Origin of the sequence: Arthrobacter jiangjiafuii, from assembly GCF_018622995.1 — a bacterium.
In the GTDB taxonomy this organism is placed as follows: Bacteria; Actinomycetota; Actinomycetes; order Actinomycetales; family Micrococcaceae; genus Arthrobacter_B; species Arthrobacter_B jiangjiafuii.
In genome coordinates this window covers 391,028-447,583 of record NZ_CP076022.1, presented here as the reverse complement: position 1 = coordinate 447,583, position 56,556 = coordinate 391,028, and the positions used below count along the sequence as shown (strand labels likewise).

General features: G+C 66.8%; 54 protein-coding genes and 2 tRNA genes (2 of these 56 only partly in view). 16 read left to right on the top strand and 40 right to left on the bottom strand.

All coding sequences use genetic code 11. The features are described 5' to 3' along the window. The 28 genes from KKR91_RS02295 to KKR91_RS02160 all read right to left on the bottom strand — a co-directional run. Window positions 1-676, bottom strand: the 5' portion of a protein-coding gene (locus KKR91_RS02295) for an EscU/YscU/HrcU family type III secretion system export apparatus switch protein (RefSeq protein ID WP_210231820.1). It extends 455 nt beyond the left edge of the window; only the first 676 of its 1,131 coding nucleotides appear in the window; the start codon lies at window positions 674-676; its stop codon lies beyond the left edge, outside the window. After that, complete coding sequence (locus tag KKR91_RS02290; RefSeq protein ID WP_210231821.1) at window positions 677-1,435, bottom strand: flagellar biosynthetic protein FliR; 759 nt, start codon at window positions 1,433-1,435, stop codon at window positions 677-679. It abuts the gene before it with no gap. A gap of 1 nt (window position 1,436) precedes the next feature. Then, a complete protein-coding gene (gene fliQ, locus KKR91_RS02285; RefSeq protein WP_210231822.1) occupies window positions 1,437-1,712 on the bottom strand; it encodes a flagellar biosynthesis protein FliQ in 276 nt (91 codons plus the stop codon). Then, complete coding sequence (gene fliP / locus KKR91_RS02280) at window positions 1,712-2,584, bottom strand: flagellar type III secretion system pore protein FliP (RefSeq protein WP_420481414.1); 873 nt, start codon at window positions 2,582-2,584, stop codon at window positions 1,712-1,714. Before fliP ends, fliQ begins: the two co-directional genes overlap by 1 nt. Beyond that, window positions 2,581-3,087, bottom strand: coding sequence for a flagellar biosynthetic protein FliO (gene fliO, locus KKR91_RS02275; RefSeq protein WP_210231823.1), 507 nt, complete (start codon window positions 3,085-3,087; stop codon window positions 2,581-2,583). Before fliO ends, fliP begins: the two co-directional genes overlap by 4 nt. Beyond that, window positions 3,088-3,783, bottom strand: a complete 696-nt coding sequence (gene fliN, locus KKR91_RS02270; protein ID WP_210231824.1) for a flagellar motor switch protein FliN — start codon at window positions 3,781-3,783, stop codon at window positions 3,088-3,090. Beyond that, a complete protein-coding gene (locus tag KKR91_RS02265) occupies window positions 3,780-4,685 on the bottom strand; it encodes a flagellar motor switch protein FliM (RefSeq protein WP_237687453.1) in 906 nt (301 codons plus the stop codon). Before KKR91_RS02265 ends, fliN begins: the two co-directional genes overlap by 4 nt. 62 nt (window positions 4,686-4,747) lie before the next feature. After that, entirely contained in the window at window positions 4,748-5,626 is an 879-nt protein-coding gene (locus tag KKR91_RS02260) for an OmpA/MotB family protein (RefSeq protein WP_210231825.1), read from the bottom strand. Continuing rightward, a complete protein-coding gene (locus KKR91_RS02255) occupies window positions 5,623-6,441 on the bottom strand; it encodes a motility protein A (protein ID WP_210231826.1) in 819 nt (272 codons plus the stop codon). The genes KKR91_RS02260 and KKR91_RS02255 overlap by 4 nt, the downstream gene beginning before the upstream one ends. After that, window positions 6,441-6,758, bottom strand: coding sequence for a flagellar FlbD family protein (locus tag KKR91_RS02250; RefSeq protein ID WP_210231827.1), 318 nt, complete (start codon window positions 6,756-6,758; stop codon window positions 6,441-6,443). Before KKR91_RS02250 ends, KKR91_RS02255 begins: the two co-directional genes overlap by 1 nt. Window positions 6,759-6,911: 153 nt before the next feature. After that, entirely contained in the window at window positions 6,912-8,081 is a 1,170-nt protein-coding gene (locus KKR91_RS02245) for a flagellar hook protein FlgE (RefSeq protein ID WP_210231828.1), read from the bottom strand. Between the two features lie 12 nt (window positions 8,082-8,093). Then, window positions 8,094-8,624, bottom strand: coding sequence for a flagellar hook assembly protein FlgD (locus tag KKR91_RS02240; protein ID WP_210231829.1), 531 nt, complete (start codon window positions 8,622-8,624; stop codon window positions 8,094-8,096). A 21-nt stretch (window positions 8,625-8,645) separates the two neighbouring features. Next, entirely contained in the window at window positions 8,646-10,115 is a 1,470-nt protein-coding gene (locus tag KKR91_RS02235) for a flagellar hook-length control protein FliK (RefSeq protein ID WP_210231830.1), read from the bottom strand. Continuing rightward, window positions 10,112-10,783, bottom strand: coding sequence for a C40 family peptidase (locus KKR91_RS02230; RefSeq protein ID WP_210231831.1), 672 nt, complete (start codon window positions 10,781-10,783; stop codon window positions 10,112-10,114). Before KKR91_RS02230 ends, KKR91_RS02235 begins: the two co-directional genes overlap by 4 nt. Further along, window positions 10,783-11,214 (bottom strand): hypothetical protein, encoded by a 432-nt coding sequence (locus KKR91_RS02225; RefSeq protein WP_210231832.1) that lies wholly within the window; start codon window positions 11,212-11,214, stop codon window positions 10,783-10,785. The genes KKR91_RS02230 and KKR91_RS02225 overlap by 1 nt, the downstream gene beginning before the upstream one ends. Beyond that, window positions 11,211-12,575 (bottom strand): FliI/YscN family ATPase, encoded by a 1,365-nt coding sequence (locus tag KKR91_RS02220; RefSeq protein ID WP_210231833.1) that lies wholly within the window; start codon window positions 12,573-12,575, stop codon window positions 11,211-11,213. Before KKR91_RS02220 ends, KKR91_RS02225 begins: the two co-directional genes overlap by 4 nt. Then, window positions 12,572-13,186 carry a FliH/SctL family protein gene (locus KKR91_RS02215; RefSeq protein WP_210231834.1) on the bottom strand — a complete coding sequence of 205 codons (615 nt, stop codon included), beginning with the start codon at window positions 13,184-13,186 and terminating at the stop codon, window positions 12,572-12,574. The genes KKR91_RS02220 and KKR91_RS02215 overlap by 4 nt, the downstream gene beginning before the upstream one ends. Continuing rightward, window positions 13,176-14,174 (bottom strand): flagellar motor switch protein FliG, encoded by a 999-nt coding sequence (gene fliG / locus KKR91_RS02210; RefSeq protein ID WP_237687563.1) that lies wholly within the window; start codon window positions 14,172-14,174, stop codon window positions 13,176-13,178. Before fliG ends, KKR91_RS02215 begins: the two co-directional genes overlap by 11 nt. 107 nt (window positions 14,175-14,281) lie before the next feature. Then, window positions 14,282-15,880 (bottom strand): flagellar basal-body MS-ring/collar protein FliF, encoded by a 1,599-nt coding sequence (fliF, locus tag KKR91_RS02205; RefSeq protein WP_337925346.1) that lies wholly within the window; start codon window positions 15,878-15,880, stop codon window positions 14,282-14,284. 11 nt (window positions 15,881-15,891) lie between these two features. After that, window positions 15,892-16,197: a flagellar hook-basal body complex protein FliE gene (fliE, locus tag KKR91_RS02200; protein ID WP_210231836.1), complete on the bottom strand. Its 306-nt coding sequence runs from the start codon at window positions 16,195-16,197 to the stop codon at window positions 15,892-15,894. Further along, entirely contained in the window at window positions 16,197-16,589 is a 393-nt protein-coding gene (gene flgC, locus KKR91_RS02195) for a flagellar basal body rod protein FlgC (protein WP_210231837.1), read from the bottom strand. Before flgC ends, fliE begins: the two co-directional genes overlap by 1 nt. Next, complete coding sequence (locus KKR91_RS02190; RefSeq protein ID WP_210231838.1) at window positions 16,586-16,930, bottom strand: flagellar basal body rod protein FlgB; 345 nt, start codon at window positions 16,928-16,930, stop codon at window positions 16,586-16,588. Before KKR91_RS02190 ends, flgC begins: the two co-directional genes overlap by 4 nt. Before the next feature lie 198 nt (window positions 16,931-17,128). Then, entirely contained in the window at window positions 17,129-17,458 is a 330-nt protein-coding gene (locus KKR91_RS02185; RefSeq protein ID WP_210231839.1) for a hypothetical protein, read from the bottom strand. A 4-nt stretch (window positions 17,459-17,462) separates the two neighbouring features. Further along, on the bottom strand, window positions 17,463-17,894 hold the full coding sequence (gene fliS, locus KKR91_RS02180; RefSeq protein WP_237687452.1) for a flagellar export chaperone FliS: 432 nt from the start codon (window positions 17,892-17,894) through the stop codon (window positions 17,463-17,465). 2 nt (window positions 17,895-17,896) lie between these two features. Further along, the gene (gene fliD / locus KKR91_RS02175; RefSeq protein WP_210231840.1) at window positions 17,897-19,234 is read right to left on the bottom strand and encodes a flagellar filament capping protein FliD; all 1,338 of its coding nucleotides are present in this window, start codon (window positions 19,232-19,234) and stop codon (window positions 17,897-17,899) included. Window positions 19,235-19,413: 179 nt separating this feature from the next. After that, window positions 19,414-20,274, bottom strand: a complete 861-nt coding sequence (locus tag KKR91_RS02170; RefSeq protein ID WP_210231330.1) for a flagellin N-terminal helical domain-containing protein — start codon at window positions 20,272-20,274, stop codon at window positions 19,414-19,416. A 276-nt stretch (window positions 20,275-20,550) separates the two neighbouring features. After that, a complete protein-coding gene (locus KKR91_RS02165; RefSeq protein WP_215057260.1) occupies window positions 20,551-21,405 on the bottom strand; it encodes a flagellin N-terminal helical domain-containing protein in 855 nt (284 codons plus the stop codon). Window positions 21,406-21,537: 132 nt separating this feature from the next. Continuing rightward, complete coding sequence (locus tag KKR91_RS02160) at window positions 21,538-22,365, bottom strand: sigma-70 family RNA polymerase sigma factor (RefSeq protein ID WP_210231331.1); 828 nt, start codon at window positions 22,363-22,365, stop codon at window positions 21,538-21,540. Window positions 22,366-22,578: 213 nt separating this feature from the next. On the opposite strand from KKR91_RS02160, the gene flgN reads away from it, so the two are divergent. Genes flgN through KKR91_RS02140 form a run of 4 tightly spaced genes read left to right on the top strand, consistent with a single transcriptional unit; the run spans window position 22,579 to window position 25,781 of the window. Next, window positions 22,579-23,064 (top strand): flagellar export chaperone FlgN, encoded by a 486-nt coding sequence (gene flgN, locus KKR91_RS02155; protein ID WP_210231332.1) that lies wholly within the window; start codon window positions 22,579-22,581, stop codon window positions 23,062-23,064. Window positions 23,065-23,086: 22 nt separating this feature from the next. Next, window positions 23,087-24,481: a flagellar hook-associated protein FlgK gene (flgK, locus tag KKR91_RS02150; protein ID WP_210231333.1), complete on the top strand. Its 1,395-nt coding sequence runs from the start codon at window positions 23,087-23,089 to the stop codon at window positions 24,479-24,481. A gap of 5 nt (window positions 24,482-24,486) precedes the next feature. Continuing rightward, a complete protein-coding gene (gene flgL, locus KKR91_RS02145; protein WP_210231334.1) occupies window positions 24,487-25,383 on the top strand; it encodes a flagellar hook-associated protein FlgL in 897 nt (298 codons plus the stop codon). Further along, window positions 25,380-25,781: a flagellar assembly protein FliW gene (locus tag KKR91_RS02140; RefSeq protein WP_210231335.1), complete on the top strand. Its 402-nt coding sequence runs from the start codon at window positions 25,380-25,382 to the stop codon at window positions 25,779-25,781. The genes flgL and KKR91_RS02140 overlap by 4 nt, the downstream gene beginning before the upstream one ends. A gap of 102 nt (window positions 25,782-25,883) precedes the next feature. On the opposite strand, the gene KKR91_RS02135 is transcribed toward KKR91_RS02140, so the two are convergent. From KKR91_RS02135 to KKR91_RS02110, 6 genes are all read right to left on the bottom strand, one after another. After that, the gene (locus KKR91_RS02135) at window positions 25,884-26,720 is read right to left on the bottom strand and encodes an aldo/keto reductase (RefSeq protein ID WP_210231336.1); all 837 of its coding nucleotides are present in this window, start codon (window positions 26,718-26,720) and stop codon (window positions 25,884-25,886) included. Between the two features lie 102 nt (window positions 26,721-26,822). After that, a complete protein-coding gene (locus KKR91_RS02130) occupies window positions 26,823-27,287 on the bottom strand; it encodes a hypothetical protein (RefSeq protein WP_210231337.1) in 465 nt (154 codons plus the stop codon). Window positions 27,288-27,292: 5 nt separating this feature from the next. Continuing rightward, complete coding sequence (locus KKR91_RS02125) at window positions 27,293-28,075, bottom strand: bacterial proteasome activator family protein (RefSeq protein WP_237687451.1); 783 nt, start codon at window positions 28,073-28,075, stop codon at window positions 27,293-27,295. Between the two features lie 143 nt (window positions 28,076-28,218). Continuing rightward, the gene (locus KKR91_RS02120; protein ID WP_210231338.1) at window positions 28,219-28,413 is read right to left on the bottom strand and encodes a YbdD/YjiX family protein; all 195 of its coding nucleotides are present in this window, start codon (window positions 28,411-28,413) and stop codon (window positions 28,219-28,221) included. After that, entirely contained in the window at window positions 28,410-30,701 is a 2,292-nt protein-coding gene (locus KKR91_RS02115; RefSeq protein ID WP_210231339.1) for a carbon starvation CstA family protein, read from the bottom strand. The genes KKR91_RS02120 and KKR91_RS02115 overlap by 4 nt, the downstream gene beginning before the upstream one ends. 125 nt (window positions 30,702-30,826) lie before the next feature. Then, complete coding sequence (locus KKR91_RS02110; protein WP_210231340.1) at window positions 30,827-31,804, bottom strand: NAD(P)H-quinone oxidoreductase; 978 nt, start codon at window positions 31,802-31,804, stop codon at window positions 30,827-30,829. Window positions 31,805-31,867: 63 nt separating this feature from the next. On the opposite strand from KKR91_RS02110, the gene KKR91_RS02105 reads away from it, so the two are divergent. Both KKR91_RS02105 and KKR91_RS02100 read left to right on the top strand, forming a co-directional pair. After that, window positions 31,868-31,955, top strand: a tRNA-Ser gene (locus KKR91_RS02105). A gap of 241 nt (window positions 31,956-32,196) precedes the next feature. Continuing rightward, window positions 32,197-36,690: an ExeM/NucH family extracellular endonuclease gene (locus KKR91_RS02100; RefSeq protein ID WP_210231341.1), complete on the top strand. Its 4,494-nt coding sequence runs from the start codon at window positions 32,197-32,199 to the stop codon at window positions 36,688-36,690. Between the two features lie 145 nt (window positions 36,691-36,835). Here the strand turns inward: KKR91_RS02100 and ctaD are convergent, their stop codons facing one another. Further along, window positions 36,836-38,590, bottom strand: coding sequence for an aa3-type cytochrome oxidase subunit I (ctaD, locus tag KKR91_RS02095; protein WP_237686725.1), 1,755 nt, complete (start codon window positions 38,588-38,590; stop codon window positions 36,836-36,838). Between the two features lie 200 nt (window positions 38,591-38,790). On the opposite strand from ctaD, the gene KKR91_RS02090 reads away from it, so the two are divergent. Further along, window positions 38,791-40,287, top strand: a complete 1,497-nt coding sequence (locus KKR91_RS02090; protein WP_210231342.1) for an aldehyde dehydrogenase family protein — start codon at window positions 38,791-38,793, stop codon at window positions 40,285-40,287. Between the two features lie 338 nt (window positions 40,288-40,625). Then, on the top strand, window positions 40,626-41,510 hold the full coding sequence (locus KKR91_RS02085; RefSeq protein WP_210231343.1) for an alpha/beta fold hydrolase: 885 nt from the start codon (window positions 40,626-40,628) through the stop codon (window positions 41,508-41,510). On the opposite strand, the gene KKR91_RS02080 is transcribed toward KKR91_RS02085, so the two are convergent. Further along, window positions 41,497-43,494 carry an FAD/NAD(P)-binding protein gene (locus tag KKR91_RS02080; RefSeq protein WP_210231344.1) on the bottom strand — a complete coding sequence of 666 codons (1,998 nt, stop codon included), beginning with the start codon at window positions 43,492-43,494 and terminating at the stop codon, window positions 41,497-41,499. The two genes, KKR91_RS02085 and KKR91_RS02080, sit on opposite strands and share 14 nt — an antisense overlap. A 162-nt stretch (window positions 43,495-43,656) precedes the next feature. Here KKR91_RS02080 and KKR91_RS02075 point away from each other — a divergent pair, with 162 nt between their 5' ends. The 4 genes from KKR91_RS02075 to KKR91_RS02060 all read left to right on the top strand — a co-directional run bounded on the left by KKR91_RS02075 (window position 43,657) and on the right by KKR91_RS02060 (window position 47,552). Then, window positions 43,657-43,998: a hypothetical protein gene (locus KKR91_RS02075; protein WP_210231345.1), complete on the top strand. Its 342-nt coding sequence runs from the start codon at window positions 43,657-43,659 to the stop codon at window positions 43,996-43,998. A gap of 82 nt (window positions 43,999-44,080) precedes the next feature. Then, entirely contained in the window at window positions 44,081-46,204 is a 2,124-nt protein-coding gene (locus KKR91_RS02070; RefSeq protein ID WP_210231346.1) for a prolyl oligopeptidase family serine peptidase, read from the top strand. A gap of 107 nt (window positions 46,205-46,311) precedes the next feature. Next, window positions 46,312-46,399, top strand: a tRNA-Ser gene (locus KKR91_RS02065). A gap of 121 nt (window positions 46,400-46,520) precedes the next feature. After that, window positions 46,521-47,552: an aldo/keto reductase gene (locus KKR91_RS02060; protein ID WP_210231347.1), complete on the top strand. Its 1,032-nt coding sequence runs from the start codon at window positions 46,521-46,523 to the stop codon at window positions 47,550-47,552. Here the strand turns inward: KKR91_RS02060 and KKR91_RS02055 are convergent. Further along, on the bottom strand, window positions 47,549-48,157 hold the full coding sequence (locus KKR91_RS02055; RefSeq protein ID WP_210231348.1) for a hypothetical protein: 609 nt from the start codon (window positions 48,155-48,157) through the stop codon (window positions 47,549-47,551). The two genes, KKR91_RS02060 and KKR91_RS02055, sit on opposite strands and share 4 nt — an antisense overlap. Window positions 48,158-48,244: 87 nt before the next feature. Between KKR91_RS02055 and KKR91_RS02050 the strand changes: the two genes are divergently transcribed. Both KKR91_RS02050 and KKR91_RS02045 read left to right on the top strand, forming a co-directional pair. Next, window positions 48,245-49,069 (top strand): crotonase/enoyl-CoA hydratase family protein, encoded by an 825-nt coding sequence (locus KKR91_RS02050; RefSeq protein ID WP_210231349.1) that lies wholly within the window; start codon window positions 48,245-48,247, stop codon window positions 49,067-49,069. Window positions 49,070-49,096: 27 nt separating this feature from the next. Beyond that, window positions 49,097-50,086: a FadR/GntR family transcriptional regulator gene (locus KKR91_RS02045; RefSeq protein WP_210231350.1), complete on the top strand. Its 990-nt coding sequence runs from the start codon at window positions 49,097-49,099 to the stop codon at window positions 50,084-50,086. On the opposite strand, the gene KKR91_RS02040 is transcribed toward KKR91_RS02045, so the two are convergent. Then, window positions 50,031-52,220 carry a RecQ family ATP-dependent DNA helicase gene (locus tag KKR91_RS02040; RefSeq protein ID WP_210231351.1) on the bottom strand — a complete coding sequence of 730 codons (2,190 nt, stop codon included), beginning with the start codon at window positions 52,218-52,220 and terminating at the stop codon, window positions 50,031-50,033. The genes KKR91_RS02045 and KKR91_RS02040 overlap by 56 nt on opposite strands. 127 nt (window positions 52,221-52,347) lie before the next feature. Between KKR91_RS02040 and KKR91_RS02035 the strand changes: the two genes are divergently transcribed. Both KKR91_RS02035 and KKR91_RS02030 read left to right on the top strand, forming a co-directional pair. Then, window positions 52,348-53,754, top strand: coding sequence for a phosphomannomutase/phosphoglucomutase (locus tag KKR91_RS02035; protein WP_210231352.1), 1,407 nt, complete (start codon window positions 52,348-52,350; stop codon window positions 53,752-53,754). Window positions 53,755-53,759: 5 nt separating this feature from the next. After that, complete coding sequence (locus KKR91_RS02030; RefSeq protein ID WP_210231353.1) at window positions 53,760-54,236, top strand: hypothetical protein; 477 nt, start codon at window positions 53,760-53,762, stop codon at window positions 54,234-54,236. A 44-nt stretch (window positions 54,237-54,280) separates the two neighbouring features. On the opposite strand, the gene KKR91_RS02025 is transcribed toward KKR91_RS02030, so the two are convergent. Together KKR91_RS02025 and KKR91_RS02020 are read right to left on the bottom strand one after the other, a co-directional pair. Beyond that, complete coding sequence (locus KKR91_RS02025) at window positions 54,281-55,813, bottom strand: aldehyde dehydrogenase family protein (RefSeq protein WP_210231354.1); 1,533 nt, start codon at window positions 55,811-55,813, stop codon at window positions 54,281-54,283. A 156-nt stretch (window positions 55,814-55,969) separates the two neighbouring features. Continuing rightward, window positions 55,970-56,556, bottom strand: partial view of a phosphoenolpyruvate carboxykinase (GTP) gene (locus KKR91_RS02020; protein WP_210231355.1) — the 3' portion only. It continues 1,306 nt past the right edge of the window; the window shows 587 of its 1,893 coding nt (coding positions 1,307-1,893); the start codon falls outside the window, past its right edge — the gene reads right to left on this strand; its stop codon occupies window positions 55,970-55,972.

Genomic DNA, 56,556 nt, shown 5'->3' with positions numbered 1-56,556 from the left:
CGTCCCGGACCTCCTTGAGCGTCATCCGGGTCCGTTTCCGGTTCCGCTTCTGCACCACGAAGATATCCGCAACGGCAAGGGCCAGTCCGGCAGCCACCGCTGCCTGCAGCAGTGAGGCCACGCCCCCGCCTGCAGCCTCCAGCACAGCTGCCACGGGAAGCCCGCCGGCGGTGGTGAGGACCGGCATCAGGCCCTGGATCACGATGTACAGGACCAGGCCCACCACGGCGGTTTTCAGCAGGGCCTTCACCCCGTTCCAGAGCGCCTGCGTGCCGAACACCCGCTTCACTCCGGAGATCAGGTTGAACTGTTCGTACTTGCCCTTGAACTTTTTGACGTGGATCCCGCCCTGGAGTGCCGCGGTCAGCAGCACGGCGCCCGCCACGACACCCAGCAGCGGGCCCATGATGAAGCCCAGGGCTGCCAGCCCGTCGTCGAGAATGGTCAGCGCCAGCAGCGGGTCCGGGTTCTGGGCAATCACGTCCACGCCCAGGAGCCCCTCGGATCCAGCCTGCGCGCCGCGGCTGAGTGTCATGGGCATCATGGCACCGGCCGCACCAACGCCGACCCAGGCGGTGAGGTCCTCGGAGCGGGAGAGTTGGCCCTTTTCGCGGACCTCCTTCATCCGCTTGGGTGTCGCCTGTTCGGTCTTTTCGCCGGAATCCGCCTCAGCCATCTAGCCCACTCCCGACAGGGCCCGGACGATGTCCTGGGTCACGGCCGCCACAATGCGCGGCAGGGCCACGAAGACCACTGAGCCCAAAGTCAGCGTCATCAGGATCTTCAACGGGAAGCCGAGCGCAAAGGCGTTCAGCGCAGGGGCCACGCGGGTCAGCAGGCCCAGGCCGGCGTCGGCGAGGAACAGCACCACCAGCAGCGGTCCGGCAATCTGCACTGCTGCCACGAACATCTGGGTCACGGCGGAAACCATGGTGGACACGGGATCGGCAAGGTCCAGTCCTCCGCCCAGCGGAAGCGCGGAGAAGCTGCGCATCAGCCCGCCGATGATCAGCTGGTAGCCGTCGGACGCGAACAGCAGCGCCAGCGCCGTCATCTGGAAGAGCCGCGTGAACTGGGCGCCGTTGACCATGGACTGCGGATCAAAGCCCTGGGCCAGGCTGAATCCGCCGAAGAGGTCGATCAGGTTGCCCGCGGACTGCAGCGCGGAGAAGATCACCAGCACCAGGAACCCCAGCACAAAACCCACAAAGAGTTCCAGCACCAGAGCGGTGAAGTAGTCTGCGGTGCCCAGCGACGTGTAGCCCTCGCTGGCGACCGGCGCCACAGCCAGGGCGAGTCCGATGCCGAGCATCGCCTTCACCCGGGCGGGAATCGCGTTATAGGAAAAAGGGGGCGCGACCACCAGGAACGCGACCATCCGTGCACCTGCCAGCATCACCGCCTCCAGCCATTCCTGGTTGACGCTGATTCCCACCTCAGCCTCCGCCAAGCAGCTGCGGAATTCTCGCGAACATCTCGTTGGTGAAGGACACCATCTCGGAAATCATCCAGTGCCCGCACACCAGCAGGGCGATCCCGACGGCGATGGCCTTGGGCACGAAGGAGAGGGTCACTTCCTGGATCTGGGTGATGGACTGCACCAGGGACACGGCAAAGCCGACCACCAGGGCGGTGATCAGCACCGGGGCGGAGAGCTTGGCGGCTACCCATAATCCCTGCAGGCCAATGTCCAGGACTGAATTCGTATCCATCAGGTGCCGCCCTGATAACTGTTGATCAGGGAGGTGATGACCAGCCCCCAGCCGTCCACGAGGATGAACAGCAGGATCTTGAACGGCAGGGAGATCATCACCGGCGGGAGCATCATCATGCCCATGGACATCAGCGCCGCGGAGACGACCAGGTCGATCACCAGGAACGGAATGAAGATAACGAACCCGATGATGAAGGCGGCCCGCAGCTCGGAAATCATGAACGCGGGAATCAGTGTCAGCATTGGCACCGATTCCGGGTTTTCCGGATTTTCCCGGTTCGCGGCGCGGGTCATCAGCGCCACGTCCTCCTCGCGGGTATGCGCCAGCATGAACTGCTGCAGCGGCCCGCCTCCGGTGTTCAGGGCGCCGTCGAACGTCAACTCGCCGTTGAGGAAGGGCTGGACGGCGATCGTGTTGATCTCCGTCAGCACCGGAGCCATGATGAACAGCGACAGGAACAGGGCCAGGCCGGCCAGGACCTGGTTCGGCGGAATCGAGGGCAGCGACAGCGCGTTGCGCGTCATGGCCAGCACCACGAAGATCTTGGTGAAGGACGTCATCATCAGCAGCAGCGACGGCGCCACCGAGAGCAGCGTGATCCCGATCAGGGTCACGACGGCGGAGGACGGACCGCCGTCGGCTCCGTTGATGTCGATGGTCAGGCCTTCCCCGTCGCCGGGGGCGGCGGGGTCGGTGGGCGCCGTCGGGTCAGCCGGTGCCGTGGGGTCGAAGGTGACGGCATGGGACGGTCCCGCAGTGACCAGGAGGACCGCCAGCAACAGGCCGGCTGCCAGCAGCGCAAGCGTCAGGAGCCGCAGGGGGCTTCCCGGGGCGCGGCCCGGCAGGGGACGCCGAAGAGCGGCGCTCACCCGTTCCTGCCCCGGCGTACTGCGGCAGCGGCCTGGCGCCAGGTGGACGGTGAGAGCACGGACCCGGCCAGGGGCGATTCGGAATGCGCCGGCTGCCCGTTCAGGGCATGCGCCGGTCCTTCCGCGCGCCGCCGCGGAGCGTGCAGGCTGGCAGGATCCCCCAGGGTTGTGTCCACGGTGCCCTTGGGCCCGGTGTCCTTGTTCCCGGCCCCGGCGGCTTCAAGGTAGTCCTCGAAGGACGCCGCCGCCGGCTGTTCCGCCTCGGACGTGTGCAGCACATTGACGGAGGCCTCGGTGACACCCAGGAGGAAGCGCTGGCCGCCGGTTTCCACCACCACCACTGACGCCTTGGGGCTGATGGCCTGCCGGGTCACTACCTTCACCAGCGGCTCGGCTCCGGAGTTCCGTGCATCCCGGGTGAGCCGGCGCTGGAACCACCAGATCAACGCCAGGACGGCGCCGAGGGAAACCAGGACCCGCAGCGCAAGTGTGGCTGTTTCCACCTAGCTGAGCCCCTCGGCCACGTCCAGGATCTTCGTGATGCGCACGGCGTAGTCCTGGTCGATGACCACTACCTCGCCGTTGGCGATCAACCGGCCGTTCAGCAGGATGTCGGCGGGCGCACCTGCGGAACGGTCAAGCTCCACCACGCGGCCCGGCTCAAGGTTCAGGACGTCGCGGACCGCCATCCGGGTATGCCCGATGGCCACTGTCAGGGCCATCTCGACGTTGTTGATGCGGCTGAGCTTGCCTGCCATGGCGGAGTCGCTGCCCAGTCCGTGCGCGGTGTCCCGCAGCCGGATCGCGAACCAGCCCGCGCGGCCCTCGGGTGCGTGCAGCTCAAAGATGACGGTGGACGGGTGGCTGAAGAGCGCTGACGCGTCCTCGACCCGGGCGTCGCCCAGGACTCCGACGCCGAGGGTGGAGCCGGCAGCTTCGAGCGCCGGGCGCAGGATGTCGGCTTCGGAAAGCAGGGGCGAGTCCGACCCGGCCACGTCAGCCAGCGGGGTGTTGCTGTTCAGGACCAGGGCCAGGTCTGCCGATTCGGAACCGACAAAGGACGCGGTGACTGACGCCGCTGTTTCCTCCAGCGGCATTCCGGGACCGGCGTACGGCAGCGGTTCCAGGACCATCGCGGTCGGAAGCAGACGGACCAGGGCCGATGCGGCGTCTGTGTGCAGGGATGTGGGGATGCTCATAAGTTATTCTCCTCGGTACTGACAATGACGCCGGCCAGGCGTGAACCGCTTGACCCTGCCGCTGCTTGGGCCAGCCTGCGGCCTCCAACGGTGACGTTCAGGGGACGGTGGCGGGCGTGGCCCAGGTTCAGGACATCGCCGACGGCAAGGTTCAGGACCATTGCGGGTTTGACCGTGATGTCGTCCAGCTGCAGCAGGACTTTCACCGGTACGTGGGCAAGCTGGCCGCGGATCAGTTCCGCCGGGGGCGTGGTGGAAGGGGAACTTCCTACCGGATCCAGCTGGGGCAGCAGCGCCTCGGATGGAATGGCGACAGTCGCGGGCGCAACCGTCTCGCCGACAACCATTTCGAATGTCGCCACGATCATGGGGTCCGCGGAGGCCGCTGCCTGGGCGAACTGGGAGTTGTACTGGATCGACGACGGCGTCATCGGCGCCCGCAGCAGCGTGCCGAGGGAGTAGTGCAGGTCATCCAGCGCGTCGTCCATGATCCGGCCCAGCAGCGCCTGTTCGATCTGGGTGAATTTACGTTCCGGTGAAACCCGCTGGCCCGTGCCGCCGAGCATGTGCCCTACCCAGGACAGGGCTGCGGCGGTGGGGAACTGGATGACTGCCTTGGCCTCGACCTGGGGGATGTTGAACAGGACCATTCCGGTCACGGCCGGCAGGCCGGCGGCGTACTCGTCGTAGCTGAGGATTTCCACCCGCTCGCTGGTGACCTGGGAGAGCACCCGGACCTTGGCGGTCAGCTGGGTGCCCCACTGGCGGGCAAAGGTATCAAAGGCCATTTCCAGGACCCTCGCATGCTCGCGCGCGAGGGTGGTGGGACGGCGGAAATCGTAGGCCTCAGGGGAGGCGTTTTTCGAGGGCACGCCAAGGGCAGTTGTTTCATGGACCGTCACGAGTGCCACTATCGGCACCGGCGACTGCGGCGTAAGCCGTTCGGAACGGCTTTTAACCCCTGCTAGTGCGAGGCGGCGGCAGGCTGACCTGCGACGATCCCCGGCATCAGTTGCCGGACCTCCTCGGTCTGCCCGGAAAGCACCACAATGTCCACGCGGCGGTTCTGCGCCAGCTCGGCAGGGGAAGTTCCCGCCGTCAGCGGCCGGGATTCGCCAAAGCCCACGGCCTTGACCCGGGTATAGCCGATCCCGGACTCCTCAACCAGATAGCGCAGCACGGTCACGGCCCGGGAGGAGGACAGCTCCCAGTCGAGGGCGTTGTCCGTAATCTGGCGCACCTGCGCGGTATGCCCCTCCACGGAGGCGTGGTAGCTGGTCGGAGCGACGATCGGGCCGATGGTCTGCAGGACCTGCACGGCCTGGGAGGTGAGGTCTGCGGCGTCTGGGGCGAAGAACATCTCCGAGCTCACCAAGCGGATGGTCAGCCCGCGGTCATCGATCTCAAAACGAACGGTATCGGCCAGGCCCTTTTCCTGAAGGCCGGTCCTGATCTGTTCCTTGAGCAGTGTCAGGTCCTGGACCTCTGCGGCTGCGGCTGCCAGCGCGGCCGGATCGGCGACGTCCGGGACCTCAACCTCCGCTACGCCCGGGGAGGGAAGAGTGGCGTCGGGTTCAAGGGCTTCTGTGCCATCCACCTGGTCGGGAGAGGCAATGATGCCGACGGCGGTGTCCACGGTATTGGATTCCACTTGGCCGAAGCCCGTGGCCAAGGACTCCCGCAGCTCCTCGAACTTTTTCTGGTCGACCGTGGACATGGCGAACAGGACAATGAACATGCACATCAGCACGGTGACCATGTCCATGTAGGAAGCCATCCAGCGTTCGTCGGGATGGCTTTCTTCTTCTTCCTTGCGGGTGCGGCGGCGCCTCGGTGCGCTCATGCCGCCTCTTTGGAAGCTTTGGGCTGTTTCGGCGCCTTGGGTTCTTTGGGTTCCTTGGTGTCGGCGAGGGCATGGGCGGGAACCATGGCCCGCAGCCGCTCGCCAAGAAGCCGCGGCTGGCTGCCGGCCTGCAACGCCAGGACGCCTTCCATCAGGAGGACCAGTTCATCCGCTTCCAGGTCAGCGAGCCGCTTGAGCCGGGTGCTGATCGGAAGCCACAGGAAGTTTGCCGAGAGCAGTCCCCATAGGGTCGCGACGAACGCGGTGGCGATCATCGGGCCGAGGGTGGATGGGGTGTCCAGGTTCTCCAGCACGTGGGTCAGGGACACGACGGTACCGATGATGCCGATGGTGGGCGCGTAGCCGCCGAGGGCGTTGAAGAACTTGACCGGAACCTTGTCGGTTGCGGTCTTGGTGGCGATCTCATCCTCGAGCAACACCCGCAGCTCTTCGCCGTCCGTGCCGTCGGCAATGTTCTGCAGGGCGGTGCGCAGGAACGGGTTTTCGGCCTCGCCGGCATCCTTTTCCAGCGCCAGGAGGCCTTCACTGCGGGCCTTTTCGGCGAGCAGGACCACGGAGGCAATGGTCTCCCGCGGATCCGGCGTCTTGCCCTTGAAGGCCCGAGGCAGCGCCTTGATGGACAGGATGAAGTCCTTGAGCGTCCCGCCGGCCAGCCCTACCGCGAGGGTGGCGCCGAAGACCAGGATCATGGGGGCCGGGATCAGGATCGCCGAGAGGTGGGATCCCTCGAGGGTGATCATCGCGTAAAGCGACCCGAAGGCCAGTACCAGCCCGATGATTGTTGCGAGATCCATTAGACGTTCCTTGGGCGAAGTGGCACGGTTTTGCCTGCGGCCGGACTTCCGCCGGCGGGAGGCTCGGCGGGCACGTCGGGGACCAGCCCAAGGGGCTGTCCGGGGCGGAATTCCATCGCCGGCAGGTCCCGTGCCATGGAAATGACCTGGGCCCGGTAACCCGCTATCAGCTCGATGACTTCGGTCAGGCTTTCCGTGACGATGTACTTGGCGCCGTCCACCATGACCAGCGTGGTGTCGGGGGTGGAGTGGATGCGCTCAATGAGGTCTGGATTGATGGCGAACCGGGCATCATTCAGCCGCGTAAGAACAATCATGAGCCCGTCCCGGTTGTATGGCTGGCTTCCAAGAGCCATCACACCTACTTTCGGCTTCCCGCGGCGGTTCGTTAGCAACAAGAAGGCCTCACCGGACCGCATTTGCGGGCGGCCCGGTGAGGCCTGTCACTCACGCAGTGCGCGAGTGTGGGGTTAGCGCTTGAGGTTGGTCAGTTCCTGGAGCACTTCATCCGAGGTGGTGATGATTCGAGCGTTGGCCTGGAAGCCGCGCTGCGCGACGATCAAGTTGGTGAATTCCTGGGACAGGTCCACGTTGGACATTTCCACTGACCCGGCAACTACCGAGCCGTTGCCCGCCACGCCCGGTCCACCGATGACGGCGTCGCCGGAGTTGGCCGTTGCCACATAGGAGGAGCCGCCGACCTTCTCCAGGCCGCCGGGGTTGGTGAAGCTGGCCAGCACAATGCGGCCCAGCGACTGCTTGGCGCCGTTGGAGAAGGATCCCACCAGCGTGCCGTCGCCTCCCATGGACCAGGACAGGAGCGTGCCGGCGCTGCGGCCGTCCTGACCGGTGACCGCCAGGGTGTCGACCTCGGCGAAGCCGGTGATGGCCGAGAGATCCACGGTTGCCGTACCGACGGTAAGCACCGCGCCGGCCGCGGTGGCCGGCGTCATCTTCCCGCCGTCGAACGCTAGGACGGTCTCAGCGCCGTTTGCGGCAACATCCCAGCCGGCCTCCGTCTTGGTGAAGGTGACGGGCACCGTGGTGGACCCGCCCTCGGCGTCGAACATCTCCAGGTCACGGGTCAGCTTGGTGCCGGTCGCTGCGTCATTGGGCAGGTTGCCCGCCATGGTGGCACGGTTGGTGGCGGCCGCGGGCACAATGGCGTCGGTCGGGATGGTGAGGTCGATCGGGATTCCGCCGTCGGCAATGACGCCGTCGGTGGCCTTCCAGCCCTGGACCAGCGCGCCGTCGGACGTTACCAGGCGGCCGCTGGCATCAATGTCGAAGGCGCCGGCACGGGTGTACTGGACCTGGGCGCCCTGGCGGGTCACGAAGAAGCCCTCGCCGTTGATCATCATGTCGGTGCCGCGGCCGGTGGCCTGGGCGGAGCCCTGCGTGAAGTTGGTGCTGATTCCGGCGACCTGCACGCCGAGGCCCACCTGGGCGGGGTTGCGGCCGCCGGCGTTGGCGGCCGGGGCCGTGGCGCCCTGGGTGAGCTGGGACAGGGTGTCCTGGAACTGGACCGCTGAGGCTTTGTAGCCGGCGGTGTTGACGTTGGCGATGTTGTTGCCGGTGACGTCAAGCATGGTCTGGTGCGAACGAAGTCCGGAAATGCCGGAATACAGGGAGCGGAGCATGGGAAACGCCTTTCAGCTAACGGGTTGGGTGGACGAGGCGGAGCCGGTGCCTGCGGGAGTGGTCTCCACAACAGAGTCCGACGCCGGGGCAGGCGGGATGACGGGTGCGGGATTGGGCTCGGGGACGGCTGCCGGAGTATCGACGACACCGGAAATCCAGTCGAGCTGGATTTCCTTGCCGCCGACGGTCACGGTGGGCACCGCGTTGACGAAGGAAACCGAGGTGGCAACCCCCGTGACTGAGACGCCGTCGGTGCCGGTGTAGGAGACGGTCCGCCCGATCAGGGCGGCAGCCGAGGTCCGCATCTGCAGGGAGAAGTTCTCCTCGTCCAGGCCGGCCATGGTGGTCAACTGCTCCATCATCGCCAGTTCCGTGGTCTGCGAAATCATCTGGTTGGTGTCCATGGGCGAGCTGGGGTCCTGGTTCCGCAGCTGGGTGACCAGCAGATGCATGAAGACCTCGCTGTCCATGGTCTGTTTCGGTTCACGCGCGGCCGCAGCGGTCTGGACGCCGCTGGATGGTGTAACTGCCTCAACGGGCATAGGTGGTACTCCTTTTCATGCTCATGCCATGACGTCCAGGGCGGTGGTGGTTAGGTGTGATCCGGGGCGGTGCCCGGTTCCGGGCGTTCCGCGGGCTGCTCCTGCAGGTTCTGCAGGTTCCTCCGCGGTGACCCGCTGCCGGGCATTGCGCTCACCGGCTTCGGCGGCGTCGCGTCCGGAGCCGTCACCCGGATGGTTCTCGTTGGACAGCGTCAGGGTGGCGGCAGGGCCGGCACCCCCGCCGGCAAGGTCGCGGCGAAGATCGGCCAGGATCACGCGCAGCGCCTCCCTGCCGTTGTCGTTGGGGGCAAACATCTCCACCCGCACCCCGTCGCTGCTGATCTGCGCACGAACCGTCACCGGTCCGAGGTTCTCGGGATTCACCTTGAGGGTGATCACGTGTTCACCGGGCCCGGCTGCGGTGAGGTTGATCAGGGGTTGGGAAACCTGCCCCAGCAGCGGGCCCGCATTGGCAGGGGCGGCAGGCGCAGCGGCTGGCGCAGCAGCGGCCGTTGCCGGCACGGTCAGCGGCGCCGGGGCGGCGACGGGCGGCAGTGGCTGGGCCGGTCCCGGTGCCGGTGCCGCGGTTTCTCCGGCGGCCGGCAGGGCGGCGACGCCAGACGCAGCGGTGCCGACTGCAGCAGATGCCCCCGTTGCCGGCAGGTTCACGCTGACCGGTACCGTGCCGGCGAACTTGGCAGCCATCCAGTCCCCTGCACCGTCTGCGACCTGCCCGGAGGCGGCGGGAACGGCGACCACTGTCTCTGGCAGGACGGGCGCGACGGCGGTGGGAGCCGGTGCGGCCTGTCCACTGTTCGCTGCCGAAGCGGCGGTCGTCGACGCGGCCGCGGAGGTGGCGGTGGCTGTGGTGGTGGACGTGCCCCGTGCGGGCGACGCTGCGACGGCTCCGGGAGTAACGGCGGCCGCAGCGGCGCCAAGCTGCTGCGCACCAACGCCCGCAGCAGTTCCGGCCGGGTCAGCCATCGGCGCCGTCGTGGCTGCTGCAGCGTGCGGAACCGCCCGCGCCGGTGCTTCTCCGTCTCCGGCAGCGGCGGACGGGTCGGCGGCCTGGGCTGCGGCGGAATCGGCGGCGCCGGCTGGCATGCCTGCCGAGACCGGCGTTGCGGTGGCAGCCACAGGGAAGGGCAGGGCCCATCCGGCGGGAGCAGCGGCCGGCTCGGCTGGCGCCTCTTCTGTACCGCTCGCTTCTGTACCGCTGGCCTCTGTAACGCTGACACCGGGCAGTGTGGGTGCGTCCTCGGCGCTGGCCGCATTCGCCGCAGTGCCCTCCCGTCCTACGGAGGCAGAGGCGCCGGAGCCGGCCGCCGTCGTCGTGTCCCGTTGTGAAGCCGCACCGCGGGTGGCAGCGTCCTGTACCGCGGCGTCGAAAGCCAGGGCGTTGGACGCCGATCCGCCGGCCGACTCACTGCGGCCGCGCTCATTGCGGCCGGTGCCGGCGGCGGGAAGCGGGGACCCCAGGGTCAGGTTCATGCGGACGCTCCCAGCAGGGAGGCCTGTGCCGCACGGGCCGAAGCCACCATGTCGGTTACGGCCGAGGGCGATGCGGCACCGGCGGTTTCGGTCGGCAGGATGCGGCGGATGGTGGTCAGGTTGGCGTCGGTTTCCCAGGCGTCGCGGATCTGGATGGTTTGCCCCGGCTGCGGCGCGTCCACGGCCTTGCCGTTGCCCAGGTAAATGGCCACGTGCCCGCCGTCGTGGCTGATCAGCAGGTCACCCGCCTGGGCGGCTGCCATTGACGCCACTTCGGTACCGGCGTTCATCTGGTCCCAGGTCACACGGGGCAGTGAATAGCCCAGGTCCTTGTAGACGTTCTGCACAAAGGAGGAGCAGTCCAGGCCAACCGCCGGGTCGTTTCCGCCCCAGACATAGGGCAGACCGAGGTACTTCTGGACCGCGTCCAGCACCTTGCCGGAGTCCGCTGTTCCGCTTCCGGAAGCCGTGGCAGTTGTGCCGCCCGCTGCCGTGGTTCCGGTCAGCGCGGCCATGGTGGAGGCAAAGTCGCCGCCGCTGGCCAGGGCCGAGGCCGCAGCGGAAGAACCGGAAGTAGCAGCAGGCGCCGCTGCAGCCGGTGTGGTGGAGAGCTGCTGGAGGGTGGTCCGGATTTCGGCCACGCGCCCAATCGCATCGGTCATGCCCATTAGTTCGATTCCTTCTGCCGGCGCTGCCAGGCGGTTCCTGCAAGTTCGTCCAGTACGGTCTGTTCCATGCGCAGGTCTGAGGCAGCTACCTCGCCGGCGTGACGCGTTTCCAGCTTTTCCAGTCCCACCGATTCGGCGCGGGCCGCGTGGAATTCCTTCCGGGCGGCACCTGCTTCTTCTGCCCGCAAGGCGCCCAAGGCTGCCAGGTCGGCCAGCATTGCCCGCGATGAGGCACGGGCGGCAGCCACGGCCGAAAGGGTGGCGCCGTCCATGACTGCCGCCGGGCTGTCCAGCAGGGCCTGGTACGCCTGGGCCTGCACCGCAGTGGTTTCCCGGACCCGGGCATTGGCCGCGGCCAGTTTGCCTGCCGCAGATTCCTCCTGCAGCCGGCGCAGCCGCAGCAGCCCCGCGAGGGGGAAGGCCCGGCTCATCCGGCAACCCCGAGGGTGCGGATCAGCTGGTGCAGCTGGACCCAGGCGTTGGCGGACGGCGTCTGCTCATCCATCCGCTGCTGCAGGAAGCTATCGATGGCGCCCTGATGGTCTACTGCCGCGTCCACGAGCGGGTTGGTTCCCCGCTGGTAGGCGCCCACGTCCAGGAGATCCTGGGCGGCGCGGCGGGCGGCCATGACCTTCCGCAGGGTGGCCGCAGCACTGCTGTTCTCCCGGGCCGTGACCCGCGAGGCGACGCGGGAAATGGAAGCCAGCGCGTCGACGGAGGGGAAATGCCCGGACACCGCCAGCTTCCGGTCCAGGACCACGTGGCCGTCGAGGATGGAGCGGGCTGCGTCGGCAATGGGTTCGTTGTGGTCGTCGCCGTCCACCAGGACGGTATAGATCCCGGTCACCGAGCCGTGCTCGCCGGTGCCGGCGCGTTCCAGCAGCTGGGCCAGGACGGAGAAGGTGGAGGGCGGATAGCCGCGGGTGGCGGGCGGCTCGCCGGCGGACAGGCCGATTTCGCGCTGGGCCATGGCCACGCGGGTCAGCGAGTCCATCATGAGCACGACGTCGGATCCGCCATCGCGGAAGGACTCTGCGATGCGGGTGGCGAGGAAAGCCGCCCGGAGGCGCATCAGGGCCGGGTCGTCGGAGGTGGAGACCACTACAACGGAGCGGGCCAGGCCTTCGGGACCCAGATCGTCTTCCAGGAACTCGCGGACTTCACGGCCGCGCTCCCCCACCAAGGCGATCACCGAAACCTCGGCGTCGGTACCGCGGGCAATCATGGACAGCAGCGAGGACTTTCCGACGCCCGATCCGGCGAACAGTCCCATGCGCTGGCCCTTGCCGACGGTGGTCAGCGTGTCCATGACACGGACACCCAGCTGCAGCGGCGTGGCGATCCGGGCGCGCTGCATGGCGTGCGGGCTCTCGTTGGCCAGGGGCACCATGGGCCCGCTGCGCAACGGCCCCTTTCCGTCGATCGGATTTCCCAGGCCGTCCACGACGCGTCCCAGCAGGCCCAGACCGGTGGGAACAAGCAGGGGGCGGCCCAGCGAACGGGCGGGTGTGCCGGCGGACAGGCCCACCAGCCGGCCGTACGGCATGCAGCGGATTCCCCCGCGGGTGGCCGCCACTACTTCGGCGTGGACAATTCCGTCGCCTTCGCCGATGGTCACCACGTCTCCGACGCCGGCTTCCAGACCTTCGATGTCCAGTCCCAGTCCGACGATGGAGGATACCGATCCCACGCGGATCGGCGCAGCGGCACGCCTGGCTTCCTCGAAGCGGAGGGACAGCCCGTGTCCGGGACGGAGCCCGGAAGCCGTGGGCCGGTCAGTGACGGCGGTCATGCGGTGCGTCCCAGCAGGGCGGTGCGGGCCCGTTCCAGGGCCGAAGACAGAGTGGCGTCTAGGTAGCCGTGGGCGAAATCGGTCATGGCGTCGCCGCGGTTGAGGCTGCGGTCGGCCTTGAGCCGAACGTCGGCCGAGGAGATGGTTTCCAGGTCCAAGGCGGCCAGGTCATCGGGGTGCAGCCGGACGGCGCGGACTTCTTCGCGGGACACGCCGTGCAGCGCGCGGGTCAGCGCCGCGCGGGCCGAGGTTTCGGCGTCGTCGAGCTCCTGGCCCAGCAGGGCTTCGGCCAGCTCTATGGCGGCGGCGGCGAGGGAATCCTGGACTTCTTCAGCCACTGGCACGGCCGCCTGTTCCAGGCTGCGGACGGCCCGGTTCAGGACCTGCAGGGTGGCGCGGATGTCCGCGCGTCCGGCTTCGAGGGCAGCTTCGTGCTCCGCGCGGAGGCGGGCGCGCAGCTGCTCGGTTTCGGCGACCGCTGCCCGCAGGCCTGCGGCGTAGCCGGTGGCGTGCCCGCGGGCCTGCTCGTGGATGTTGACCCGGGTCAGGTCAACATTTTCCAGCGCCGGGTACGTGAGCCGGGAGTATGCCTGGACAGACTCAGTAGACATATTCGTCCTCGTCCGCGTGGTGGACGGTGATGATGCCCTGGCCTTCGAGGTCGCGGATGACGCGGACGATGGTGGCGCGCGCTTCCTCCACCTGGGACAGGCGGGCCGGACGGCCGGCATTGATTTCGTCGTCGAGCATTTCGCGGTTGCGCTCGGAAACGTTGGTCCGGATGGCGTCGTTGACTGTCTCCGAGGCGCCCTTCATGGCCAGCGCCAGGATGGTGACGTCGATGCCGCGCAGCACCAGCTGAACATCGCGGCGCTCCAGCTTGACGAGGTCTTCGAAGGTGAGCATCCGTGAGCGGACTTCCTCGGCCAGTTCCGGGTCGCGGGCTTCCAGCGCTTCCAGGAGCGCGCGCTCGGTGACGGCGTCGGCGCGGTTGATGATGTCCACCAGCGGCTGGATGCCGCCGATCGCGTTGGCGGTGTCCCGCGCCGCGCCGACGGCCGCGGCCCGTTCACGCAGCGTATCGGCAACCACGCGGACGGCTTCCGGGGTCGCGCGGGACATGGTGGCGATGGCCTGGGCGACGTCGGTGCGCATGTTGCTGCCCAGCCCGGAGAGGATGGCCGAGGCATGCTGCGGCCGCAGGTGGGCCAGGACCAGCGCCACGGTCTGCGCCAGTTCGCCTTCCAGCAGTGACACGATCTGCGCAGGTTCGGCGCGTTCCAGGAAGTCGAAGGAGGCCCCGGCCATGGAGGACGCAAGCCGGTCCATCACGCCGGAGGCCCGTTCGCTGCCGAATGATGCCTCCAGCAGGCCCATGGCGACGTCGCGGCCGCCGTGTGCCCGGTGCTTGCCGGCCAGCGTCAGTTCGTAGAAGTCCAGCAGCGTCCGCTCGGCTACATCGGGTGCGACCCTCCGCATGAGTACGATCTCGGCGGCAATTTCCTGGGCCTCGGCCTCGGTGAACTGTTTCAGGACGCCCGCGGCGCGCGCGGTGTCCATCTGCATCAGGATGATGGCGGCCTTGCGGGCTCCGCTCATGGCCGCGACGGCGGCGGCAGCCGGGTCAAGCGCTGCGTCCGGAGCCTTCACCTGCGCGACGGCGGTGGTTACCGGGGCGGAAGCGGCCGGGGCTGTCATTGTGTCGCTCATGCGGGCTGGCTCTCATCCATGAAGCTGCGCAGGTACTCGGCGGTGCGGGTGGGGTCCTGGCCCGCCAGCATGTCCACTTCTGCGCGCTTGCGTTCGGTGGAGTCCGCCCGCGGAGTCAGGATGGGCAGTCCGGCGGTGTCAGTGGGGACGCCGATGGCGGTAACGGGCTGCTGGCCGATCATGGCCAGCTTGGTGGCAGGTTCCAGCGGATCAAGCTCCGAGAGCTCCCCGATGTCGATCGCCTCGCGGTTCTGGCGCCGTGACCGCATGGCGTAGGCGACCAGGGCCAGCGCCACGGCCAGGACGATGCCGGTGGCGAGGATGATGCTGTTCAGCAGCTGCGCCCGGCGTTCTTCCTCTGCCGCTTCCGCTGCAGCGCCCAGTGCCTCCTGCGCGGCGGCAGCGCCACCGGCGTTGAAGGCGACCATTTCCACGGTCAGCTCGTCGCCGCGCTCGGCGTTGATCCCGGCGGCGGTGGCCACCAGCGCCTCGATGTTGTTCAGGTTCAGGCCGGCGGCGGCCTCGGTGTTTAGTGCCACCGAGACGGTCTGCCGGTTCAGTGCCCCGGCGGGGATTTCGCGGGTTTCGGTGATCTTGTTGACCGCGTTGTTGCGGGTGCTGGTTTCAGAGTTGAAGGTTCCGTCTCCGGCGGCGTCGTCGGGCACGGCAATGTTGTCCGGACCCAGGATGCCGGCGGCGCCTCCACCGGCGCCTCCCGTGTATTCCTCGGTGGTGGTGGCTTCGTTCAGTGCCGGAGCGTTCTCGGGGCTGGCGAAGGATTCCTCGACCCGGTTCGCTGACTCGTAGCTCATGTCCGCGGCCACGGCCACTGTCGCATTCCCGGGGCCGACCACGCGGTCCAGCATGGTCTGCACTGCGGCACCCACGCGTTCCTCATAGTCGCTGGACTGTTTGTCCGCGGAGCCGGTGGCGCCCACGCCGACGGCGGAGAGCACGGTTCCAGCGGAGTCGATGACCGCCACGTTGGTGGCGTCCATCCCGTCGATCGAGGCCGAGGTCAGGTGCACGATGGCCTGGATCTGGTCCGCGCCAAGGGTGACGCCGTTTTCGGTCTGGATGAACACCGAAGCGGTCGGATCGCGCTTTTCCGAGACGAAGACGGTGTCTTCGGGAATGGCCAGCTGCACCGAGGCGGTCTGGACGCCGTCGAGCGCTCCCACGGTCTTGGCGAGTTCGCCTTCAAGGGCGCGCTTATAGGTCACTGACTGCTGGAACTCGGAGGAGGTCACGCCCATCTCGTCCAGGAGCGAATAACCGCCGGTGGACGAGGAGGGAAGGCCCGCGCCCGCTGCCTTGAGCCGCTGGTCATAGACATTGGCTTCGGGCACCAGGATGGTGCCGCCGCCGTTGGCGATCTCGTACGGGACGCCGTCGGTCTTGAGCTGCTCCACGATGGTGTTGGCGTCGGAGGCGGAGAGTCCGGAAAAAAGCGGGGTGTAGGCCGGCTTGGTGGCCCAGCTGACCAGCAGCGCAATGCCGAGGGCAAGGACAGCCACACCGATGATGGTGATGGTCTTCTGCGCCAGGGTAAATCCGCGGACGGTCTCGCCGACACGTCCGAATGCGGCGTTCATGGGGCGCGCCATCAGGCCTGCATCCGCATGATCTCGTTGAAGGCGTCAACCGCCTTGTTGCGCACGCCGGCCACCAGTTCCAGGGTGACCGAGGCGCGGGTGGACGCAATGGTGGCGCTGTGGATGTCGTCCAGGTCCCCGGTGACCGCCTGCACGGCAAGGGCCTTGGAGGTGGACTGCAGCTGCGTGACGTTATCGACCGCGCCGGTCAGGGACGCGGCGAACGCGGAGCCGTCAGTGGAGGCGGTGGCCGGGACGGCGTCCAGATAGCTGGTGGGGGTAACGCCCGATACGGCAGGAATGGCGGGAACGGGCATTAGGAGCGTCCAATCTGGAGTGCTGCTTCATAAGTTGCTTTGGCGCGGTCGACGACGGCGGCGTTCGCCTCGTAGCCGCGCTGGGCCAGGATCAGGTTGCCCATCTGTTCGGACAGGTCGATGTCCGGGTACCGGACATAGCCGTCCGCGTCGGCCACCGGGTGGTCTGGCTGGTATACCATCCGGCCCTCGGCGTCGCCGAATTCGACGCCGGAGACGTAGACCCCGCTGACGCCCTGCCCTTCCTGGGCCACCACGTAGCGGGCCTGGAAGGCGGCGCCGTCGGTGCTGGAGGCGTTGTTGGCGTTGGCCAGGTTGTCCGAGACGGCGTCAAGCCATTTGCGGTGCGTGGTCAGTCCGGTGGCGGCAATGCCGATAGCGTCGAAGGTCATGACTGTGTCCTCAGGGCGGTGCGCAGCGAGTTCGCTTCGCCGCCGACGGCTTGCGTGGCGAACTGGTAGCGGAGCACCGTGTCGATGTTGGAGAGCGTTTCCGTGTCCAGGTTGACGTTGCTGCCGTCCAGGCGGGTGGGTTCCAGCGACCGCGCTGTGGTGGCCTCGACAGCTCCGGAGCCGGCCCGTACGGACTTGGCCAGGGCATCTTCGAAACTGACCCGCTGGGCGTGATAGCCCGGGGTGTTGACATTCGCAATGTTGTTCGCGATTGTTCGCTGGCGTAAGGCCAGCCCATCAAGGGCGCTTTGAAGCGCAATTGACGACACGGAATCGAACACGGAAACCCGCTTCTCACTGAGGGACAGAGCGGCCGATCCGTGGCCTGGAAATGAGCAATCCTTGCTCACTACTGGTTATCGACCCATTCCACAACAATGTAAGTAGTTTTCCAAGTAGTTTTGCAGTAGTAGGTAGGTAATTGTTACCGGGGCCCTATTAGCAAGGAACACTGCGGAATTAGTAAGGATACTGGCTTTTTAGCCGGCCACATCAAGGTAAACCGCAGCCGAGGATGGTCCCGGGACGCTGCGGATCAATTCCGCCTGGCGCCGGTTCATCCGGGCCTCGCCGCGCAGTTGGACATAGGCACGGTCCTGTGCCTTCGCCAGCAGGCGGGCTCGCGGTGCCAGTTCTGCCGGCAGCGGCCCGAGGTCCGAGGGCGGCGTCCAGTTCCGGGCAAGCATCCGCGCCTGCTCCGACACATCGGCCGGGCCGCGGAATGCTTCCAGGTTGTCTTCCAGCTCGGTCAGCACAGCCTTCCATGCGGCCAGGTTTGCTTCCGCTTCTTCCGAGGGGTCCTGTTCCATGATTTCAGCCGACACCGAGGGTACCTCCGGGGGTCATCGCAGCCGACGGCGTTGCGCCCAGGGCGGGAACCAGCGCCGCGGCTTCATGCCAGGTGGCGCGCAGGGGCTCGAGCAGGTCGATGCACTCGCGGGTCAGCACGGCGTTCCGGCCTATGTTGGCGTTCATCAGGGTCTTCAGGGAATAGGCGTAGATGGCCTGCAGGTTTTCCCCGCCTTCCCAGACGCCGGGCTTCAAGGTGCCCGAGAGCTCGGCCAGGATGTCCTGCGCGTGCAGGAGGTTCTCGGAGGCCACCGGCCAGTTTGCTTCCTGCTGGGCGGTCTCGGCGCGGGCCAGGTCCAGCAGCAGCCGGTCGTAGAGCATGGTCAGCAGCCGCGCGGGCGACGCCGAGAGCACGGCGTTCCGCGCATATTCGGCGCGTTTGGCTTGCAGGTTCACGGTCAGTTCTTACTCGAGGAGGAGGATGAGAGGGAATTGAGCTGGCCGGTGAGCCAGTCCTGCTGGCTCTGGAGGGCGCTGAGCTTGACCTCCAGGTTGGTCCAGACCATTTTCAACGTGGATTCGCGGGACGCCAGCCGGCGGTCCCACTCTTCAATCTGGCTGTTGAGCGCCTTGACCGTGGATTCCTGGCCGGTGATCCGCTGGGTAATGGAACCGTCGTACTTGTCGGAGGCGGTTTTGCCGGCGGCTTCCACCCGGCCGGCGATGGTCTGCAGGGTTGCCTGCGTCTTGACCGGGTCAGCGGTCATGGCGGCGGCGAACTTCTCGGCGTCAAACTCCACCGTGCCGTCTTTGGTGATGACGATGCCGATTTCCGACGGCGATTTCCCGTCTACCGGAGAGGTGGCGGCGGTCATAATGGCCGCTTTGAGGGCCCGGATGGCCGAGTCTCCGGTGAAGGCGCCGCCCGTGGCCTTGGTGGTGCCGTCGGAGGTGCTCACAGTCACGGCGGAGTTCTTGTTGATGTAGGCGAAGACATCCGCCAGACCGGTAACCAGGCCGGCAGCGACGTCCGAAATGGCTTTGTCGTCGCGGCTCACCGCAATGGTGACGGGCGTGGCAGACACTGTCCCGACGGTGATGTCCACACCGGGCATGAGGTCCGCGAAGGTGTTGGTGGCGGAGGTGATTTTGGTTTCCGCGCCTGCAACGCCGGCCCACAGGGTCAGCTCGGCGTCCTGGGCGGTGCGGATGGAACCGAGGTCGGCGCCGTTCTGTGCGACGGTGAAAGCTCCGGCTTCGCCTGTGGCGGTGGCCGTGAACTGCATCCGGTACTGCGCGACGCCATCCACGCTGCCGGCAGAAATCTTGACGGCGGTGACGCCGAGGTTGGCCTTGTTGACGGTGCTGATGACCTCGTCCAGGCTCTTGCCGGCGGTGTCCAGTTCGGTGATGGTGCCGTCTTTGGAAATCGACAGCGCATCACCGTTGGGCCAGGCGGCCATGGCGGCGGAGAGGGAGACCTGCGCGGTGGCCAGCTTGTTTACGGTGATGTCCAGGGAGCCTGCTGCGGCGCCGGCCTTGGTGACGGCGGTGACCTTGTCGGAGCTGCTGACCGCACTGTAGAGGTCGGTTCCAGCTGGCTTGGCAACCTTGCCGGCAGCCTCGGTGAGCGAAGCGATTTTGGTGTTGAGGTTCTGCAGGCCGGTGACGAAGTTCTGGTTCTGGGCGACCTTCTGCTTCAGGAGGACCTGGGGGCGGGCCTCGATTGTCATGAGCTCTTTGATCATGGCGGTGGTATCGATGCCGCTGATGAGCCCGTCAATGCCAAGCGCCATGAAAATGCTCCTCGAAGAGTTCTGCCGTGTTGTGCCCTGCCGTGTCCTGCTAAAAAACCGGTGGCAGGGAATGGGCCGGCGGCGGGAAAGGTGAGGTCCAATTCGTCTTTCCCGCCGCCGGCGGTCATTCACCTGCCGGTACTGCGGTTACTGCCGATGAATCCGATAAAGCGCTTCTGCTACTGCAGGAGCTGCATAACGCCGGAGTTCATCTGGTTGGCCTGGGCCAGCATTGCGGTAGCGGCGCTGGAGAGGATCTGGGACTTGGTGAAGCTGCCCATTTCCGCTGCCATGTCCGTGTCGCGGATGCGGGAGTTGGCCGAGGAGAGGTTCTCCACAGATACCGCGATGGAGCGTGCGGTGGACTCGAGCCGGTTCTGCTGTGCACCGAGGGTGGCGCGCTGGCCGGAGGTGGTGGCAATAGCCGTATCCAGAGCAGCAGTTGCCGTCGCTGCGTTTGCCTGAGAATCAACTGTCAGGGCACCCATGGCGGCAATGGTCGTAGCAACGTTGGCCGTGGTGATGTCGATGGTCTCGTTGGCATCAGCACCAACCTGGATCTTCAGGGTGGGTGCAAGTGCAGGCCCCGCCACGGGCGGGGTACCGGTGGTTGCGGCGCCCGGGCCGAGGAGCTGAATGCCGTTGAAGTTGGTGGACGTGCTGATACGGGTCAGTTCCGAGGTCAGGGCATCAACTTCTGACTTGATCGCGGTGCGCGACTCGGCGTTGTTCGTATCGTTAGCGGCCTGAACGGTCAGGTCGCGCATGCGGTTGAGGATGTTGTGGACCTCGGTCAGGGCGCCTTCAGCGGTCTGGATGAGGCTGATGCCGTCCTGTGCGTTGCGTCCTGCCTGGGTCAGGCCGGAGACCTGATTCTTCAGGCCTTCGGAGATGGCCAGGCCGGCTGCGTCATCAGCAGCACGGTTGATGCGCATACCGCTGGAAAGACGCTCAACAGACTTGGCCTGGGCGCTCTGGTTCAGCGTCAGGTTACGCATCGCGTTGAGGGATGAAACGTTGGTGTTGATTGTGAAACCCATGATGTATTCCTCCGTGAGTGGGCTGTACTTACCGGCCCATCCATGGGCCTGCAACCATAGTTATCGGGCAGCGCCCGGGCGATGTTAGGAGTCCACGAAAAAATATCCGGAATCCAGCTCTTTTCCATTTTCGGCTCGCTGGGAGGGCAAAAAAGGGAAGGCAGGGAATGGGCTGGCGGCGGGAAAGGTGAGGTCCAATTCGTCTTTCCCGCCGCCGGCGGTCATTCACCTGCCGGTACTGCGGTTACTGCCGATGAATCCGATAAAGCGCTTCTGCTACTGCAGGAGCTGCATAACGCCGGAGTTCATCTGGTTGGCCTGGGCCAGCATTGCGGTAGCGGCGCTGGAGAGGATCTGGGACTTGGTGAAGCTGCCCATTTCCGCTGCCATGTCCGTGTCGCGGATGCGGGAGTTGGCCGAGGAGAGGTTCTCCACAGATACCGCGATGGAGCGTGCGGTGGACTCGAGCCGGTTCTGCTGTGCACCGAGGGTGGCGCGCTGGCCGGAGGTCCTCTCAATGGCTGTATCCAGCAAAGCCGTTGATGCTGCAGCAGCCGCCTGGGTGTTGACCGCCAGAGCTGCAATGGGCGTAATAGTCCCAGCGACGTCCGCCTGACTAATGTCAATCGTCTCGTTGGCATCAGCACCCACCTGGACCTTCAGGGTTGCCGTCCAAGCAGTTGCTGCGCCACCGCCGGCAGGAGTGGCGCCCGGGCCGAGGAGCTGAATGCCGTTGAAGTTGGTGGACGTGCTGATACGGGTCAGTTCCGAGGTCAGGGCATCAACTTCTGACTTGATCGCGGTGCGCGACTCGGCGTTGTTCGTATCGTTAGCGGCCTGAACGGTCAGGTCGCGCATGCGGTTGAGGATGTTGTGGACCTCGGTCAGGGCGCCTTCAGCGGTCTGGATGAGGCTGATGCCGTCCTGTGCGTTGCGTCCTGCCTGGGTCAGGCCGGAGACCTGATTCTTCAGGCCTTCGGAGATGGCCAGGCCGGCTGCGTCATCAGCAGCACGGTTGATGCGCATACCGCTGGAAAGACGCTCAACAGACTTGGCCTGGGCGCTCTGGTTCAGCGTCAGGTTACGCATCGCGTTGAGGGATGAAACGTTGGTGTTGATTGTGAAACCCATGATGTATTCCTCCGTGAGTGGGCTGTGCTTACCGGCCCATCCGTGGGCCCGCAACCATAATTATCGGCGGAGCACCTAAGGGGGTTAGGAGTTCTGTCTGCACGTTTCCGAGCGATCTCCGGACTATCCCCGCTACGCCGGCATCCGGCCGGGCTCCGCCAGCGGAGAAGGCGCCGGGAAATGCTCCCGGGTAATACCGCCGAGCGTACGGTCCGCCATCGTGGACAAATAGGCCGCGCGGCGGGCCGGTGCGATGCGAGAGGAAACGGCGGGAACGGCGTCGTCGTCCGCGTAGTGGGCACCCAGGCCGTCGCGGAGCAGGCGAACGGCTTCGGCACGCTGCTGGGACACGGCCGAATGGGTGGCGCCGAGTTCCGCTGCCAGTTCCTTAACACTGCGGTCGTGGAAATAGATCTCCTCCACGATGTACCGCATCTTCTCCGGCAGCGACGCAACGGCGGCTTGCAGGTACTTGACCCGCTCCGCGGAAAGCAGCGAGCCCTCCGGAGAGGGCAGCGTGGTGGCGAGGAAATCGGTGGTGGACTCATCCAGGCTCGACACGGTGCGCGAGGCGTCCGCCAGGGCATCGTTGGCTACCGACGGCTCAACCCCGAGGGCCGAAGCAATCTCATCCACCTTCGGAGTGCGGCCCAAAGCTGCAGTCAGGGTCTCCTTGACCACCAGGGTTTCCTTGATCCGGCGGCGGGCGGTTCGGGTTGCCCAATCCATGGAGCGCATTTCATCGGCGAACGCACCGATAATGCGGCGCCGGGCATAGGCGCCGAAGGGAACCCCCAAATCGGGGTTAAAGGAGTCGGCGGACATGATCAATGCCACCGAGCCCGCGGACGCAAGGTCATCGCGGGAGAGATGTGTTGCTTTGGCGCATGTTTCAGAGACGAGATAACCCACCAGCGGCAGGTTTTCGACGACGAGTTGGTTGCGTTCAGTGCGATTCAATTTGTGCGGACCCCCAAGCCCTTGTTCCAGACATAGCTACCTGGCACATGGCTTAGGGCTGAGACCCACTAAAAACCCCACGCGCGAGCGTATACCGAGAACCTACCACTAACATTGTGGGCCGAGGTGCCGATAGATACTGATGCCGGATAAATCGTTATGTTTCGGCGCAAATGATGGACGTCCCCGGTAATAATTGGAGGTGAGTGGAGCATGGGTACCCAGAAATTGTCTGCACTTCTCTGGGAGGAACGCGAGCTGTTGGAACTTCTCGTGTTTAAACTCGAAGAAGAACAGCTCCTGCTTACCTCCGGCAAAAGCCGCTGGCTGCAGCACGCTACCCGCGAAGTCGAGCAGGTCCTGGAGCGTTTGCGGGCCGCGGCGCTGGGCCGGACGGTGGCCGTCGCCACGCTGGCCAGCGACTGGGGCACGGCGGAGGACGCCACCCTCAGGGAGTTGGTTGCTGCCGCTCCCCCCGGACCCTGGACCGACATTTTCGCTGCGCATCTGCAGGCCATGACGGATCTAACCCTCAAGATCCGCGACCTTCGGGATGTCAACGAACAATTCCTGCGGGCTGCTGCGCGGTCCGCCCAGGAGACGCTTGCCGGGCTGAACACGGAGAGCGATACCTATACAGCCTCCGGAACAGCAGCATCATCGGCTGCCGGCGCCCGCCTTGTTGACCAAGCACTTTGACCGCTAAGGACCGTAACTCGCGATGAGCACATTCAGTGGACTGAATACCGCCTACACAGCGCTGACCGCTGCCCGCCGGGGGATGGATATCGTTGGGCAGAACGTCGCCAACGCCAACACACCCGGTTACACGCGCCAGCGGCTGGAGACATCGGCGACAAGTCCCCTCTCCGGCGGATTCAACAACGTCGGACCGCGGGTGGGGCAGGGCGTCACCGTAGACAACATTGCCCGGCTCGGCAGCCTGCAACTGGATGCACGGGTCCGCGCGACCGTGGCAGTCTCCGGCTTCTCCGCAGTACGCGCCAATGCCCTGTCCACCTTGGAAGTCAGCCTCAACGAGCCCGGCGACAACGGCATCTCCGCTTCGCTGGACGAGTTCTGGGCCGCCTGGCAGGGAGTATCCAAGAAGCCCGGCGACATTTCCTCGGCATCGGTGCTGCTGGGCCAGGCCTCGACCGTGGCCAGCCAGATCGCCTCCGGCTACCAGTCGGTTGCCAATCAGTTCACCGACGTGCGCTCCGATCTTTCGGCCATGGCTAACGAGCTCAATGCCGCCGCCGCCCAGATCGCCGACCTGAACGGCGCCATCCGCCTGGCCTTGTCCGGCGGCGGATCCGCCAACGAACTGATGGATCAGCGGAGCGCGCTGGCCACCACGGTTGCCGCCCTGACCGGTGGCACCGTCCGCGAAGCCGGCGACGGCACTGTGGACATCTTGGTAGGCGGCAACGCGATGGTCACCGGCGACATTTTCCGTCCCGTTGAGGTGACCGGCGGAACCACCCTCGCCGGAGATCCGGTGAAGCTGGTCTGGAGCCACCGCAAAAACGATGATGTTCCGCTTTCCGGCGGAGAAATGGCCGGAGCCCTCAGCCTGCTGGCCCCCGGCGGCGACCTGCAGAAGGCCGCCGAATCTTACAACCAGCTCGCTGACAATCTGGCGACCACGGTCAACACCGTGCATCGGACCGGCAGCACCACCGCCGGAACTACGGAACTGGACTTCTTCACCTTCGATGCCGGGCCCAAGGCCCTCAGCCTGCAGATCGTCCCGAAGGACGCCTCCGGAATTGCCGCCGGCGCCGGCCCCACGGCCGGAGCCCTGGACGGGTCCATTGCCGACGCCATTTCCCAGCTCGGATCGAAACCCGGCTCCCCCGACAAAATGTGGTCCAGCTTTGTTTCCGCCACCGGCGCCGCCGCCCGCACGGAAATGCAGCAGGCCAAACTCGCCGGCGTGGCCGCTACCTCCGCGGCAGGCATGCAGCTCTCCAACTCCTCCGTGGATCTGGACGAAGAGAACATGAACCTGCTGGCCTACCAGAGTGCTTACCAAGGCGCCGCCCGGGTCATGACCGCCATTGACGAAATGCTCGACACCCTGATTAACCGCACCGGAATCGTTGGAAGGTAACCCCCGTGATCACCCGCACCACCAACCAGTCCATGGCGCGCAACGCCCAGCAGAACCTGCAGGCCAACATGTCGCGTTTGGCGAAGCTGCAGGAGCAGGTGTCCAACTCCTCCGCCATCACCCGCCCGTCCGACAACCCCGCCGGAACGGCCGACGCGTTGAAGGTCCGCTCGGAGATTCGCGCCAACGCCCAATACAGCTCTAACATCAGCGACGCCCAGGGTTGGCTGTCCACCGCGGATAACGCCCTGAGCAACACCACGGATATCATGACGCGGATCAAGGACCTGGCCATTCAGGGTGCCAGCGGCACGCTCGCACAGTCCAACAAGAACGCCATTGCCACGGAGCTGGACAGCCTCAAGCAGGATCTGCTCCGTGAGGCCAACACGACCTATGCCGGCCGCAGCATCTTCGCTGGAAACTCCGACGATCCGGCAGCGTTCACCCTCAACGCCACCACCGGTGACGCCGAATACCATGGCTCCGATACCGGCGTCATGCGCCGGATCGACACCGGTACCCCTGTGCGCGTGGACGTCGATGGGCGCGACGTCTTCGGCAACGGAGCCGATTCCGTGTTCGCCCTCGTGGACAAACTCTCCGCCGCTCTGCGCACACCGGGCGGAGACACCAGCGGACACCTGACGGAGATCGACAACCGGGCCAATGAAATCCTGTCGCGCCACACGGAGGTGGGTATCCGCCACGCGAGCGTCCTGAAGGCCGAAAAGACCAATCTGGACAACTCCGTCAATCTGGAGACCCGCCGTTCGGGCATCGAAGACCTGGACACTGCCCAGGTGATCCTGGACCTGAAGCTGCAGGAAGTGGCCTACCAGACCGCGCTCTCTGTCACAGCCCGTTCCCTGCAGCCCACGCTCATGGACTTCCTGCGATGAGCAGCACTGCCCTGACATTCCTGGCGCCGCCGCCCGGGCTGGCACCGGAGGTTGATTTCGCCCTGGACACCGTGGACGGCGCGGACGGCCTCTACTCGCTGGTCTCTGCTGCGCCGTCCGCCGGCGCCTCCGGGCACCGCCTGTTCGTCCTCGACGCCGCCATCTATCTCCCGGCGTATCAGCCGGAAATCACCGATGAACAGCGCGCCTCCCTGGACCTCAACGATGCCGGGGAAGCCCGCGTACTCGTGGTTGCCAACTCCACGGAGACCGGCACCACGGTCAACCTGCTGGCCCCGATCGTGCTCAATACCCGCACCCTGCAGTGTGCCCAGGTCATCCTGGAAGGCCAGGACTGGCCGGTGCGCACCCCGCTGGGAGCTTTCGCCGCGGCCTAGCTCCTCGGACAAACCGAAACAAAAAGTGCTCCTCCCACTGCTGGGAGGAGCACTTTTGGGTTCCGGGAAACCCGCAAGGGGCAGCCCGGAGCTACGTGAGGCTTAGGCGAAGTCGGCCGTGGCCGGATCGGCGCCGTAGCGGGTACCGTTGTCCAGCGCGTTGATGGCGTCGATGTCCTCGTCGGAGAGCACCACGTTCAGCGCCTCCCAGTTTTCCTTGATCCGGGACTCGGTCACGGACTTCGGGATCACGATGTTGCCCAGCGCCAGGTGCCAGGCGATGACCACCTGGGCCGGGGTGACGCCGTCGTACTTGGTGGCGATTTCCGCCAGCTTCGGATCCTCCAGCAGGCCCTTCCCGGAGCCCAGCGGGGACCAGGACTCATGCAGGATGTTGTGCTCGGCCTCGAAGGCCCGCAGTTCGGCCTGGTTCAGGTACGGGTGGGTCTCCACCTGGTTCAGGACCGGAACAACGCCGGTGGCGTCGATGATCTCCTGCAGCGCCTCCACGGTGAAGTTGCAGACACCGATGGACTTAACGCGGCCGGACTTCTGCAGCTCGATGAGCGCCTTCCAGGTGTCCACGTACTTGTTCTGCTTGGGCTGCAGCCAGTGGATCAGGTACAGGTCCAGGGTTTCCAGGCCGAGGCGCTCCATGGACGCATCGAAGGCCTTCAGGGTCTCTTCGTAGCCCTGGTCCGCGTTCCAGACCTTGGTGGTGATGAACATGTCCTCGCGGGGAACCGAAGTGGCGGCAATGGCGCGGCCGACGCCGGCTTCGTTGCCGTAGATCTTGGCCGTGTCGATGTGGCGGTAGCCAACCTCGAAAGCCTGCCCCACAACCTTTTCGGCAACCTCGTCCTCAACCTGCCACACGCCGTAGCCGAGCTGGGGAATGGTGTTGCCGTCATTGAATGTCACAAGAGGAGAAGTAGTCATTCGCCTATCCTTGCAAACGCGCGGCCATAATCCGCTGTCGATGACGCCTATATGCTGGACGCGAAATTACGGCGGCGCCTATTCCCGGATTCCGGAAAAATATTATTGGGCGGCCGTGGCGGCCTTGAGCGCCCGCTCGGCCTCAATGACGTCTTCGGCGACCAGCTGGGCGCGCCGGTGCACGTTCTGCAGCCCGGCGGAGGCAATCCCCCACCGTTCGCCTTCCAGCCGCGACATGGCTGCCGCCTCGGCGGTGGCTGCCAGCGAATTTCCGCTCCGGGACAGCGCCCGGTGCACGGCGATCAGCGCGCCGGGGATGTCCTGGCCGTTGCTGGGCAGGCGCCGCTGGGCACTGACGCAGACCTCCCGCACGCGCGGCAGCAGCTCGGCCAGCGAGTTGGCCACTCCCACCAGCTCGTTGTAGATGGCGTCATCCTCCACGCCCTCCAGCATCTGGTGATAGCGGTCCAGACCCCGGGTAAACCGGTCATGGGCACGGCGCCAGACGCCCTTGCCGAGCTGTACATCGTCTTTCCGCCCCTGCCGGGCGGCTGCAAAGAGAGCCATCTGTCCTACAAATACTGTCCGGGGCCGGCCTGCGGCTCGGGTCGGCCGGCACCGGGACGGCCCTGGCCTGCGCCGTCGGCACGCTTGGGCTCGCCGTTTTCACCGATAACGACGCCGGGGGCCAGCACGGTGCCCGGCGGCAGCTGGCGCAGCTGTACGCGCGAAGCCATCTGCTGGTTGGCGGTCTGCTGCGCTGCGATGGCGGTCTGGATGCCACGGAAGAGCCCCTCCAGCCAGCCGACCAGCTGCGCCTGGGCAATCCTCAGTTCGGCATCAGTGGGAACGGTGTCCTCCAGGAACGGCAGGTTGACGCGGTGCAGTTCATCCACCAGCTCCGGAGCCAGCCCGTCCTCGAGTTCGCGCAGGGACCGTTCGTGGATTTCCGCCAGCCGGTTCCGGGCGGCGTCGTCCAGCGGCGCGTTCCGCACCTCCTCCAGCAGCTGCTTGACCATGGTTCCGATCCGCATGACCTTGGCGGGTTCATCCACCAGGTCCCTCAGCTTCGCCGGTCCGGAGGAGCCCTCGGTGCGGGCCGACCCGGAAGCATCCGGGCCGCCGTCGGCCTGGGCGTCGCTGGATCCGTTGCCCTGCCGTGCGGCAGCCGGCCCCGAGGTTCCGGCGGGAGCGGCCACAGCCGATCCTGCGCCGGCCGGCCCGCCACCAATGGGCGGGTTGCTCGAGACGGCCTCATCGGTGCGGCTGCCGGCCGCACCTGCCTGTGATGAATCGTCGGAACCGGGCGCAGGCGCCGCATTCGGCCGGTGGGCCGATCCGTTCTCTTCAGTCATGCGTTAATGCTCTCACGATTGGGCGGAATTGCCGGTTGGGCGCTTGGCTTTCCTGGCCTGCCCCGCAACAAAACGTGAGACGGCGGCACCCGCCTCGGGTGCCGCCGTCTCACGTTCATGCATTACCAAACTTCGATAAGCGCCTAGCAGCAGCGCCCTTCGGGGTTGGCGTCCTGGCGGTCCATTTTGTCCTTCCAGAATTCGCGTTCGCTCATGGGAGCGGACGCGCAGCCGGTGGACTCATGGAAGGAGAGGTACTTGCGGTACGCGTCTTCGCCCATGAGGTCGCGGAAGAACCGCACCAAACCGCGCAGGCCTTCCTGGACCGCCATGCTCATGAGTGTGCCTTCCTCAGCGGCTTGCGGTCCTGCGGCAGCGCGTCCCACTGCGCCTGGATTTCCTTTTCCGCCGGGGTGGCCAGGAAGCCGGCCGGAGCGAACGTCCGCGAGGCGACCGCCGGATCCTCGGCGCTGGCGGCGCCGCCGGAACGGAACGAGCGGATGCTGGCAATAACCGCGGTGATAATGACGATGATCGCCAGCGTCACAAACACGATGGACAACGTGCCCTGGATGAAGGTATTCCGGACCACCGCTTCCATGGCCTCCACTGTCTTGGCGGTGCCGAAGCTGGTCTCGCCCCGGTCCAGTGCCGCCTTGAAGGCGTTGTGCTGGGCCCAGTAGCCAACCGCCGGAACCGGGCTGAAGATCTTGTACATCGACGCGGTGATGGTCACCACGGACGCGAACGCCAGCGGCAGCACCACGATCCAGATGTACTTGAAGACATTCTTCTTCGCCAGGATGGCCAGGCAGATGGCCAGTGCAATGGCGGCCAGCAGCTGGTTGGCAATGCCGAAGAGCGGGAACAACGTATTGATGCCGCCCAACGGGTCCGTGACCCCCATGATCAGGATCGAGCCCCAACCTCCGACCATGACGGCCGTACAGATCCAGGCCCCGGTCCGCCACCCGGTGTCGCGGAACTTCGGAATGAAGTTGCCGATCGAGTCCTGCAGCATGAACCGGGCCACGCGGGTGCCGGCGTCGACTGCGGTGAGGATGAACAGGGCTTCGAACATGATGGCGAAGTGGTACCAGAACGCCATCATCGACGAGCCGCCGATCAGGCTCTGCATGATCTGGGCCAGGCCCACGGCCAACGTGGGGGCACCGCCGGTGCGGGAGACGATGGATTCCTCGCCCACGTTGGCGGCCATGTTGGTGAGCATGTCCGGCGTCAGGTTCACGCCGGCCAGGCCCAGGCTGTTGACGAACGCGACGGCGCCTTCCACGGTGCCGCCGGTGGCTGCAGCCGAGGAGTTCATCGCGAAGTAGATGCCGCGGTCAATGGAGATGGCCGCAACGAGGGCCATGATGGCCACGAAGGATTCCATCAGCATGCCGCCGTACCCGATGAAGCGGGTCTGGCGTTCCTTCTCGATCATCTTCGGGGTGGTGCCGGAGGAGATCAGCGCGTGGAAGCCGGAGAGGGCGCCGCAGGCGATGGTGACGAACAGGAACGGGAACAGCGGACCCGCCACCACCGGGCCGTTGTCCGCGGAGGCGAATTCGCTGATCGCGGGAACGGTGATTTCGGGGCGGACGATGATGATGGCCACGGCCAGCATGACGATGGTGCCCACCTTCATGAAGGTGGACAGGTAGTCTCGCGGGGCCAGCAGCAGCCAGACCGGGAGCACTGCGGCAATGAAGCCGTAAATGATGATGCCCCACGCGATAACCGTCTTGTCCAGGGTCAGGAAGTCGCCCAGGGCGGTATCGGCAATCATGCCGCCGCCGATGATGGCCAACAGCAGCAGGACAAAGCCGATGATGGACACTTCGGTGACCTTGCCCGGGCGCAGGAACCGCAGGTAAACACCCATGAACAGGGCAATCGGAATGGTCATGCCTACCGAGAAGACGCCCCAGGGGCTCTCGGCGAGGGCGTTCACGACCACCAGGGCGAGAATCGCCACAATGATGATCATGATGGTCAGGGTGGCGATCAGTGCGGCGGTACCGCCGACGCGGCCCAGCTCTTCCCGGGCCATCTGGCCCAGCGAGCGGCCGCCGCGGCGCATGGAGAAGAACATGACCAGGTAATCCTGGACGGCGCCGGCGAGGACGACGCCGATGATGATCCAGATGGTGCCGGGCAGGTAGCCCATCTGGGCGGCCAGGACAGGCCCGACCAGGGGTCCGGCGCCGGCGATGGCGGCGAAGTGGTGCCCGTACAGCACCCGGCGGTCCGTTGCCGCGTAGTCCTTGCCGTCTGCTTTGTACTCGGCCGGAGTGGCGCGGCGGTCATTGGGCTGCAGGAGTTTGCGCTCAATGAACTTGGAATAGAAGCGGTAGGCGATGAAGTAGGTGCAGACCGCGGCGAAGACAAACCAGATGGCGTTGACGGTTTCCCCGCGGACCAGGGCCAGCATGTACCAGCTCACGCCGCCGAGCAGGGCGATTCCGGCCCAGAGGGCGATCTTCATCGGCGTCCACTGGCGGTCTTCGGCTTCTGCGGTTTCCGGATCCACGGCAACCGGCGGAAGATCCGGATCCTGGATGAGGACGTCGGCGTCCTCAGGCTCTCGCGGCACGTCCCTGTGCCGGTGGTTCTCACTCATGGGCGCTTCCCTCTGGTTGCGGTAACGATGCAGGTGGGCCGGCAGTGGACCGGCCGGAGCGCGGAAAATCCGCGCTCCTGCCCATGAGGTTAGCAGTCAGCTGTGATGCGCTCCACAGCCGTCTATCAGGTGGTCAACAGGATTTTTCCCGTGTGCCGGCCGGAATCGAAATACTCGTGCGCGGCTGCTGCCTCGGAGAGCGGGAAGGTCTTGTCCACAAGCGGGCGGATCCTGCCGGCTTCGATCAGCGGCCACACGTGCTGCCGGACCGCCGCCATGATGGCCGCTTTCTCCTCCGCGGGCCGTGCGCGCAGCGTGGTGCCGATGACCGCGAGCCGTTTCCGCATCAGCTGGTTCAGGTCGATTTCAGCGGTGGTTCCGCCCTGCAGGCCGATGATGACCAGCCGTCCCGAGACTGCGAGCGCCTCCAGGTTGCGCTGCAGGTACTTCGCGCCGACGACGTCGAGGATGACGTCGGCGCCCCGGCCGTCGGTGGCTTCGCGGACCCGTGCCACGAAGTCCTCTTCCTTGTAGTTGATCAGGACTTCGGCCCCGAGTTCCCGGGCCAGATCCAGCTTCTCCGCTGATCCGGCGGTGACCATGGGAACGGCGCCGAAGGCGGCGACCATCTGGATGGCCATGGTGCCGATGCCTCCGGCGGCGCCGTGGATCAGCACATGGTCGCCCTCGGTCACGCCGGCGGCCATGAAAAGGTTAGAGAACACGGTGGCGGCGGTTTCCGGCAGGGAGGCGGCGGTCACCAGGTCGACGCCGGCGGGCACGGGCAGCACCTGTCCGGCCGGGACGTTGACCTGGTCGGCGTAGCCGCCGCCGGTCAGGAGTGCGACGACGTCGGCCCCGACGGAGAGCCCCTGCACCCCGGTGCCAATGGCGGCGATCCGGCCGGAGACCTCCAGTCCCGGATATTCGGAGCTTCCGGCCGGCACCGGATAGTAGCCGCGGCGCTGCAGGACATCCGCCCGGTTCAGGCCCGCTGCTGCCACATCGATGAGGACTTCGCCTTCTCCGGGGACCGGCGCCGGAACGTCCTGCACCTGCAGTGTTTCCGGGCCGCCGGGCGTAGTGATGACAACTGCTCTCATTCTGTCCTCCACGGAGCTTGATCAGATTTTGGTGAATTCCACCTTTCTGCCAGACTACTAGGGGGAAGGTTGTCCGAGCGGCCGATGGAGCTGGTCTTGAAAACCAGTGTGCGGTAACCCCGTACCAAGGGTTCGAATCCCTTACCTTCCGCAAAGTGGTCCTTCAACGGACCGGGCGTATCACCTCTTGAAAACGGGCGATACGCCTTTTTTGTTGCCCGTTTCAGTCCCGGTGCCGCCCGGAAGAAGGCAGATTACTTGGGTCCGCCTCATGTCACCCATTTGTAACGTCGGCCACATAGTATTACGAGCATCACTCGCGTTACCCCCTTTGCCGCCGCTGTGCGGCCACTACCCGTCGGCTGGGACCAGCTGACCAAGGAGCATGAGGCATGAGACCTTCAACCTGGAAGGCGGCACTGGGAGCAACCCTCTCGGCCGGCCTGCTGGCGGCACCAATGACGGCGCTTCCGGCCTTTGCGCTGGACACCAAGGCGGCAGCCGTAGGCGTCGTCATCAACGAGGCCTACCTGAGCGGCGGCAGCGCCAACGCGCCGTTCACCAACAAGTTCGTGGAGCTCTACAACCCCACGGATGCTGCCGTCAGCTTGGACGGCTGGTCGCTGCAGTACCGCTCGGCCGGTTCGACGGCGGCCCCCACGGGGGTCGGCGCGCTCACCGGAACCATCCCCGCCGGAGGTTATTACCTGATTTCCGGCGCCTCCAACGGAACCACCGGCGCTCCGCTGCCGGCAGCCGATGCCACCGTGGGCGCCAGCTTCAGCGGCACCAGCGGCACCCTGATCCTCTCCAACCAGGCCACCCGCGTCGACCCGCTGCCCGCGGGCTCCGTAGTGGGCGCCGCTGGAGTGGTCGACCTGCTGGGCTACGGCACCTCCAACACCTTTGAAACCGCGGCTGCTGCCGCCCCGGCCGGCAACGCAGACCCCAAGTCCCTGAACCGCACCGGCTTCGCCGACACGAACAACAACGCGGCCGACTTCACCCTCAGCGCGGCAGTGACTCCCACCGGCACCGGCGGCACGGTCCCCACCGACCCCGAGCCCACTCCCACCCCCACGCCCTCCCCCACCACCCCGGTTGATCCGCCGGCCGGCGCCGTCGCCATCTCGGAGATCCAGGGCACGGGCGATGCGAGTCCGCTGATCGGGCAGAACGTCACCACCCGCGGCAAGGTCACCGGCGTGTACCCCACCGGCGGCTTCAACGGCTACTACCTGCAGACGCCCGGAACCGGTGGAACGCTCGATCCCGCCACCCACACCGCATCCGACGGCATCTTCGTCTTCTCATCCGCCACGGTGGGCTCCGTCGCCCCCGGCGATTATGTAGAGGTCACCGGAACCGTCGGTGAGTACTTCGGCCTGACCCAGCTCACGGTCGCCGCGGGCAACATGGCCAAGCTCAGCGAGCCGGCGGAAGAGGTGAAGCCCGCGACCGTTGGCTGGCCCGCCACCGATGCCGAACGCGAGGCGCTGGAAGGCATGCTGCTGGCACCGCAGGGCAGCTTCACCGTCACCGATAACTACTCCCTGAACCAGTACGCGGAAATCGGCCTCGCCGCCGGGGACTCCGCCCTTGTCCAGCCCACCGCGGTGGCTGCCGTGGGCACCCCCGAGCACGCCGCCGTCGTCGCCGACAATGCGGCACGTGCCGTCACCCTCGACGACGGCGCCAGCACCAACTTCCTCAGCGCAGCGAACCAGGGCATCGCCCTGCCGTACCTGACCATGGAGAACCCGGTGCGGATCGGGGCAGCCGCCACCTTCACCACCGGCGTGATCCTGGACTTCCGCAACAGCGCCTGGAAGTTCCAGCCCCTCACGGCACTCACCACCGCCAACGCCGCAACGGTCACCCCGGCGTCGTTCGATCCCACCCGCACCGCCGCGCCGGAAAGCGTGGGCGGCAACCTCAAGCTCGCCTCCTTCAACGTGCTGAACTACTTCAGCACCACCGGGGATACGCTGCCCGGCTGCACCTTCTACAACGACCGCGCCGGTGCTCCGCTGACCGTCCGCGGAGGCTGCGACGCCCGCGGCGCCGCCAACGCAGAAAACCTGGAACGCCAGCAGGCGAAGATCGTTGCCGCCATCAACGCCCTCGGCGCCGACGTCGTCTCCCTCATGGAGGTGGAAAACTCCGCCGTGTTCGGCAAGGACCGCGACGAAGCACTGGCGAACCTGACCGCTGCCCTGAACGAACAGGCACCCGGGACCTGGGACTATGTCCGCTCCCCCGCCGCGCTGCCGGCGGCTGAAGACGTCATCCGCACGGCCTTCATCTTCCGCACGGCCACGGCCGAGCCGGTGGGCGAATCAGTGATCCTCGACGACGAAACGGTGTTCTCCAACGCCCGCGAGCCGCTGGCCCAGGCCTTCAAGCCCGCCGGCGGCACCGACGGCGAAAAGTTCGTCGCGATCAGCAACCACTTCAAGTCCAAGGGCTCGGCCCCGGACTCCGGCGAAAACGCCGACACCGGACAGGGCGGCTGGAACGCCGACCGCGTCCGGCAGGCACAGGCACTGGCCGGCTTCGCCGATTCCGTGGCCGACGCCGCGGGCACCGAGAAGGTGTTCCTGCTGGGAGACTTCAACTCCTACGCGGCTGAAGATCCGATGACCGTACTGGCCGATGCCGGATACGTGAACCTGGGCAAGGCCACCGGCAAGCACTCCTACGCCTTCAGCGGGATGGTCGGTTCGCTGGACCATATCCTGGCCTCCCCGGAAGCAGCCGAGGCCGTCACCGGCGCCGACATCTGGAACATCAACTCGGTGGAGTCGGTGGCGCTGGAATACAGCCGCTACAACACCAACGTCACCAACTACTACGCTCCGGACCCCTACCGTTCCTCGGACCACGATCCGATCCTGGTCGGCCTGGATCTTGCCCCCGCCGGAACCGAAACCGAAGAGCTGAACCTGCTGAACATCAACGATTTCCACGGCCGGATCGACGACAACACCGTCAACTTCGCCGGAACCGTTGAACAGCTCAAGGCAGCAGCACCGGCGGGCAGCTCGGTGTTCCTCTCCGCCGGCGACAACATCGGCGCTTCCCTGTTCGCCTCCTCCATTCAGCAGGATGCGCCCACCATCGATGTGCTGAACGCCCTGGACCTGCGCGCCTCGGCCGTGGGCAACCACGAGTTCGACGCCGGTTACGCCGACCTCACGGACCGGGTCATTCCGTCCGCCGAGTTCCCGTACCTGGGCGCCAACGTCTATCTCCGCGGCACCACCACGCCCGCTTTGGAGGAGTACACGATCCTGGACGTCAACGGCGTCTCGGTGGCCGTGATTGGTGCCATCACCGAGGAGACGGCCACGCTGGTCACTCCCGGCGGGATCGCGAATCTGGAATTCGGTGATCCGGTCGAGGCCGTGAACCGTGTGGCCGAGCAGCTGCAGGCCGCGGGGCTGGCGGATGTCATCATCGCCGAGTATCACGACGGCGCCGGCGCCGGCACTCCCGACGGAGCTTCGCTGGAGCAGGAAGTGGCCGACGGCGGCGCGTTTGCCGAGATTGTCAACGGCACCAGTCCCCTGGTGGATGCCATCTACACCGGCCACACCCACAAGCAGTACGCCTGGGACGCACCCGTTCCCGGTGTCGACGGGAAGACCCGGCCGGTAGTGCAGACCGGTTCCTACGGAGAGTTCATCGGCCAGATCAACCTGGACTACAACCCGGCAACGGATGAGGTGGTGTCCTACACGGCCACCAACGTTCCGCGGACCACGGAGAGCGCTGCGTCGCTCGTGGCTGCCTACCCGGCAGTCGCCGAGGTCAAGTCCATTGTCGATGCGGCGCTGGCCTCCGCCGCCGAGATCGGCAACCAGCCGGTGGGCTCGGTAACCGCCGACATCACCTCAGCGTTCTCGGGGACCAACCGCGATGACCGCAGCGCCGAATCCACGCTGGGCAACCTCGTGGCCGATTCGCTGCTCAGCACGCTGTCCTCGGCGGACCGCGGGGGCGCCGAAATCGGTGTCACCAACCCCGGCGGGCTGCGTGCCGAGCTGTACTACGGCGCCGACGGCGTGATCACCTACGCCGAGGCCAACGCGGTACTGCCGTTCGTGAACAACCTGTGGACCACCACCCTCACCGGTGCACAGCTGAAAACCATGCTGGAACAGCAGTGGCAGCCGGCCGGCAGTTCGCGCCCGTTCCTGGCACTGGGACTCTCGGACAACATCACCTACACGTACGATCAGGCCCAGGCTGCGGGTTCCCGCATCCAGACCGTGACCGTCAACGGTGAAGCACTGGACCCCGCCCGCGCCTACCGCGTGGGAACGTTCAGCTTCCTGGCCCAGGGTGGAGACAACTTCAGTGTCTTCACCCAAGGGACCAACACCCGGGACTCCGGACTGGTGGACCGCGATGCGTGGATCAGCTACATCGAGGCCAACAGCCCGCTCTCCCCGGACTTCGCCCGCCAGGGCGTGGTGGTGCAGGGAGCACCGGCCACGGCAACAGCCGGAGCAGCGGTTTCCTTCACGGTTTCCGGGCTTGACCTCACCTCGCTGGGCAGCCCGGCCAACACCGCGCTGGCCGTGAACTGGGTCAACGCGGCAGGCACCGCCACCGCGCTGGGCACCGCCCCGGTGACGGCGGGGGCCGCCTCCGTGAGCGTGAGCATTCCGTCGTCGGCCTCCGGCGCAGGAAGACTGGTGCTCACCGCTGCACCTTCCGGCACCACCGTGACCGTGCCGGTTACGGTCCAGGCGCCTCCCACTCCGCCGGCGCCGGCCTGCAAGGCTCCGGTTCCGCCGAAAAACTGGTGGGACGTCAAGGGCTGGGTCCGGTATGCACTGGATCTGGCGCGCTACCTGTACTGCCTGACCGGCCGGTAGCCCCGGCTGATCCCAGGCCGCTGGTCCGGGCCTGATCCACATAAGCGTCGCCGGGAGTTTTGCTCCCGGCGACGCTTATTTATTGGCTGGCCGGCTGGCTGGCTGGGTGCCGGCGTGCCTGCTGCTGCTGGTCCCGGAGATCGGCCTAGTCCCGGGGATCCGGGTCGTTGGGCTTTTCGCTGCCCATGTCAGCGGCACCGAAGACCTTCACCACCGGGTTATCCGTTTCCCCGTTGGACCGCGGCTTCAACTCCGGGTGGTGCAGGTCCAGTGCGGGGCGCTCAGAGCGGATGCGCGGCAGCGCAGTGAAGTTGTGCCGCGGCGGCGGGCAGGACGTGGCCCATTCGAGCGAGCAGCCAAAGCCCCATGGGTCATCCACTTCCACCTTTTTGCCCCGGCGCCAGGTGATGAACACGTTCCAGAAGAACGGGATCAGGGATGCTCCCAGGAGCATTGAGGCAACGGTGGACAACTGGTTCATGGACGTGAAGTTGTCTTCCACGAGGTAGTCCGCGTACCGCCGCGGCATGCCGGAGACGCCCAACCAGTGCTGGATCATGAAGGTGCCGTGGAACCCCAGGAACAGCATCCAGAAATGAATCTTGCCGAGGCGCTCGTTGAGCATCTTGCCGGTGAACTTGGGCCACCAGAAGTAGAAGCCGGCAAACATCGCGAAGACCACGGTGCCGAACACCACGTAGTGGAAGTGGGCGACCACGAAATAGGTGTCCGAGACCTGGTAGTCCAGCGGCGGGGAGGCCAGGATGATGCCGGTGAGCCCGCCGAAGAGGAAGGTGATCAGGAACCCGATGGCCCACAGCATCGGCGTTTCGAAGGTGATGGAACCGCGCCACATGGTGCCGATCCAGTTGAAGAACTTCACCCCCGTCGGCACCGCGATCAGCATGGTCATGAGCGCGAAGAAGGACTGCATGACGGCGCCGGTGACGTACATGTGGTGCGCCCACACGGTCACGGACAGGGCGGCGATGGCCAGGGTGGCAAACACCAGGCCCTTGTAGCCGAAGATCGGTTTCCGGCTGAACACCGGCAGCACCTCGGAGATGATGCCGAAGAACGGCAGCGCAATGATGTACACCTCGGGATGGCCGAAGAACCAGAACAGGTGCTGCCAGAGGATGGAACCGCCACGCTCGGGATCGAAGATGTGGGCTCCGAACCGCCGGTCCGCGCCGAGGGCAAACAGTGCAGCAGCCAGCGGCGGGAAGGCCATCAGGACCAGGATCGAGGTGACCAGGGTGTTCCAGGTGAAGATCGGCATCCGCCACATGGTCATGCCCGGTGCGCGCAGGCAGATGATGGTCGTGACGAAGTTGACCGATCCCAGGATGGTCCCGAAGCCGGACAGGGCAAGCCCGAACACCCACAGGTCTCCGCCGATCCCGGGCGAAAAGGTGGTGTTGGACAGCGGCGCGTAGGCAGTCCAGCCAAACGAGGCTGCCCCCTGCGGGGTGATGAAGCCGGACACGGCGATGGTGGAGCCAAAGAGGAAGAACCAGAACGCCAGGGCGTTCAGCCGGGCAAACGCCACGTCCGGCGCGCCGATCTGCAGCGGCATGATGATGTTGGCGAATCCGGCGAACAGCGGGGTGGCGAACATCAGCAGCATGATCGTGCCGTGCATCGTGAACAGCTGGTTGTACTGGTCCTTGGTCTGCAGGATCTGCATGCCCGGTTCGAACAGTTCGGCCCGGATCACCAAGGCCATCACGCCGCCCACGCAGAAGAAGACAAAGGACGCGATCAGGTACATGTAGCCGATCGTCTTGTGGTCGGTCGAGGTCAGCCAGTTGACGATGATCCGCCCCCGGGAGACCGGGACGACGCGCGGCGGTACGTAGGTGCCAAAATCGTCCGTTGAGTACTTGAGCGTCGACATCAGGTGCCATCCCTTGCATGCAGCGGCCGGATCATCCTGCGACGGGCGATCCTGCAAAGGTCCGCCGTGTCTTGTATCGTAGGTCTCCTCTTTCTCCGCCGTCCAGAGGTTCCCGGATGTGCCTGGGACAGCGGGGAATCAAAAGGCCCCCGGCCCGGTTGAACCCGGGACAGACGCCTAGATTTCATCAAGGAGAAGTAATGAGCACGACGAAGGCTGAAACCACCCACCAGGCCGTGACTGACTGGATTCCCGCGCAGCAGTACATTGCAGGAGCGTGGCGGGACGGAAGCTCCGACCGGACCCTGTCCGATACCAGCCCCTTTGACGGCGCCGAACTGATGAGTATCCGCCAGGCCTCCCGCGAGGACCTGGACGAGGCCTACACCGCCGCCGCCAAGGCGCAGCAGGAGTGGGCGGCGCAGACGCCCTCCGCCCGCCGGGCCGTCATTGAGCGTGCCGCTGAAATTTTCGACGAGCGCCGCGAGGAAATCATCGCCTGGCTGGCCGCCGAGTCCGGCAGCACCGTCATTAAGGCCAACATCGAAGTCGATTCGGCCAAGGCCATCACCAAGGAATCCGCCACCTTCCCGCACCGTGTCTCCGGCCGGATCCTGGAATCCGATACTCCGGGCAAGGAATCCCGTGTCTACCGGGGACCGCTGGGCGTCGTCGGGGTCATCAGCCCCTGGAACTTCCCGCTGCACCTGTCCCAGCGCTCCGTGGCGCCGGCGCTGGCGCTGGGCAACGCCGTCGTGCTCAAGCCCGCCTCCGATACCCCGGTCACCGGCGGACTGATGATCGCCAAGATCTTCGAGGAGGCCGGCCTGCCCGCCGGTGTCCTGAGTGTTGTCGTGGGTGCGGGCTCCGAGATCGGCGACGCGTTTGTCGAGCACCCGGTTCCGGGCTTCATTTCCTTCACCGGCTCCACTCCGGTGGGCAAGAACCTGGGCGCCCTCGCCTCCAGCGGCCCCACCCTGAAGCATGTGGCCCTGGAGCTCGGCGGCAACAGCCCGTTCGTGGTCCTCGCCGATGCGGACGTGGACCAGGCCGTCAAGGCAGCGATCATGGGCAAGTTCCTGCACCAGGGCCAGATCTGCATGGCAGTGAACCGGATCATCGTCGAGGACGCCGTCTACGACGAGTTCGTGGAGAAGTTCGCCGCGCACGCCAAGACGCTGAAGTCCGGTGACCCCTCGGATCCGCAGAACACCGTGGGCCCGATCATCAACGCCAAGCAGCTCGAGGGCCTGCAGAAGAAGATCACCCTCGCCCAGGAGCAGGGCGCCCGCATGGTGGTCGAAGGCCAAACCAACGGGCAGGTCCTCTCCCCCTACGTCTTCGCCGACGTCACCAGGGACATGGAGCTGTTCCAGGACGAGATCTTCGGTCCGATCGCCGGCATTACCCGCGCGGCCGACGCCGAAGACGCCCTCGCCCTGGCCAACGCCAGCGAACTGGGCCTTGCCAGCTCGGTGTTCACCTCCGACCTGGACCGCGGCGTCCAGTTCGCCCGCCGCATCAAGGCCGGCATGACGCACGTCAATGACATCCCGGTCCAGGATGAGGCGCATGTGGCCTTCGGCGGCGAGAAGAACTCCGGCCTGGGCCGCTTCAACGGCGAATGGGCGATCGCGGAATTCACCACCGACCACACCATCACCCTGCAGCGCGAACCCCGGCAGTACCCGTTCTAATCCGGTAGTTAACGCACGACGGCGGCTGCGCACCTTAGGGTGCGCAGCCGCCGTCGTCGTTATGGCAGGCAGTTATCCGCGCAGAGCCCGGTTAGTTTCCGAACCGGGCCACGAGCCGGCCGAGAACCTGGTTGTTCTTGAGGCGCTCGAGGCCTTCGGCGATCTGGTCAAAGGTGATCGCGCGTGCTTTTCTGCCGGCACGATTCGTTCGAACATCCTGGCTATTACTTTAGGTCCGCGTTGGTTTAGGTCCGCGCTTCGGCTGCTGTGGCGGCGGTGAGGCCCGGAGCATACGCTCACCTGCGGGTGCAGGTGTTTCCCGGGATAAGGGGCTTGGCATGCAGGCGAGCAGGCAACGGACAGTAGCGAACGACGGCGCCCGGCTGGCGGTTTTCGAGTACGGCCTGCCGGCCGGGCCTGGCACGCCCACTGTGCTGCTGGTCCATGGCTACCCGGATGACCACACCGTGTTCGGCAGCGTCATCAAGGACCTGGCCACGGACCACCGCGTGATTGCCTACGACACCCGCGCTGCCGGAGAGTCCCGGGTCGAGCCGGCCGGGTCTGCAGACTCAGCAGGAACCGGCAGTCCGTTGGCGCCCTACCGGCTGCCGCTGCTGGTCAATGACCTCTATGCCGTGCTGGCCGACACCGGTGGCCCGGTGCATCTGGTGGGCCATGACTGGGGTTCCATCCAGGGCTGGGCCGCGGTCCGGGATCCGCGGGCGGCCGGAAAAATCCTGAGCTTTACCAGCATCTCGGGGCCGGACATCGGGCACCTCCGCCGCTGGTTTATGCACTGCCTGCGCCGTCCCCGCCGCTGGCTGCTGGCCGCCGGGCAGGCGGTGCGAAGCACCTACGTTGGCTTCTTCCAGCTGCCGGTCCTGCCCGAACTGCTCTGCCGGGTGCTTGGGCCGCGGTACGCCAGGCGGGCCGGCACCAGCGTGGAAACCGCCGTCGACAACGCCGTCCGCGGCCTGCAGCTCTACCGGGCGAACCTGCTGGGCTCCGGCGTCTCCGCCCGGCAGCCGCTGCCTCGGGTCGAGGTTCCGGTGCATGTGCTGGTGCCGCTGCTGGATCCGTTCCTGTCGCCCAGGCTGACCGACGGCCTGGGCGAGGAGGTGCGGGACCTGCGGATCAGCCCGGTGGACGGCGGGCACTGGTGGCCCACCGAGAACAGCACGGCCTTCTGCCGGATGCTGCGGCAGTTCACCGCACCGTAGCCGGTGCGGTGGTAACCCGTGTCAGGCGTTGGCCGGCGGCGGCCGAAGCCAGCAGCGCGGCAGCAATGTCATCAGCATCGCGCACGGTGCGCGCACCGGCACCCGCAGGTGACCCGGCCTCCGCGGCGATCGCGGTTCCCCACTGCACCGATGAAAGCTGCAGCCCCAGTACGTACAGGTCCTCCTGCGGGGTGCCGCTGATACCCACCGGCCGGTACGGCGGCAGGGTCACGTCCAGGCCGGGCGTCACCACGGCGGTGCCGTCGCCGGCCATCATGACCTTGGGCCGGGCCAGTCCGTCGCGGAGCATTCCGGACAGCAGCGGGGAGATGTTCCGGTCCACGCGGTTGGCCGGCATCATGGCCTCCACCAGGGTCTTCGCCGCGTATTCGGTGCCGGACCAGGGCGAGATGCCGGTGAACACGCCGCGCGCCTCGTCCACGTCGAAGCGCGGGTCCGGACCCACAAAGTGCACCAGGCCGGCCCGCACCAGGGCGGCCAGCTGCTCAATCCGCTCCGGGGGCGGCCCGCTGGCCAGGCCTTCCACCAGCGGCTCGAACCAGCCGCGCAGTTCGGTGAGCCAGGAGGCTTCGGCCAGTCCGCCGTCGGCCACTACCGCCTTGAGCACCGTGCGCCCGGCATTCAGCGCGCCGATCGCCATCTTCAGCGGATCATCCTCGCCGGCGGCGGAGCCGGCGGCGTCGTCCTGAAGGTAGGCGAGGACGGCGTCGTCGAGATCCTTCGCCCCGGCGTACGGGCGGCGTCCCAGCGGCTGGGCCAGGGCTTCCAGGTTGGTGCGCCGTGCTGACGGAACGCAGCGGTCCAGGACCGCTTCCTTGGCGGGGTCCCACTCGGGCCCGGGAAGGTCCAGCGCCCCACGCAGCTCGGCCAGGAACTGCTCCGCCGGTTCCAGCAGTTCATCCGCAGCCACGCGGGCCAGGGTCGAGTAATACGCCCACACCGCGTCGCGGTGCAGCAGCGGCCAGAGGTCGTGGTCAAAGCCTGGCAGGATGCCCTGGTCCCGGAACGAGGTGGCGGCTTCTTCGGTGAAGTACTGCAGCTGAACGCTGCGCGGCACATAGGAATCCAGTTTGGCTTTGGCCCGGTACGGCGTGCCCCGGCGCGAGGCGGCCACCAGGACCGGCTCCCGCCCGCTGGGCTCATACCGCAGGGCGCGCCCGGCCGGCTCTCCGGAGGGGACGAACCGGCCGCCCCGTCCGGCGGTCACCTGGATCATGATGTCGAAGAAGTTCAGGCCCAGCCCGCGGATGAGCACCGGCTCGCCGGCCGGCAGCACGGAGAGATCCACGTCGGAGGGCACAGCGGGCGGCAGGTAGCGCAGGTTGTGGCGGTCTGCTGCGTCGCGCAGCCGGTCTTGGTCGGCGCTGAGGGCTGCCGGCAGGTGGCCCAGGGCGAGGACGACGGCGTCCGCAGCCAGGGTTCCTTCTCCGGCCACTTCCAGTGTCCAGCCCGGACCGGATTCCGCGCGGGCCATGCTGAGCACCTCGGCGCGCACATGTTCCAGCGTCACCCCGGCGGCGGCTGCGGTGTCCTGGAGGCGGGCGTAGGTCCATTCCAGGTACCGGCCGTACAGCGCGCGGCTGGGGAAGGCTCCGGAGGAGAGTCCGGCCAGCTCTTCCCGGTCCCCGGCGGACAGCACCCAGACGGTCTCATCCCGGGTCATCAGCAGCCGCCACTGGTCAAAAGAAAGACCGGTGGGTGATGCCGCCAGGCCTGCGGCGGTGGCTCCGGCCGGGACCACCGTGGGGAAGAGCGACGGGGTGTTCATCAGGAACAGCCGGGACTGCCCGGTGCGCCAGACGTGGCCGGGTCCGGGATTGAACGGATCAAGGATGGATATCCTCAGCGCCGGCCTCTCGTCCGGAGCCAGAGCCAAAAAACCGGCCAGGGTGCGCTCCAGGACAGAGATTCCCCGCGGACCCGCTCCGATCACGGCCACGTGGAAACTCTGCGTATTCGTCATGCTTCAAGAGTATCCGGCCCGCATCTCCACCCGGTCGACAGCCAGCACGGTCCACCCCGGCCGATACGGAATGGGCACCGGTTGTGGTTGCCCGGGCCCCTTGACCGCCGCCGGTTCCTGCCTAGGGTGGTTCCATCACCAGAAGCCGATCAGGAGCACACCATGGCCCCTTCCCAGGCAGCTCTGGATCTGCTTCACGGGATTGCCGTGACGCTGCAGGCCAAGGCGCCGATCACCGTGGGCACCATGTTCCGCAGTCCCGGGCTGCGCACCGGAACCAGGATCGTGGCCTTCCTCGGCTTTGATGACGCTTTGATCGTCAAGCTCCCGCGGGCGCGCGCCGTGGCCCTGGTCCAGGACGGGACAGCCGAACCGGTCACCATGGGCACCCGGACCATGCGTGAATGGGTCAGCCTGCCAGTCGGCGCTGACCCCGCCGCGACCCGGGAGACCTGGACCGGCCTTGCCCGGGAGGCGCTGGCCTACGTCCGCAGCATCCCCTAGCGCACCAGGCACCGCAGGCGAATTGCCGCCCCACCGGTGGGACGCCCTGAAACCTCCGCGAGCGCGGTCCTAGGATGGGCACATGAGAATCTCGACTTCCGACCTGCCCGCCGGACCCGCTTCCGATGACGAATTCCTGTGGCTGGAGGACATCTACGGAGATAAGCAGCTGGACTGGGTACGCGCCGAGAACAAGGTGACCGAAGAGCTGCTCGCGAAGACCGGCTTCGAGCAGACCGAGCAGCGGCTGCTTGAAGTACTCGATTCCACCGACCGGATTCCCATGGCCGCCAAGCGCGGCGGACACTATTACAACTTCTGGCGCGACGCCGAACACCCCAAGGGGATCTGGCGCCGCACCACCTGGGACAGCTACATCTCCGACGATCCGCAGTGGGAAATCCTGCTGGACGTCGATGAGCTCAGCCGCACCGAGGGCACGGAATGGGTCTGGGGCGGCTCGGCGTTCCTGCGTCCCAAAGACGGGAAGTCCTACCGGCGGGCACTGGTGGTCCTCTCCCCCGACGGCGGTGACGCCGCCCGCTACCGCGAGTTCGACGTCGTCGACCGCGCCTTTGTGCCCGGCGGCTTCGACATTCCCGCGGCCAAGAACCGGATCAGCTGGGCCGGGCCGGACGCCCTGTATGTGGGCACGGATTTCGGTCCCGGCTCCATAACCTCGTCCTCGTATCCGCGCACCAGCCGGATCCTGCGCCGCGGTATGCCGCTGGCCGGCGCCGAACCGTATTTCGAGGTCCCCGAGGACCACATGATGGCAGTGGTGGCCCACGACCAGACGCCCGGTTTTGAGCGGGACCTGGCCGTGGACATCGTGGACTTCTACAACAGCTCCACCTTCCTGCGCCGGGACGGCTCCTGGGTCCGCCTGGACGTACCGCTGGACGTGAACGTTGACGTACACCGGCAGTGGCTGGTGCTGCGGCCGCGGACCGACTGGGAGCTGAACGGAACGGTGCATCAGGCCGGTTCGCTGCTGGCCGCCGAGCTGGAGGCCTTCCTCGCCGGCAACCGGGAACTGATTACCCTGTTCACGCCCGATCCCGCCACCTCCCTGCAGTCCTGGAGCTGGACCCGCGACCAGCTGCTGCTGAACCTGCTGCGCGATGTCTCCTCGGAAATCCTGGTGCTGGACCCGGCCAACGGCTGGAGCTCGTCGGTGCTCGATGCGTGCCCGCCGCTGCACACCGTGGATGCCTACGCGGTGGACGACGAGGACGAGGAAGCCGGCAATGACTACTGGCTGATCAGTACCGGGTTCCTCACCCCGTCCACCCTGTCCCGCGGCACACTCGGCAGCGCCGCCGGCGGCCCGGCCACGGTGGTGAAGGAATCGCCGTCGTTCTTTGACGCGTCCGCATGCACGGTGGAGCAGCACTTCGCGGTATCCGCCGACGGCACGCGCGTGCCGTACTTCCAGGTGGGCCCCAGGGACCTGGTGCTCGACGGCGGCAACCCCACGCTGCTGAACGGTTACGGCGGCTTCGAGCAGGCCCTGACCCCGTCCTACAGCGGCATGGTGGGCCGCGGCTGGCTCGAGCGCAGCTTCACCGACGACGCCGGGAAGCGCCGCTCCGGAGTGTATGTGCTGGCGAACATCCGCGGCGGCGGGGAATACGGGCCGGACTGGCACCGCGCTGCCCTGCAGGAAAACCGGCACCGCGCGTACGAGGATTTCGCCGCCGTCGCACAGGACCTGCTGGACCGCGGCGTCACCTCGCGGGAGCATCTGGGCTGCACCGGCCGCAGCAACGGCGGCCTGCTGGTTGGCAACATGCTCACCACCTATCCGCACCTGTTCGGTGCGGTCTCCTGCGGCGTGCCGCTGTTGGACATGCGCCGCTACACCAAGCTCTCGGCCGGCTACTCCTGGATTGCCGAATACGGTGATCCGGATGATCCGGAGCAGTGGGAGTTCGTGAAGACCTTCTCCCCGTACCACCTGCTGAAAAAGGACGCCGATTATCCGCCCACGCTGATCTGGACGGCCACCAGCGATGACCGCGTCGGCCCGGTGCAGGCGCGCAAGATGGCGGCCCGGATGAAGGCGATGGGCGTGGGGAACGTCTGGTTCCACGAAGCCCTCGAAGGCGGCCACGCCGGAGCCTCCGACAACCGGCAGGCGGCGCGGATGTACGCGATGTCCTACGAGTTCCTGTGGGAGGCACTGACCGGGCGGCTGAAGTAGCTCACGTGCGCACGCGGCGGCGGCAGGCCTTTCGGCGGCGTTTTGCTCTTAGCCACCCCTTATGGGTAGTCTTGTCAGGCTAGTAGCGCATGCTACGGACAGCATTTGGAGACGTGCCAGAGCGGCCGAATGGGCTTCACTGCTAATGAAGTGTGGGCCTAAAGCCCACCGGGAGTTCAAATCTCCCCGTCTCCGCGTTAAGACCCCCGGGCAACCGGGGGTTTTTTTGTGCCCGATCCGGACTATGTTTAGGCAAAACGTTCAGGCAACCGCCCGCGGCCCTGACGTGCAGCTTCGCCTATCAGGAGGATCCCGGATGGAAATGCGCCTATTGGGCCGCAGCGGCACCACGGTCAGCGCGTATGCCCTTGGCACCATGACCTTCGGCAATGAATCGGACCAGCATGTCTCCCACGCCCTGCTGAACACCTATGTGGAGGCCGGCGGCAATTTCATCGACACCGCCGACGTCTACACCGGCGGCGCCTCCGAGGAGATCATCGGCCACTGGCTGCAGGCCCGGCCCGAGGCCGCGCGGAACGTGGTCCTGGCCACCAAGGGCCGGTTTCCCATGGGCAGCGGCCCCAATGACCTGGGCACCTCCCGCCGGCACCTGCGCCAGGCGCTCGAGGCCTCACTGAAGCGGCTGGGCGTGGACCACATTGACCTGTATCAGCTGCATGCCTGGGATCCGCTGACTCCCCTGGAGGAAAGCCTGGGCTTCCTGCAGGACGCGGTGACGGCCGGAAAGATCAGCTATTACGGGCTCTCCAACTTCACCGGCTGGCAGCTGACGAAGGCCGTTTACACGGCTCGGGCGCACGGCTGGAACGGGCCGGTGACGCTGCAGCCCCAGTACAACCTGCTGGAGCGGGAGATCGAATCGGAAGTGGTGCCGGCAGCGCTCGACGCCGGACTGGGCCTGCTGCCCTGGTCACCGCTGGCGGGGGGCTGGCTCACCGGAAAGTACCACCGGGAAACAGTCCCCGCGGGCAAAACCCGGGTGGGCGACAACCCGGCCCGGCAATTCCAGGGCTGGGATCTGCGCAGCAGCAATGAGCGCACCTGGCAGATCCTGGACGCCCTCAAGGCCATCGCTGCAGCTCACCGCGCCAGCCAGGCGCAGGTGGCCCTGGCCTGGCTCTCCGCACAGCAGGGCGTCACCTCCGTGATCCTGGGGGCGCGGACCGTCGAGCAGCTCACTGACAACCTCGGTGCTGCAGCGGTCCAGCTCACGGACGCTGAACTGCGGCGGCTCAGCGATCTCAGCCGGCCGGCCGTGGGCAACTATCCCTACGGGCATGACGGCCGGAACCAGCGCGAGCGCCGGCTTGAGGGTGGACGCTAGAAGTCCTCAGGGCGCAGGTTCTTGACCCACTTGCTGATCTCGTCCTCTTCGGGCTTCTCTTTCCGGGCCGGCGCCGCGCCCGCGGCGTCCGGCTGCTGCTGCTTGGCCGGCTTGGCGTCAATGACGGGTTCGGCGTTGCTGACGGGCTTGGCATCACTGACGGGCTTGGACTCGCTGGCCGGCCCGGTTTCTTTCGCTTCGGTAGCGTCCCTGGCCCCAGTGGCATCCTGCGCCGGGCGGGTTTCCCTGGCCTCAGCAGCCGGCGCAGCGGGGCGCGGCGGCTGGAACGGCTGGGGGTGCGTGGCCAGGTTCTCAACCGCAGCACCGGCCATCCGCACGCCCACACCGGTGAACTGGGCGTAGAGCTTCACGGCCTTGATGGGCTGCCCTTGGGCGATGGCGGCGTAGACCTGCTGGTGCGCAGCGGCGTCGAGCCGTGCATTGGCTTCCCGCGCTGCCTCGACAGAGGTCCGGGAGGCTGCCGGCGCGGCCTTGCCCGGGCCTGATTCGCCCTGTGCCTGCTTCCGGCGGCGGAGGGCGCGGCTGACCAGCAGGTTGGCCACAAATATGGCCGCGACAAACAGAACAATCACCAGGAACTCCATATACCGATCCTAGCTTCGGTCGCGGTGCCCGCGTTGCCGCAGCCGGTATATTGGCCAGCAACCGCCCGGCCGATCAACGGAGATGCCATGACCAGCACCACTGCCCTGCGTTCCCTGCGTGTCCAGATCAAGGATGCGGTGGCGGAAGTGGAACTCATCGGCCCCGGCAAGGGCAACGCCATGGGTCCGGATTTCTGGAAAGAGCTGCCCGAAGTCTTCGAGGCGCTGAGCGAGGATGAGACGGTGCGCGCCGTCCTGCTTTACGGGTCGAACGGACACTTCAGCTACGGGCTGGACCTCGCGGGCATGGCACCGGTCTTTGCTCCGATGCTGAGCGCCGGCGGGATGGACGCCCGCAAGCGGGAAGGCTTCCGCCGGCAGATCAAGGACCTGCAGGACGCCGTCAGCTCCGTGTCCCGCTGCGCGAAGCCGGTCATCGCGGCCGTGGACGGGTGGTGCATCGGCGGGGCGATCGACGTCATCTCCGCCGCCGACATCCGGATCGCGTCTCCGGCCGCCAAGTTCAGCGTGCGGGAGGTCAAGGTCGCCATCGTCGCCGACCTCGGTTCCCTCCAGCGCCTGCCGGCCATCATCGGCGAGGGGCCCACCCGCCACCTTGCGCTCACCGGGGAGGATTTCGACGCCGGCCGCGCCTACCGCCTCGGGCTGGTGACGGAACTGGCCGACGACGTCGTCGGGCGCGGCCGCGAACTTGCCGCAGCCGTGGCCGCCAACCCTCCCCTGGTTGTCCAAGGCGTAAAACAGGTGATGAACCGCGGGCAGGAGCCGGCGGTCCAGGCCGGCCTGGACTATGTGCAGCTGTGGAACTCGGCGTTCCTGGCCAGCCACGACTTCAACGAAGCGGCCACCGCCTTCGCCGAACGCCGGCCCGCCGTCTTTACCGGCAACTGAACCTGCAGCCGCCCTTAAGATAGTCGGGTGGCTGTTACCGATGAAGCGATTACCAAGATCAAGGAGATGCTCGTCAGCGGGCAGCTCAAAGCTGGTGACCGGCTTCCGCCGGAGAATGAGCTGAGCGACCAGCTGGGCTTGTCCCGCAGCTCGCTGCGTGAGGCAGTAAAAGCCCTGGAGCTGATCCGCGTCCTGGATGTCCGCCGCGGTGACGGCACCTATGTGACCAGCCTGGAGCCGGGTCTGCTGACCGAAACCATGGGCTTCATGGTGGAAATCCATCAGGAAACGTCGGCCCCTGAACTCCTGGAAGTCCGGCGGATCCTGGAGCCCGGCGCGGCAGCGCATGCCGCCGGGCGGATGGACGCCCGCGCGGTGGCCGCCCTGCGTTCCTGCCTGGACGACGCCGATCCGCAGGGCACTGCCCTCGAGCTGGCCGCCCACGATTTCGCCTTCCACTCCCATATCGGCCGCGCCTCAGGCAATCCCTATCTGGCCGGGCTGCTGGATTCGCTGACCGGCAGCGCTCTGCGCCTGCGGACCTGGCAGCGGATCACCGAGGCCGGGGCTGCGGCGTCCGTGCTGGAGGAGCATGCGGCCATCCTGGAAGCTCTGACGCTCGGGGACGCCGAATTGGTGCGGTCCCTGATGACGGTGCATGTGGCCTCGGCGGAGCGCTGGCTGCGCCGGACTCCCGCGCCGCGCACGGTTCCGGCTGTTCCGGTGTCGCTACCGGCGACGGTACCGGTGCAGCAGGAGCAGCAGGTGCAGCCGGCCCCGCGCCCCGTGGCTGCCGTTCCGGCCGCTGCCCTGCCCGTCCAGGCACCGGCGCCGGTACAGGCGCCAGCCCCGGCCCCTGTGCCTGAGGCAACCCGGGAGCCGACCCCCGCCCAAACGCAGGCTCCGGTGCAGCCGCAGATCGCCCGGATTGCCCGCGAACCGGCGCTCTACGAGCTGTTTGCTATGCCTTCAACGCCAGGACAAAAGGCAGCACGGAAGCCGCGCCGGCCTGCCTGAGCACCCGGCCCGCCTCGGTGAGGGTCCACCGGCTGTCGGCGTAATCATCCACCAGCAGGACCGGACCGGGATTGGCCGCGAACCAGGCCGCACCTTCTTCCGGTACGGCGAACTGGTCCCAGACCGACGCCAGCCGGAAGGCACTGTTCCCGCCTGATCCCCCCGTGGGTCCGCCGTGCGGCAGCTGCAGGGCGCCGAGGTACGGAATCCGGCCCAGGGTGGAAATGCCGTGTGCCAGCGATCCGACCAGATTCGGCCGGGACCGGGAGGGGATGCTGACCACAGCGACTGGCCGCTCGGTCCACCCCCATTGCGCGAGCACCTGCACGCAGCCCTGCAGCAGGGCATCGTCCGCGGTGGTGTCCCCGGCGTCCGGGGCGAAGATCTCCCGCAGCCGACCGCCCCAGCCAAGATCCGTGAGCCGGGCCAGCGCCCGTCCGGTGGACAGTGCAGCCTCCGGCTTGATCTTGCCCTTGACCGGAACGCCCAGTCTGTCCATCCCCGACGGGTACATGCCGCGCGGGTCCACTTCCACGCCGACCCGGCTCAACGCCTGCCCGGCGCTGTCCGTGGCCTCGGCTGCCACCTCGCCGGAGAACCAGCGCCCGGCACAGTTGTCGCAGCGCCCGCAGGGGGCTGCGGCCGGGTCATCGAGCTGGACCGAGAGGAACTCCATCCGGCAGCCCGTGGTGGTTTCGTAGTCCAGCATGGCCTGCTGCTCCCTGACCCGGGCGGCGGAAATACGCTCGTACCGCTCCCGGTCATAGCTCCAGGGCTGGCCCGTCCCGCGCCAGCCGCCCGAGACCCGTTCCACGGCTCCGTCCACGGCCAGGACCTTCAGCAGCAGTTCCAACGGCGACCGCTTCAGGTTGACCCGCGTTTCCAGGGCACCGGTGGACATCACCGTGCCGGAGGCGAGCTCGGTCAGCACTGCGGTGGCCGGGCCCTCCGCCGGCATGGAGGACGTGGCGAAGTACTCCCAAATGTCCTTGTCCTCGGCACCCGGCAGCAGCAGCACATCGGCGCTGGGGGTTCCGCGGCCGGCACGGCCGACCTGCTGGTAGTACGCCACGGGCGAGGATGGCGCCCCGAGGTGCACCACGAACCCCAGATCCGGCTTGTCGAAGCCCATGCCGAGCGCGCTGGTGGCCACCAGGGCCTTGACCTCGTTGTTCTTCAGCGCCGCCTCGGCCTGCTCCCGGTCGGCCGGATCGGTGCGGCCGGTATAGGCGAGCACGGGATGCCCGGCCTTCTGCAGCAGCCGCGCCGTGTCCTCCGCCGCGGACACGGTCAGCGCGTAAATGATGCCCGAGCCCGGAAGCTCATCGATGTGCGTGAGCAGCCAGCCCAGCCGGGCCTTGGCGGTGGGCAGCCGCAGCACGCCCAGCCGCAGCGACCGGCGGGCCAGCGCACCCCGGATCGTGAAGACGTCCTCCCCGCCGGAGGCCAGCTGTTCCTCAATGTCCTTGACCACGCGGGAGTTGGCCGTCGCAGTGGTGGCCAGCACCGGAACCGAGGCCGGCAGCTGTTCGATCAGGCTGCGGATCCGCCGGTAATCCGGGCGGAAATCATGGCCCCAGTCCGAGATGCAGTGCGCTTCATCAATCACCAGCAGCCCGGAGCGGCGGATCAGCTCGGGCAGATGGGTTTCGCGGAACCCCGGGTTGTTCAGCCGCTCGGGCGAGACCAGCAGCACGTCCACCTCATCGGCGGCCAGCTTGGCGGAGATGTCCTGCCATTCCAGCTGGTTGGCGGAGTTGATGGCCACGGCACGGACGCCGGCCCGCGCAGCGGCCGCCACCTGGTCGCGCATGAGCGCCAGCAGCGGGGAGACAATCAGGGTTGGGCCGGCCCCGCGGGCGCGCAGCAGCAGGCTCGCCACGAAGTAGACCGCTGATTTGCCCCACCCGGTGCGCTGGACCACCAGGGCCCGCCGGCCGCCGGACACCAAAGCCTCGATGGCTTCATACTGGCCGTCGTGGAACTCTGCGGCCTCATTGCCGACCAGGGCCCGGAGCAGGCCGGTGGCCTCGGCGCGCAGCGCAGGATCCGCCGCCGGGACCCCGCCCCCGGACAGCCCGCCGGCGTCGCTGGTGGTGGCACGGTCAACGTTGGTGTCTTGCTGGATTTCCATACCTTCCACTATTCCAGCCCCCGCTGACTGTTTCCTCCGGCAGCGCCAGGACCTGTGGACAGCACCCGGACCTGTGGACAGGACCGCCTACGACGGCGGGCGGAAGGCAGGCCTATAGACTGTCGGGGTGACTAGTGCATTCGATCTCTCCGCATCCTTCAAGGCCTACGACGTCCGCGGCGTCGTTGGCGAGACCATCACCCCGCAGATCGTCAAGGCCGTTGGCGCGGCCTTTGTGGACGTGCTCGGCCTCGCCGGGCAGACGGTCCTGGTGGGCGGCGACATGCGCCCGTCCTCCCCGGAGTTCATTAAGGACTTCGCCGCCGGCGCCACCATGCGCGGCGCCGACGTCCTGCTCTTGGACCTGATCTCCACCGACGAGCTCTACTACGCCTGCGGCGTGCTGAACGCTGCCGGTGCCACTTTCACCGCCAGCCACAACCCGGCGCAGTACAACGGGATCAAGATGGCCAAGGCCGGAGCGGTCCCCATCTCGTCCGAAACCGGCCTCTACGACATCCAGGCCCTCGCGGAGCAGTACCTGAATGCGGGCAGCATTCCGGCTGTCGAGACCCCCGGCCAGATCGGCGTCCGCGACGTCCTGCGCGACTACTCCGAGTACCTGCGGTCCCTGGTGGATCTGGGCGGCATCCGCCCCCTGAAGGTCGTGGTCGACGCCGGCAACGGCATGGCCGGCCTCACCACACCTGCAGTCCTGGGCGATACCCTGCTGCCCGGGCTGCCGCTGGACATCGTTGACCTCTACTTCGAGCTGGACGGGTCCTTCCCGAACCATCCGGCCAACCCGCTGGAGCCGGAGAACCTGCGCGACCTGCAGGCCGCCGTCGTCGAACACGGCGCGGACCTGGGCCTGGCCTTCGACGGCGACGCCGACCGCTGCTTCGTGATCGACGAAAAGGGCGATCCGGTCAGCCCGTCCGCCATCACCGCTCTGGTGGCCCGCCGCGAAATCGCGCGCGCCAAGGCCGCCGGCGAAGCGACGCCGGTCATCATCCACAACCTCATCACCTCCCGCGCCGTGCCGGAACTGGTGGAGGCCGACGGCGGCCGCGCCGTCCGCACCCGGGTGGGACACTCCTTCATCAAGGCCCTGATGGCCGAGGAAGGCGCTGTCTTCGGCGGCGAGCACTCTGCCCACTACTACTTCCGCGACTTCTACAACGCAGACACCGGCATGCTCGCCGCCATGCACGTCCTGGCGGCGCTGGGTGAGCAGACCCTGCCGCTCTCGGATCTGGCCCGCGAATACGAGCCCTACTTCTCCTCGGGCGAGATCAATTCCGAGCTCTCCGACGTTCCCGCGGCAGTGGCCCGGGTCCGCGCCGAATTTGAGCGTGCCGGCGTCACCGTGGACACCCTCGACGGATTGACTTTCACCTCAGATGACGGACAGTGGTGGTTTAACCTCCGCGCGTCGAACACCGAACCCTTCCTCCGGCTGAACGCCGAAGCCGAAGACCTCCCCACCATGGTGCGGGTCCGCGACCGCGTACTTGAACTAGTTAGGAACTAAAACCAATGGCTGATGTTGAACTGAACGGCGCCGAGCCCTCCGCGCAGGTCCAGGAGGACCTCAATTCCCTGCTGGGCACCGCTTTGGGCGTGGCCCAGGAACAGCTGGAAGCGCAGGGCGCCTTCCTGCCGGCCGCCCTGGTCGTCCAGAACGACGGCGAACTGCGGATGATTGCCGTTGCCCCCGAGGAATCCGACGAAGACCTCGACGCCGATGCCATGATCGATGACATCTACCAGGTGCTGACCGAGCAGAAGGGCGACAACCGCGCCGCGGCCGTCTTCTCCGACATCCACCTTCCGGACGAAGCCACCGACGCCATCCACGTTGTGGCCGAGCACTCCGAGGGCGTCTGCATCTCCGCGATCCAGACCTACTCCGAGGCCGACGGCGAGTGGACGTTCAGCGAACCGCAGTGGGAATCCGGCGACCAGCTCATCTGGAACACCGAAGAGTCCGCAGCGGGCACCGAAGAAGCCTAAGCCTCAGCCCAACTCTCGAACTGCCCAGGCCGGCGGCACCGCGCTTAACGCACGGTGCCGCCGGCTTTTTGCTGCCCCTGGAACAGGCCCCGCCGGGTCCCGTGCAGGAACCGCAGCGCGGCACGGGCCACCTTCATATCCCGCTCCGACCGGTGCATCCGCAGCAGGTCCAGAGGGGGAGCGAAACGCTGCTCGGTCATGGCCTTGGGCGTACTGAATTCGCGCAGTCCGTCCGCGCCATGGGTCCGCCCGAATCCTGAGTCCTTGACGCCGCCGAAGGGCAGCGACCCGATGGCCCCGAAGCCCAGCACCGAATTCACTGTGACCACGCCGACCCTCAGCCGTGCGGCCAGCTTCCGGGCAGTCGTCCGGCTGCCGCTGAAAATTGAGGCGCCCAGGCCGTAGCCTGTTCCGTTGGCGCGGTCCACTGCCTCGTCCATGGTGTCCACCGGGTTAACGACGACGACGGGCCCGAAGGTCTCCCGCCGCACGGCGGCATTGTTTTCGGGGACGTCGGTGAGCACCACTGCATCGATCAACCTGCCGTCCCGGACGGAGCCACGCCCGCCGAGCACCGCCCGGCCGCCGGCTTCGAGGGCGGCATCGATATGGGCTGCCACCACGTTCACCTGGTCAGGAAGGGTCATGGGTCCGTAGTCGGCCCCCTCCCCCGTCCCGGTAACCAGCTTCCGGCCCTCCTGCACCATCAGCGACAGGAACGGTGCGTAGACGGCCCGGTCCACATAGACGCGCTCCACCCCGGCGCAGGTCTGTCCCGCGTTCGCCATGCCGCCGAACACGGCGGCGGAAGCTGCTGCCGCCAGATCGGCGTCGGCCGTCACCAGCATGGCGTCCTTGCCCCCGCACTCGGCCACCATCGGCGTGAGCGTCTCAGCGCAGGCGGCCATCACCTTCTTGGCGGTTTCGGTGGACCCGGTAAAGGCGATTTTGCCGCACCCGGAGCGGGCCAGGGCCGCCCCGGTGTCCGGTCCTCCGGTGAGCACTTGGAAAACCGGGTGCCCGCCGCTGACCTGTGCCCATTTGTTCCCGATCCACAGGGCAGTGCCGGGAGTCAGGTCGCTGGGTTTGAAGACCACTGCGTTGCCTGCCGCCAGGGCGAAGGAGATGGAGCCCATGGGGGTGTACACCGGATAGTTCCAGGGCCCGATCACTCCCACCACCCCGTATGGTTCGTAGCCAAGGGTGGCCTTCTGGTTCAGTGCCACGAGGCCGGACGATACAGCGCGCCGCCGCAGCACCTTCTCCGCGTGCTTGGAGGCCCAGTCGAGATGACCCAGCGCCAGCAGAATTTCCAGCAGTGCGTCGTCGTCCGGTTTGCCGGTTTCGGCGGTCATCACGGCCGCCAGCTCATCGGCGTCGTCGGCCATCGCCTGCTTCCAGGCCTGCAGCAGCCTTTTCCTGCCGCGAAAGCCCTGGTCCTGCCACCACCGGACTGCATCTGTGGCGCGGGCTACGGCAAAGGCCACTCCCGTGGGCCCGTCGGTGCCTGCATCGACAGCCGGGGCCGGGAGGGAGGATCGATGCGGAGCATTTCCAGTCTGCACGGTGCTGCTCATGGGAGCTCTCCTGCCTGGGGACAAAGCACGGCCTGGCTTGAAAAATGCTACTCCTGGGCCAGCCCGCAACGGAGGCTTCCCCGGAACTTTGGGTTAAGCCGAGCGGGGCCCCTTCCACAAAGGAAGGGGCCCCGCTGGTGGTGCTTGATGGAAAGGCTACGCCGCCGCGAAGCGCTCCTTGAGGGTGCGCAGTTCGGCAACGAGGTCCTCGGGCAGGGACTCGCCGAAGCGGGCGTACCATTCCTCGATGCCGGCCAGTTCGGTTTCCCATTCGGCGGGATCGACGCGCACCGCAGCCTCGACGTCGGCCGGGGTCATGTCCAGGCCGGTGAGGTCCAGGGACTCGCCGGTGGGCACGTAGCCGATCGGGGTTTCCACGGCGTCGGCGGTGCCTTCGATGCGTTCGATGACCCACTTGAGCACGCGGGAGTTGTCACCGAAACCGGGCCAGGCGAAGCCGCCGTCGGCCGTGCGGCGGAACCAGTTGACCAGGAAGATCTTGGGCAGGGTTTCCTGGTTGGCCTTACCGCTGAGCGTGATCCAGTGGCGCAGGTAGTCGCCGGCGTCGTAGCCCATGAACGGCAGCATCGCCATCGGGTCGCGGCGGACGACGCCGACCTGGCCGGCCGCTGCGGCGGTGGTCTCGGAGGAGAGCGTGGAGCCCATGAAGATGCCGTTGGTCCAGTCGCGGGACTGCGTCACCAGCGGAACCGTGGTCTTGCGGCGGCCGCCGAAGAGGATCG

Coding starts and splice junctions, on each gene's coding strand:
- fliQ (WP_210231822.1), bottom strand. CDS start 1,712: ATGGATACGAATTCAGTCCTGGACATTGGCCTGCAGGGATTATGGGTA.
- fliN (WP_210231824.1), bottom strand. CDS start 3,783: ATGAGCATCCCCACATCCCTGCACACAGACGCCGCATCGGCCCTGGTC.
- KKR91_RS02260 (WP_210231825.1), bottom strand. CDS start 5,626: ATGAGCGCACCGAGGCGCCGCCGCACCCGCAAGGAAGAAGAAGAAAGC.
- KKR91_RS02255 (WP_210231826.1), bottom strand. CDS start 6,441: ATGGATCTCGCAACAATCATCGGGCTGGTACTGGCCTTCGGGTCGCTT.
- KKR91_RS02250 (WP_210231827.1), bottom strand. CDS start 6,758: ATGATTGTTCTTACGCGGCTGAATGATGCCCGGTTCGCCATCAATCCA.
- KKR91_RS02245 (WP_210231828.1), bottom strand. CDS start 8,081: ATGCTCCGCTCCCTGTATTCCGGCATTTCCGGACTTCGTTCGCACCAG.
- KKR91_RS02240 (WP_210231829.1), bottom strand. CDS start 8,624: ATGCCCGTTGAGGCAGTTACACCATCCAGCGGCGTCCAGACCGCTGCG.
- KKR91_RS02235 (WP_210231830.1), bottom strand. CDS start 10,115: ATGAACCTGACCCTGGGGTCCCCGCTTCCCGCCGCCGGCACCGGCCGC.
- KKR91_RS02230 (WP_210231831.1), bottom strand. CDS start 10,783: ATGGGCATGACCGATGCGATTGGGCGCGTGGCCGAAATCCGGACCACC.
- KKR91_RS02225 (WP_210231832.1), bottom strand. CDS start 11,214: ATGAGCCGGGCCTTCCCCCTCGCGGGGCTGCTGCGGCTGCGCCGGCTG.
- KKR91_RS02220 (WP_210231833.1), bottom strand. CDS start 12,575: ATGACCGCCGTCACTGACCGGCCCACGGCTTCCGGGCTCCGTCCCGGA.
- KKR91_RS02215 (WP_210231834.1), bottom strand. CDS start 13,186: ATGTCTACTGAGTCTGTCCAGGCATACTCCCGGCTCACGTACCCGGCG.
- fliG (WP_237687563.1), bottom strand. CDS start 14,174: ATGAGCGGAGCCCGCAAGGCCGCCATCATCCTGATGCAGATGGACACC.
- fliF (WP_337925346.1), bottom strand. CDS start 15,880: ATGAACGCCGCATTCGGACGTGTCGGCGAGACCGTCCGCGGATTTACC.
- fliE (WP_210231836.1), bottom strand. CDS start 16,197: ATGCCCGTTCCCGCCATTCCTGCCGTATCGGGCGTTACCCCCACCAGC.
- flgC (WP_210231837.1), bottom strand. CDS start 16,589: ATGACCTTCGACGCTATCGGCATTGCCGCCACCGGACTGACCACGCAC.
- KKR91_RS02185 (WP_210231839.1), bottom strand. CDS start 17,458: ATGGAACAGGACCCCTCGGAAGAAGCGGAAGCAAACCTGGCCGCATGG.
- fliD (WP_210231840.1), bottom strand. CDS start 19,234: ATGGCGCTTGGCATTGACGGGCTCATCAGCGGCATCGATACCACCGCC.
- KKR91_RS02170 (WP_210231330.1), bottom strand. CDS start 20,274: ATGGGTTTCACAATCAACACCAACGTTTCATCCCTCAACGCGATGCGT.
- KKR91_RS02165 (WP_215057260.1), bottom strand. CDS start 21,405: ATGGGTTTCACAATCAACACCAACGTTTCATCCCTCAACGCGATGCGT.
- flgN (WP_210231332.1), top strand. CDS start 22,579: ATGGGTACCCAGAAATTGTCTGCACTTCTCTGGGAGGAACGCGAGCTG.
- flgK (WP_210231333.1), top strand. CDS start 23,087: ATGAGCACATTCAGTGGACTGAATACCGCCTACACAGCGCTGACCGCT.
- KKR91_RS02140 (WP_210231335.1), top strand. CDS start 25,380: ATGAGCAGCACTGCCCTGACATTCCTGGCGCCGCCGCCCGGGCTGGCA.
- KKR91_RS02135 (WP_210231336.1), bottom strand. CDS start 26,720: ATGACTACTTCTCCTCTTGTGACATTCAATGACGGCAACACCATTCCC.
- KKR91_RS02130 (WP_210231337.1), bottom strand. CDS start 27,287: ATGGCTCTCTTTGCAGCCGCCCGGCAGGGGCGGAAAGACGATGTACAG.
- KKR91_RS02125 (WP_237687451.1), bottom strand. CDS start 28,075: ATGACTGAAGAGAACGGATCGGCCCACCGGCCGAATGCGGCGCCTGCG.
- KKR91_RS02120 (WP_210231338.1), bottom strand. CDS start 28,413: ATGAGCATGGCGGTCCAGGAAGGCCTGCGCGGTTTGGTGCGGTTCTTC.
- KKR91_RS02115 (WP_210231339.1), bottom strand. CDS start 30,701: ATGAGTGAGAACCACCGGCACAGGGACGTGCCGCGAGAGCCTGAGGAC.
- KKR91_RS02110 (WP_210231340.1), bottom strand. CDS start 31,804: ATGAGAGCAGTTGTCATCACTACGCCCGGCGGCCCGGAAACACTGCAG.
- KKR91_RS02100 (WP_210231341.1), top strand. CDS start 32,197: ATGAGACCTTCAACCTGGAAGGCGGCACTGGGAGCAACCCTCTCGGCC.
- ctaD (WP_237686725.1), bottom strand. CDS start 38,590: ATGTCGACGCTCAAGTACTCAACGGACGATTTTGGCACCTACGTACCG.
- KKR91_RS02090 (WP_210231342.1), top strand. CDS start 38,791: ATGAGCACGACGAAGGCTGAAACCACCCACCAGGCCGTGACTGACTGG.
- KKR91_RS02085 (WP_210231343.1), top strand. CDS start 40,626: ATGCAGGCGAGCAGGCAACGGACAGTAGCGAACGACGGCGCCCGGCTG.
- KKR91_RS02080 (WP_210231344.1), bottom strand. CDS start 43,494: ATGACGAATACGCAGAGTTTCCACGTGGCCGTGATCGGAGCGGGTCCG.
- KKR91_RS02075 (WP_210231345.1), top strand. CDS start 43,657: ATGGCCCCTTCCCAGGCAGCTCTGGATCTGCTTCACGGGATTGCCGTG.
- KKR91_RS02070 (WP_210231346.1), top strand. CDS start 44,081: ATGAGAATCTCGACTTCCGACCTGCCCGCCGGACCCGCTTCCGATGAC.
- KKR91_RS02060 (WP_210231347.1), top strand. CDS start 46,521: ATGGAAATGCGCCTATTGGGCCGCAGCGGCACCACGGTCAGCGCGTAT.
- KKR91_RS02055 (WP_210231348.1), bottom strand. CDS start 48,157: ATGGAGTTCCTGGTGATTGTTCTGTTTGTCGCGGCCATATTTGTGGCC.
- KKR91_RS02050 (WP_210231349.1), top strand. CDS start 48,245: ATGACCAGCACCACTGCCCTGCGTTCCCTGCGTGTCCAGATCAAGGAT.
- KKR91_RS02040 (WP_210231351.1), bottom strand. CDS start 52,220: ATGGAAATCCAGCAAGACACCAACGTTGACCGTGCCACCACCAGCGAC.
- KKR91_RS02030 (WP_210231353.1), top strand. CDS start 53,760: ATGGCTGATGTTGAACTGAACGGCGCCGAGCCCTCCGCGCAGGTCCAG.
- KKR91_RS02025 (WP_210231354.1), bottom strand. CDS start 55,813: ATGAGCAGCACCGTGCAGACTGGAAATGCTCCGCATCGATCCTCCCTC.